Here is a 57,671-nt window from a genome sequence, read left to right as displayed (position 1 = left end):
AACGCGACGTTCTCGGCGACCGTCTTCCACGGCGGCAACTGATCGAACTCCTGGAACACGACGATGCGGTCGGGCCCCGGCCCGCTTACGGGCCGGCCGTCGAGCGCGATCGAACCCGAGACGGGCTCGATGAAGCCGGCGATCGCCTTCAGCAACGTCGACTTCCCGCACCCCGACGGGCCGAGCAGCACGAAGCGGTCGCTGCCGTACACGTCGAAGCTCACCTGATGCGTCGCGCGAACGATCCGCGCGCCGCTGCGGTATTCGAGGCTGACCTGGTCGATCGCCAGCAGGCGTTCACTGTGCGTGCCGGCCTGCGCGGCGTTCGCGGCCGGGCGATCGTCGGCACGCGTATCGGGCACGGCAGACGTGGCCGGCGACGCGCCGCCACGTGCCGCATACGGCGGCAACCAGGTTCGGGGAGAAGTGGCGTTCACGATCGAATCTCTTGCGGGAAAAGCATCAACATACGGCCGGGCACCGTGTGGACCAACCATCGATTGCGCATATCGAAACCGCGCCGACGCATAAGCGTCGATCGCGGCGTCACAGCATCGGCGCCGTTCAACTGCCGCCGGCCGTCGCCGGATCGTCGAAGAAATAATCGCGCCACGACTTTGGTTCGTTGCGGATCGCGCCGGTGCGATGCATGAACTGCGCGAGCGGCAGCGTATTCTGCGGCGCGGTCTTGAACTGCACCTGCGGATTGCGCAGGATCTTCAGCAGCAGCGCGCGATCGATCTTCGAACCGTTCACGCGAATATAGGTGTCGGCCGCGCGCTCCGGATCGGCCGCGATCTGCCGTGCGGCGTCGGCCAGTGCGGCGACGAACGCACGGTAGGTCTTCGGGTTGTCGTCGCGGAATTTCTCGGTCGCGTACAGCACCGTCGCGGAACTCGGGCCGCCGAGCACGTCATACGAATTCAGCACGATGTGCGCGTTCGGGTTGCCGGCGAGTTCCTGCTCCTGGAACGGCGGATTGCCGAAGTGACCGGTAATCACGTTGCTGTTCGCGAGAATCGCGGCCGTCGCGTCCGGATGCGGAATCGCCTGCGTCAGCGCGTCGAGCTTGTCGAACTGCTTGTCGCCCCACTGCTTCGCGGCCGCGTACTGCAGCACGCGCGACTGCACCGACACGCCGACCGCCGGCACCGCGATGCGGTCCTTCGCGCTCAGGTCGGCAATCGTCTTCACGTTGGGGTTGCTGCTCACGAGGTAATACGGAAAATTGCCGAGCGACGCGACGCCCTTCACGTTCTGCCGGCCGCGCGTGCGATCCCACACGGTCAAGAGCGGACCGACGCCCGCGCCCGCGACGTCGACCGCGCCGGACAGCAACGCGTCGTTCACGGCCGCGCCGCCCGACAGTCGCACCCAGTCGACCTTGATGTCGAGGCCAGCCTTGCGCCCTTCCTTCTCGATCAGTTGCTGGTCGCGCGCGACGTTCAGCATCAGGTAGACGACGCCGAACTGCTCGGCGATGCGGATGCGGCCTTCCGCGTGCGCGGCTTGCGGGATGACCGCACCCGCGAAGGCGAGCGCGGCGGTGAGCGTGGCCGCCAGCGCGCGACGCGCCGGCAAGAACGAAAACGACATCGGAACTCCGGTCAGGAAGGGGCAGGAATGAATGACGCGGCTCGCGGCTCAGAAAGGCGCATCGCCTTCGATCGTCGTGCGGTACAGCTTGCGGCGCAGGTGGTCGGGCGTGCCGGCGGCGAGATGCATCAGCGAACGGTTGTCCCAGAACACGAGGTCGTGGTCGCGCCACGCATGCCGATACAGGTGCTCGGCGCGCACGCTGTGCGCGAACAGTTCGTCGAGCAGCGCGCGGCTTTCGTCATCGGGCAAGCCAACGATGCGCGTCGTGAAATGCTCGCTGACGAACAGTGCCTTTCGGCCGGTTTCAGGATGGGTGCGCACGACCGGATGAACGACCGCCGCGACCTGCGCGATCTGCTCGGGCGACAGGTTGGGCCGCCACCGGCTGCGCGCCTGCAGTTCCGCATAGCGCGCGAGATACGTATGCTCGGCGCGCCGCCCTTCGACTGCGCGGCGCAGGTGCGCGGGCAGCGTGTCCCACGCGAGATGCATGTTCGCGAACAGCGTATCGCCGCCTTCCGCCGGCAGTTCCTGCGCGTGCAGCAGCGAGCCGAGGCTCGGTTTTTCCTTGTACGACAGGTCGGAGTGCCAGAAATGGCCGGCATCGCCGAGCCCGACCGGTTTGCCGTTCTCGACGATGTTCGACACGATCAGCACTTCCGGGTGGCCGGCCAGCGCGAACTGGTGCAGCACGTGAATCTGCAGCGGGCCGAAGCGGCGGCTGAACGCGATGTGCTCGTCCGGCGTGATGCGCTGGTCGCGAAACACCAGCACGTGGTGATCGAGATGCGCGCGATGGATGCGCGCGAAGTCGCCGGCGTCGAGCGGTTGCGACAGGTCGAGGCCGATCACTTCGGCGCCGAGCGGCGCGTCGAACGGCACGATGTCGAAATGCTGCGCCGCGCCGTCCGGCCGCAAGGCAGGATGTCCAGCGGATAGCGTCGCGGCGTCGCGGATGGCGGTAGTCGTCACGGCATGGCCCTGATTCGGTCAAAACGCGAATCTACGAGGGCGTACCGGCGTGCGTCAACGAAGCGATTCGGATACGTTTATCTGCTGCGGTGATAAAGATCGCTGCTCGCGCATACGACGCCGGCGAGCAATACCGTGTGCAGTTGCGCGCCGAAATCGCGCGCGCATTCCATCGCGGACTTGTTGCGGCGCACGAGAAAGCGTCAGCTGGCGCCGTCCGCCACGTGCGCACACCGAGCCCGCTCGATACATGCGCACAGCGCTTCGGCGATAGCGTCGATCGGTGCGCCGGGCCCGAACGTCGCCGCGACACCCTTCATCTTCAGGTGTCGCGCATCCGCTGCGGGAAAGATTCCGCCCAACACCACCTGAATCGCGGCGTCATACGACGTCAGTGCGTGGAGTAGCCCCTCGACCAGTTCGAGGTGGGCACCCGACAACGACGAAATGCCCACGATGTCGGCGCCATACGCCTGCGCGGCAGCCGCCACACATGCCGGCTGCTGAAACAGCGGCAGGCGCAGGACGTCGAATCCGGCGTCCTCGAGCGCAGTTGCGACGACGGCCGCACCGCGGTCGTGCCCGTCCTGGCCGAGCTTGGCGATCATGATGCGCGGCCTGCGTCCCACGCGTTTCGCCAGCCGGTCGACGCAGCCTTTCGCCGCCCGCCATGCAGCATCGTCTCGCCGATGTTCGCCGTAGACGCCCTCGCCGTCCGCTTCCACCGCCACGACATGCCGCGGCCATACCGATTCCAGCGCGCGCGTACACTCCCCGACGGTCGCACGTGCCCGCATGCAGTCGATCGCCAGTGCCAGCAGGTTTCCGGTGCCGTCACGCGCGGCGTCGGCCAGCCGCTGCAACGCCATCGCAACCCGCGCCGGATCGCGCGCGGCCTTGACGGCTGCGATTCGCCGCGCCTGCCCGGCACGCACGTGACGGCCGTCGATCTCGCACACCATGAATTCGCCAGTCGGTTCGTCCGCGACGAAACGGTTCACGCCAACCACGGTTCGGCGCCCGGAATCGACCTGCGCCTGCGTCGCGGCCGCGGCGCGCAGCAAGCGCCGCTTGACCCAGCCGGACTCGATCGCGGCGATCACGCCGCCCTGCGCGTCGATGGCGGCCAGCTCGGCGCGCACGCGTGTCGCGATGTCGTCCGTCAGCGACTCCATCATGTACGAGCCGGCCCACGGATCGACCGTGTCGCACAGTCCCGTTTCATGCTGCAGAATCAGCTGCGTATTGCGCGCGAGGCGCGCCGCCGCCGCGGAAGGCAGTGCAAGCGCTTCATCGTACGCATTCGTGTGCAGCGACTGCGTGCCGCCGAACGCCGCGGCCATCGCCTGCGCCGTCACGCGAACGATGTTGTTTTCCGGCTCCTGTGCCGTCAACGACCAGCCCGACGTCTGGCAATGCATGCGCAGTGCGCACGCCCGGGGCGAACGCGCGCCGCACGCGTGTGCGATCTCCGCCCACAGGAGGCGCGCCGCGCGCAGCTTGGCGATTTCCGTATAGAAATCGCTGCCGACGCCGAAGAAAAAGCTCAAACGGGAGCAGGCTTCATCCGCAGGCATGCCGCGTGCGGCCAGCGTGTCGACGTACGCGCGCGCGTTCGACAGCGTCAGCGCGAGCTCGAGCACGGCATCGGCGCCGGCTTCCTGGAAGTGATATCCCGACACCGACAGCGCATTGAAGCGCGGTGCATGCCGCGCGAGCCACAACGCGACGTCGGCGACGATCCGCATCGACGGCTCCGGCTCGAAGATCCACGTATTGCGGACCATGTACTCCTTCAGGATGTCGTTCTGAATCGTCCCGCCGATCCGCTCGGGCGGCACGCCCTGCTCCTCGGCGGCCACGACGAACGCCGCCATGATCGGCAGGACCGCGCCATTCATCGTCATCGACACGGTCGTGGCGTCGAGCGCAATGCCGTCGAACAGCCGCACCATGTCCTCGACCGTATCGATCGCGACGCCGGCCAAGCCGACGTCGGCCCGCGCCTCGGCGCAGTCCGAGTCGTAACCCCGCTGCGTTGCCAGGTCGAATGCCACGGACACCCCCTGCGCGCCCTGCTCGAGTGCCGTGCGAAACGCGAGATTGGAATCCGCGGCGTCGGCATGCCCCGTGTATTGCCGGATCGTCCATGGGCGATCGGTATACATCGACGCGTACGGCCCGCGCACATAGGGCCACGCGCCGGGCATGCCGTCGAGATGCGCGACGGCGTCGAGATCGCTGCGCGTGTAGAGTTTCCGCAGCGGCACCGCGCGCGCGCCTCGATCGTTCCGCGCGACGTTCTCCACGCCGGTGCCCGGCTCCATGCATGCCGCTTCGTTCATGCCCGACTCCAGCGCTTTTGCGTGATCACATCGGCAATCTTCGTCCCGTCGCCGTCGCGCACGATTTCGCTCCAGTGCAACAGGCCATCCGCATCGGATCGAGCACGCGCGAAACGCACGGTCAACGAATCGCCGATGTCGAGATTTCCATGAAAGTACAGTTGACGCGCCGCCAGCACGGGGGCCTGCTCGAAGCGGTAATGCTGCCATTCCGCGCGGTCGACGAACGCCTGGAAGCTGGCGAAGTAAAGCAGGTCCGCGCCATTGAAATCCGTGTTCGGGCACGGCAGAAACGAGACGCTTGCGCCGTCGCCCTCCGCGAGGCCGGCGAGCGCCGGCACGATCGACGCATCCCGCACGCGCAACTTCTTCGCACGTTCCGCCATCGCCAGCGCATCGGCCGGAACCGGTCCGGTGTGGCCGTCGATGCCGGTCATGCGCGCCTTCGCCACCGAGCGGTTGCTCCCGGCGTGTTCACGCGTCACGAACGTCGACATCATCCGCACGATACCGGCTTCGTCGTCGCCGTGCCGGATCCGCTGCTCGCTGAAATGGCGAATCGGGCCGACCCTGCGAAGCGCGACATGAAGCGCGAACGTGTCGTTCTCGCGAATCGCGTGACGGCGGTTCATGTCGACGTGCACCGCAACGAACGACGCATAGGCACGCCGCCCCTCGTCGTCGAAGAACTCGGGGACGTCGCGGCCGCCGTGCGCGGCCAGCGCGTCCCAGTGACGCTGCCCGCACTCCTTGAGCAGCCAGTTCTCCGCGAGCCCCGTGTGCGCGAGTTGCGGCATGCCGGCCCGATAGCGATGGATGGCGGTATGCATCGGCGTCAGGCGGCCAGGCTTTCGGCCGAGCGCCGCGCGGCCGTCGTCCCGGCCTGGATCTGTTCGACGATATGGGCCGCATCGCGCGCCACCCCGGAGAATCGCCCGGAACCCCACGTATATAGCCAGGGCAGCCCGACGAAGTAGAGCCCCGGAACCGGCGTCACACCGCGCTGGTGCGCGGGATAACCGCGGCCGTTGAATACCGGCGCATCCAGCCAGCTGAAATCCGGAGTGAAGCCGATGCACCAGACGACCGATGCGATGCCGCTGGCCGCGAGATCGAGCGCCGTGCGCTCGCCGGCCGGACGCCACACGGGCTCGTAGCGCGTCGCCGGCGGCGCCGCGATCCCGTTCTTCTCGATATGGGCATCGATGCCGGCATTGATCCGGTTGTACGTATCGTCGGCGCTGTCGAGCTGCGCCGACAGATCCGCGGAGAAGCGCAACTGCCCGCCCGCGAAATCCTCCAGCCGGCCGTACAGTTCCATCCCTTCGGCCGCAAAGCGGCGTAGATCGATATCGCGCCCGCCATCGCGGCCGGTCACATAGTGGTTGGTATTGTCGCGCACGCCTTCGCGCAGCGGATGCGCATCGACCGGCATGTCGTAGTACTGCATGTCGGCCAGCCAGTCGACGACGTCCCTGCCCCGGTAGAAACGGGCACAGCGCGGTGCATCGCCTACCGCGAGGAACACCTTTCTCCCGGCGAGGTGGAGGTCTTCCGCGATCTGCGCGCCCGACTGCCCCGATCCGACCACGAGAACCGGTCCGTCCGGCAATGCGGCCGGATTCCGGTATTCCGACGACTGGATCTGCACGATCGTTGCCGGCAACCGCTCGGCCATCCGCGGCACGATCGGCCGATGGTAGCCGCCCGATGCAACGACGACCTGATCCGCCGTGTACGCGCCGCGCGACGTCGCGATGCGATAGCGCCCGTCCGCGTCGCGCGTCACACGCTCGACGGCGGTATGTTCCAGCACCGGTGCATCGACGCTGCGGATGAATCCGTCGAGATACTCGACGATCTCGTCCTTCGTCATGAAGCCGTGCGGATCGGCACCGCGATACGGATAACCCGGCAGCGCGCACTGCCAGTTCGGCGTCACGAGACAGAACGCGTCCCAGCGCTGCTTGCGCCACGTATGCGTCACGGTCTCCTTTTCGAATACGAGATGATCGATACCTGCCTGCTTCAGGTAGTAGCTGATCGACAACCCCGCCTGCCCGCCGCCGATGACGGCTACGCGCAGATGGGCATCGGAATCCGGGAGGCTGGATGAAACAACGGGTTCGCTTGACATGATGCAGTCCTGAATGTGTGTTGAAGAAGACAGTGGATTCCTGCGTGCCTTACGCCTCAAACGAGTTCGATGACGGTCACGGTCGCGTCGCCCTGCGGCGCGAATCGTTCCGCGTTCGCTTCGATCCGTGCCAGCTCGTCCATCGCGGCCGAGCACGCGAATCCGTATTTCTCGCGGACGCGATCGGACGCGATACCCAGTGCGCGTCGGGCTCGCTCGACGAAGTCGTCGAGCGCGTACTGCGTCTCGGGCGTGAAGAATTCCGACACGACGGTCGAAGGCGAATAGCAATTTGTTTCCGACTGATCGGGCCAACGAACCCGAAAATGCATGACCGGCATGATTCCTCCTCATTCAGTGGACACGACTCGCGCACGCTGCGCCAGCCGGGCCCGGTAGATATCCAGATGCCTTCGCGCACTCGCTTCCCATGAGTAGCGGTTCAGCACAGCGGGGACGGCATGTGCGAAATCGGGAACACGCCGTCCCGAGAGCGCGTCGCGCAGCGCGTCGGCGATCGAATCCACATCGCCGGGATCGGCCCACACGCACGCGTGCTCGTCCAGATACTCGGTAAAGGGTTCGATTTCGGACACGACGACGGGCTTTCCGCAAGCAAGCCCCTCGAGCACGACCAGACCGAATCCCTCTCGGACCGACACCATCGACACCACGTCGGCGCAGTGCATCAGCGCGACCAGCGCCGCGTCGTCGAGCGGCCCCGTCGACACGACGGGTTCGTCGACGCCGATCCCCAGCCCGAGGGCAGCGGCGCGCGCGACGAAGCGGCGTGCGTATGCGTCGTGATCGAGCAGGCTCGCGCCGCCCGCGATCACGAGCCGTGCATCGGGCATCGTGCCGCGCAATCGGGCGAACGCCTCGAGCAACGCGATCGAGTTTTTCCGCTCCTCGATCCCGCCGATCGCCAGGACAATCGGGCCGCCGTGCAGGCCGTGCCGCTGCCGCACCGCCTGCATGTCCGCCTGGTCCGCACGAGCGAACCGGGCGACGTCCACGCCGTTGGGCACCACGCTTGCGTCGACCCCGAACGTCTTGCGCATCGTGGCCGCCCACACGGCGCTCACGCACAGCACCTGGTCCGCCGCACGCCACGCACGTTCCTGCCAGCGCTCGAGCTGCGGGTCGTCGAATACGTCGAGGTGATGCACGGTCCGTACGAAGCCGTCTATTGCGCCTGCCTGCCGCAACTCGGCCAGCGCATTGCCCGTGATGCTGTCCTGTGCATGCAGGACGTCGAACCCGCCCGCCTCGTGCTCCTGCAACGCGCGCCTGATCGCGGCAATCCGCGCGGACACCATTTCCGCGACGCTGCCAGGGCGGCCATCGACGCGCGCCAGCACGACGCGGCACGGGACATCGCGGAACATCGCCTCGCCCGGCGCGGCCGGCGCGAACACGGTGACGTCGCTTCCCGCTTCGTGCAGCGCACTGGCGAGTTCAAGTGCGTGCACGACACCGCCGCGCGGATTCACCGAATGGGTCAGCAGCGCGATGCGCAACGCGTCGCCACTCATCGGACACCTCCGCCGCCGGTAATGAACGGTTCGATCCGGAAATCCCACAGCACCGCCGTTTCGCCCGCTTCTTCGACGACGACCTCGCGCGTTGCGTCGATATCGCCGATCACGGCGCACGCGAGCCCGCGCGCCGCGAAGCGTTCCACGATCGCGTCGGCATGCGCCGGCCGGACCGACATCAGGAACCCGTAGCTCGGAAAGGCCGTCAGCCAGCGATCGAAATCGACGCCGGGCGGACGCGGGATCGCGTCGAGTTCGATGCGCGCGCCGACGCGCGAGCATTCGACGAGCATCAGCGCCGTCCCGAGCACGCCCGCCATCGAGATATCCTTCGCGGCATCGCACAGCCCGTCTTCGGCCAGCGCCGGCAGGATCTCGAGATCGCCGCGCAGCCGGGCCGGCGGCGCGCCGACCGACGCATTCCAGAACGGATACGGATCCTCGAATGCGCCACGCAGGTCGACCGCCATCATCAGGCGATCGCCCGGCTGCGCGCTGAAGCTCGACAGCAGCGCGCGGGCCCGGCCCAGGATCGATACGGCCAGTTGCCCCTGCGCGCTGCGCGCGTTGCTGTGGCCGCCGACGATCGGCACGCCATACGCCGACGCAGCCGCGGCCATCCCGGCGAGCACCGGCCGCGCGGCGTCGATTCCGTCGCTCCACAATGCATCTACGACGGCGATCGGCCGCCCGCCCATCGCGTAGACGTCGCTGACGTTCGCCATCACGCCGCTGTACCCCGCGAACCACGGCATCGACTTGACGAAATCGCCGACCATGCCCTCGATCGCAAACAGCAGGTAACCGTCCGCGTCGGGAATCGCCGCGCAGTCGTCGCCGAGTGCCACCGCCTGCGCGAGATCCCGCTCGCCGTTCGGCAATGCCGCTGCGAGCGATGCGACCACGCCGGAGATGTCGTGCTTGTGCTGGAAGCCGCGACTTGCGCGCAGCGTTGCGATGCGACCGTCGACACTCATGGCCGCACCTCCGAGCGCAGGACGAAACCCTCGAACGGCGTGCCGCACGGCGGATAGTGCGCCAGCCGGGCCTGCATCAGTTGATGAGGACGTCCGAACAACGTTTCCTCGCCGAGCGCATCCCAGTGAAGCCGACGAAACAGCGGCACGTTCTGCGATTGCACGTGTGCGACGAAGGTTCGGCAACCTTCGGCATGCGCGCTGCTGACGGCAAGTGCGATCAGCATCGAGCCGATCCTGCCCTGCCTGCGAAACGCCGGATGCACCGCCAGCCGCGAGCCCATCCAGGTTCCGGGCACGGTTTCATGAATCCGCACCGTGCCGACCACCTGCTCGGGCAGCCCCGCGCAGCAGCTGACTGCGACCAGCAGTTGCGCGTGGCGATCGATATCGTCGCGATCGTCGCCGGCGAAGATCCCCTGCTCGATGCAGAACACCGCCCGGCGCAGCTTGTATGCTTCGTCGATTTCCCACGGAAGCGCCGCCCATTTGATCCGGTATTCGGCGGGCCGGTAGGTGTCGCAGCAGTCGGCCAGTCCCATCTCTGCGCAGTACATGCTCACCCCTCGTAGGTCGAAAGCGACGAGCAGGCGCCGCACTTTCCGCAGCCTGCCTTGATGTCGGCGGAGCGCATGCCGGCGTCGCGCAGCATGGCGCCGAGCGGTTCGAGCACCGCCCGCATGAACTCCGGCGACGGCGCCGGATGACTCTCCAGCGGCGTGCCGCTGATCGGGACGAACGGCACGACGAACGGATACACGCCCAACCCGATCAGTTCGCGCGACATGTCGAGGATCGCGGCCGCGCTGTCGCCGAGCCCGGCGAGGATGTAGGTGCTGACCTGACCGCGGCCGAACACGCCGACGGCCGCGCGGAATGCCGCCATGTATCGGGACAGCGGCACACTCGCCTTGCCCGGCATGATCCGTTCGCGCACCGCCGGCGTCACGGCTTCCAGATGCATGCCCAACGTATCGATCCCGCTGGCCCTCATCCGGTCGAACCAGCTGTCGTCGTCGGGCGGCTCGCATTGCGCCTGGATCGGGAGATCGACGGCCGCCTTGATCGCGAACGCGCTTTCGCACAGCACGCGCGCACCGCGATCCGGCGTCGGCGGTGTGCCGGTCGTCAACACCATGTGCTTGACGCCGTCGAGCAGGACCGCCGCGCGCGCAACCTCGGCGAGCTGTTCCGGCGTCTTGCGGGCGATCGTCCGGCCGGCCGCGAGCGACTGGCCGATCGAGCAGAACTGGCAGGTCTTGCGCCGGCTCTCGTAGCGAATGCAGGTCTGCAACACCGTGGTCGCCAGCACGTCGGCGCCATGCAGCGTCGCGATGTGCGAGTACGGCACGCCCTCCAGTGTCTGCAACGCGTAGAAGCGCGGGCTCGACGGAAAGCTGATGCTCGCGATCGGGATGGTGCCGCGCGAGAGCAGGCTGACGCCCGCCGCATCGGGCGCCGCCGCGACGAACGGCGAATCCCACGCGGTACTCGTGTGCACCGGCACCATGATGGTCACGCCGTCGACCGTCACGGCCTTGTGATCGGACGGCCCGGCGCCGCCGCGCCGGCTCGCGGCGCCCACCCGCGGATCGGCGAGGCGCAGCCCGACCGACTGCAGTTCAGTCATCAATTGCCGGCTCTGCACCGACGGTTTCGCGTTCGCGCTCATGGCAATGTCCCTCGAAGTCGCGTGCGGCCGGCACGCCGATCCCCATCGGGGTCACCGTCGTCGCCGGCCGATCGTTGATGGCAAGACTCAGCAGTTCCGGCCGTGCATAGTGGCCGACCGAATCCATCATTCGCTTGCGCTTGGTGATCAGCGACATGTCCAGGTCGGCGATCACCATCCCTTCGCCCTCCCGCAAGGGCTCGGCCAGATGCTGCCCCTCCGGTGACACGATCGCGGTATTGCATCCGCCGCGCAGGGCCTTCTGCAGATTCGGATCGCCCGTGATCGACTCGATCTGGGCGTCCGTCAGCCAGCCGGTCGCATTGACGACGAAGCAGCCCGCTTCCAGCGCGTGGTGGCGGATCGTGACTTCGATCTGTTCCGCAAAGATCGGGCCGACCAGCGAGCCGGGAAACTGACTGCAATGAATTTCCTCGTGCTGCGTCATCAGCGCATAACGGGCGAGCGGGTTGTAGTGCTCCCAGCACGCGAGCGCACCGACCCGTCCGACACCGGTCTGCGCAACCTTGAGTCCGGCCGCGTCGCCCTGCCCCCAGATCATCCGCTCGTGAAACGTCGGCGTGATCTTGCGGCGCTTCACCGCGAGGCGCCCGTCGACGTCGAAGATCAGCTGCGTGTTGTACAGGCTGCCGTGGTCGCGCTCGTTCACGCCGAGCACGACCACCATCCCGTGCAGACGCGCGCGCTCCGCAACGGCATGCGTCACGGGGCCCGGCACCGCCACGGCCTGCTCGTACAGCCGCATGTGATCGGCGCCGGATGCGACCGGCGTCCGCACGAACGAGAAGTACGGGTAATACGGCACGAATGTTTCAGGAAAGACGATCAGCTGGACGCCCTTGCCGGCGGCCTCGTCGATCGCCGCGCAGACCTTGTCGAGCGTGCCGCCGGCGCGTTCCAGATCGGGAGCGATCTGGACGGCTGCCGCCCGGACGATACGTTTGTCGGACATGATGGCACCCGTCATTCGATCAAACGGTCCAGGTATGGATGACCAGCGCGTTCTCCTTGCGGTGAAGCAGCTGGATATCCAGCACGTCGAGCGGATTGATCGGTCGAATGCCCTCGATCAGCGACGCTTCGCCATGCCCGTAGAGCGCCTGCAGCGCAAAACGGCACGCGTAGACTTTCCCGCCTTCTTCCATGAACTTGACGAGTTGCTTGTTGAAGTTCAGATGACCGGGAAACGCCTCGTCGCCGAGCGTCGGAAATCCGCGCTGGAGGCCGAGCGTCACGCCGGGGCCATAGAGCAGCACCGACGTCTCGAATCCCTTGCGTTGCAGGCGAGTCGCCTGCAGCAGGTTCACGAAGCCGATCGATCCCTCGAACGCAACCGTGTGGAACGTCACGAGCGCTTTCTCGCCCGGTTCCGCCTTGACGTCTTCGAACACCTTTTCCTCGTAATCGACGAGGAAATCTCCCTTCTTGTGCAACGGCTGATTGACTGCGGGCATGGCACGCTCCGTTTGATAATGAGTTCAGTGATATTCCCGAACACTTTCGAGTCCGGGCGATCTCATTAACGCAACGCATATGCCAACCAGGCACAGACCTGATGCGATCACTCTCCGATCATTCAATCGATAAATGCCGATGCAGCCGGTCCGATCCTTGCGTGACCGAATGCGGTTCGGACAGGAAGTGTCCCGTCCGGGCGACGGCGCGCACCCGTGTGAAGCAACCAGCAAGCATGCGTGCGCATCGAGCGTGCATCCATGCATCAATCCGATACATGATGCGATCAATGCAATCATCTGGCTTCGGAATGGCGATATAGATATTTCCGATTAATGCGCCATGCTAACGTTTTGATGAATCATCAAATGGAAACAGGTATGGATTACATAATCCATCATTGGTCGAAGCGACTCCTGGAAAGCAGGAAGCCGGCGTACCTGCTGATCCCCGACCTGATCGAGGAAGACCTGGCGGCGGGCCGGCTGAAATCACGCGACCGCCTACCCGGGCTGCGCGATCTCGCCGGTGCGCTGAACCTGAACTACACGACGGTGGCCCGCGCGTATGCTGAAGCCCGCAGACGCGGCTTGCTCGATACACGGGCAGGAAGCGGTACGTTCGTGCGCGGCCCAACCCGGACGATCCCGCTGTCGGGCGGGAGCAGCATCGAGATGTCGATGAACATGCCACCGGAGCCGCCCGAGATGGCCGGGCGACTGCAGGAATCGGCTGCCGCGTTGTTCGCCGCGGCGGACCCTTACCAATTGATGCGATATCAGGATTTCGGCGGCACACCGGCGGATCGCGCCGCCGGCCGCGCATGGCTGGCCAATCGCCTGCCCGGCTGCAGCAGCGATACCGTGCTCGTTTGTCCGGGAATCCACAGCGCCCTCGTCGCGCTCGTTTCCCGGCTTGCGAGCCGCGGCGACTCGATCTGCCTCGATTCACTCGCTTACCCCGGCATCAAGGCCATCGCATCGCAACTGGGCGTGCGGTTACAGCCGCTGCCGCGGGACGACGACGGGCCGTTGCCGCATGCCTTCGAATCGCTCTGCCGAAGCGGACAGCCCGCTGCGCTGTACTGCAACCCGACCCTGCAGAACCCGAGCACGCTCACGATACCGTTCCGGCGCCGCGAAGCGTTGGCCGATATCGCCACACGCTACAACGTGCCCATCATCGAGGACGACGCCTATGCGATGCTGCCGCAGAGCGCACCGCCGCCACTGGCATTGCTGGCCCCTGAACTGACCTACTACGTGACCGGCATGTCGAAGAATCTCGGCGCCGGGCTGCGAATCGCCTACCTGTTGGCACCGACGGTGCGCGAAGCACAGCGTGTCGCGGGTGCATTGCGCGCCACGACCGTGATGCCGAGCCCGTTCACGATGCTGCTGTCTACCCAGTGGATCAATGACGGCACGGCAAGCGAGATGCTGGCCGCGATTCGATCCGAGGCGCATGCACGGCAGGCGATCGCGGGCCGGATTCTCGGCGCATGGCCTTTCGATGCCCACCCCGACGGTTTCCATCTCTGGTTGCCGATTCCGGGCGAGTGCCTATGGACCGCACCGGATCTGGCGCAGCATCTGCGGAGTCGAAACGTCGCCGCCGTGGCGAGCGCGGCATTTTCGACGGACGGCGACCCGCCGGCGGCGATCCGTATCTGCCTTGGCGGGCCGCAGGATCGGGAGCAGTGCCGGGACGGCCTGGAACTCGTCGCGGATGCACTGACTGACGCGCATCATCTTTATGGTGCGGCGATGTAGCGGCCGATACCGCGTCGAAGACAAATGGGCGCCCCCCCGGTTCGCCATCGCGCTCGACCCGCAACCGTCAGAACTTGTGGCGAATGCCGATCCGTGCCGCAGTCTGAAAACTCGTGCTGGACGGCGATCCGAGCGCTGCTTCGATTTGCGCGCCGTGTGCATGATCATGCGCGAGCGCGCCAACGAAATACACGTCCGTTCGCTTGGAAATGAAGTAATCCGCCCCGATGGTCACCTGGTTCGCGCTGCCGACGCCGTTGTTGCGCTGTTGAAACTGGAACCCTGCTCCAAGCGAAATATCGGGCTTGACGAAGTAAGTCATGCCACCGTCATAGGTCAGCGCCCGAGCCCGGGTGCCGCTGCTCAACTGAACATCGGTCACGACACCAAAAATCTGCGCTTTCCCCAGGCTGTAGGTTGCACCGCCGGCGTATTCGGTCAAATTCGCGGAAGTCGTCGCGTTATGCTGCTTGAAATACGACAGCGATGCGGCGAGCCCGCCTTGGCTGTAGTTCAGCAGAAAATTCATCGAGCTGTTGGTGCCCAACGAGCCGGCGACGTTGCCGAAACCATACATGGCGCCGACACTGAAACCCGAAATCGTCGGCGAAAGATACTTCACCGAGTTGTTGACGTTATCGCCCCACAGTCGGTTATCGAGCGTATATCCGCCAGCCGCATACGCCGGGATCCCCCACCCCAGGATGCCCGCTGCCGTATTTCCCGCAATCGAGTACGCCGGAAAGATATCGCCGATGAAGTCGTATTGCCGCCCGAGCGTCAGCGTGCCGAAGCGTCCGTCAAGGCCGACGAAGGCTGCGCGATTGAACAAGAGCCCGCTCTGCGCCAAGGCCCCGTTGGAAAGTTGAAAGCCGCTTTCGAGCGTGAAGATCGCCTTGAGTCCGCCACCCAGGTCCTCTTTACCCGTCAGCCCCCAGCGATCTCCCTGCGAAGACCCGGATGCAAACTGCACGAGCGCGCCATGTCCGGTGCTCGATGTCGCATTGTTCGTGTACGTAATACCCGCATCCACCAGCCCGTACAGCGTCACTGAGGACTGTGCATGTGCCACGCCGCATCCGACCGCGGCGCACACCACCATGCTTCGCTTGATGACCGTATTCATATCGCTTTCCTAATTTTATGCGTAGCTTTCGTTGACGAAAATGACTGAGGAAAACGTCCCGCTTGAAATGCATCGGAATCGTTTGGTCAATGGGCAGGCGTCTCCGGGTAATCCTCCCGCTTGCCTCGCTACAACGAACAGTCTCGGCACGTCCGCTTCCCACTGCGCGTCTACTCTATGAGCACCGTTTTTTGAGCCCCATCGTTAGAAATATCGACAGGGGAAACTCGGCCTGAGCCCGCGCTCAAGAAATTCAGGCGCCCTCGCGAACCTCCCTTCCGATCTGCAATAGGCAGTGGACCTGACTGCGGCATGAATACAACGGACAGGTAACGGCAGTGAAGTTCGTTGCTGATCGGGATTTTTTGCCTTGCTATGCTTGATGTGTAATGCGAACCAGTCTTTCGAGGCTGTCGCGCATGCTGTCTCCCGATTCCACCTACCGATGAGGCACCCTTGAAGCCACAAGTTCACGATCTCACGCTCGACGAACTCCGACTTTTCGGTGACATCATCGGGCGGCTCGAGGAGCTCGGGCCGATCGTGGATGTCAGGCGCGTCGTTTTGTCAGACCTGACCCGGCTGCTGCGATCCGATTTCTGCGTCTCCTACAACTGGGATGCCGAAAAAGGGATGTACGCCGACCCGATTGCAGTCAATGTCGACTCGGATCACGTGCGTCGCTACACGAGCTGGTACCAGCACAATGACCCGATGACGGCGCAACTCTGCAAGCGGCGCAGGGCCACGTTGGTGGAAGAAGTGATGGACCGGCCTGCACTGGAGAAAAGCGAGTTCTACAACGAGTTTCTCGCGCAGGATGGGTTGCATCACGGGATCAACGTGTTTGTCTTCGACGGCGAACGCCAGCTCAGCGACCTGAGAATCTGGCGAACGAGGAATCGGCCTGAGTTCGAGATGCGCGACAAACTCGTGCTCGATGCGATCGAGCCGTTCCTTTGCCGCGCGATCAAACGCCGGACAGGCAGCGCGACAGGGCTCACGGACCGTGAGAACGAGATCGCCCAGCTGGTCGCAAAGGGTTGTACCGATCAGGATATCGGCCGTCTTCTCTGCATCAGCCTGTCGACCGTGCGCACCCATTTGCGGCGGATCATGGACAAGAAGGGATTCTCCAACCGCGCGGAGCTTGCCGCCTCCGTCGCCGCGGCCGGAACGACCCCGCCGTCATGACGATTGAACGGCGCGGTCGACGGCCACGTACGCGCGACGCGACAAATCGTCCGATACAAGAGACTAAACCGCCAATACGGTTTCGTACCGATGCCGGCACGAGCCCCCCAACGCCCACCGCGGCACTTGCAGCATCGAGCGCAATACTTTTCAGGATATTTCGACGATTCATTTGCTTGCCGTTCTCGTTAAGCCGTTGCCGGATGGATCAAACGTGTGCGTCGAGACGCGGGAACGTCGCGGCACACAGAACGCGCTCCATTTCCTTGCCGATTTGCAGGATGCGCCGATCCGAATGCGGCGCACCGTCCAGCGCCAATCCAACCGGGAGCCAGTCCCGGGTCAGACCTGCGGGAACGGTGATACCGGGTACCCCTGCGTTGCTGCCCGGTTCGGTATTTCGTGTGTATGCGGCAAAGACGTGGAGCGCTTCAGACCCGACCGCCACGGTTTCGGCGCCGATCGCACCGATCCGCCCGTGTCGGTGCCGAGCGCCGCCGGCACCGCACCACTCGCCACCAGCACGGCAGACCCGCCGCTGCTTCCGCCTGCAATTCTGGACGGGTCATACGGGTTGCGGGCCGGGCCGAAAAATCCGTTGTCGTTGGTGCAGCCGAAAGCGAGTTCGTGCATGTTGGCTTTGCCGGCGGCCAACGCGCCCGCGTCGATCACGCGTGCCACGACGGGTGCGTCAGCTCGAGGTACGGCGTCGCGGAGCGCTGCCGTTCCCGCGGCGGTCGGCATGCCCGCGCAGTCGATGTTGTCCTTGATGGCCAATGGAATGCCGGAAAGCGGCAACCGGCCCGTTCGGGCTATGAGCGATTCATCGTGTTCCCGCGCCGCTTGCAACAGCGCGTCACGGTTGAAAAACACGAACCCGTTCAGCGACTCGGTTTTGGCGTGTTGATCCACGAGCGCCTGAACGTATTCCAGGCAGGAGATCTCGCGTCGATCGATCGCGCCTTTTGCGTCGACGACTGAAAGCTGCGGCGGGGTTGGCATCTACGTCTCTCGTGCATTTCGGTCTTCGTAGATTGCGCGTCGGCTTTTTTGTAGCGCATCGTCAGAAATGACAATGGCGTAGCCAACCCTGGCAGCGCCCCTCTTCGCCGCGGATACCGCCCCCCGGCCGACGCAGGCGGCCTCGATCGAGCGAGTCCGCGCAACGATCTGAAATCCGCCTGCGCTTCGACGGACGTTCAGGCCGCGTCGATGTTCGAGACGGAATGCTTCGACGTCGCAGCGGGTACCGTTTCATCGAGAAACATCCCCACGAGCGCGCTCACCAACGACACGCCCCCGACGATCAGCATCGGATAACCCAGACCGAACGTGTCGGCAAGCCCACCTGCAACCACGGGCATCAGGACCCCGCCAATGAGTTCACTGACAGCGGTCGGAACGCCTACGGCCGAACCGGTCAGCGTGGACGGTACGGATTCGCAAGGAATCACGGCAAGAAAGAGAGGCGCGATGCCGAAGCCGCAAATCCCGGCAGCAAAGAGGTTGACGAACATCACGATCGGAGAAGCGTGACAAAGAACGAATGCCAACATCAGGACGCCATAGCAAGCCGCCGAGACGACGAGCACGATACGCCGCCCGAGCCGATCCGATATCGCCGGAACGGCGACCATTCCGATGAACCCGCCGAAACCCCATCCGGAAATGATCAAACCGACCGTGCCGAGGCTGAGGCCCGCGACTTTGGTCAGATAGAGCGCGACGAACGTCGAGAACACGAACAGGCCCGTCTGGAAGAGCGATCCGATGACCGTGGTCAACCAGATGTTCTTGTATCTCAGCACGGTCAACGGGCCGCCCGAGGCCGCCCGGACCTGCTTGTCGCGACCGGCCTCCGTCTTTCGCATGGTCCTGCCGATCAGGAACGTCAGCAAAAGTCCCGGAATACCGAGCACGAAAAACACCCACTCCCAGCGCATGTGCATCACGAGCTGGGTAGCGATGATCGGTCCAAGGCCGATACCCAGAAGCGGGAAAAACGATTGATGAATGCCCAGATTCAAGCCGCGCCGGCTCGGCGTCGATATTTCGTCGATCGTCGCGACGCTGGCGCTGAAGACGCCGCCCTCGCCCACGCCAAGGAGGCCTCGCACGAGCAGCATGCCGTGGAACGACTTGGCGACGCCGGTAAAGGAGGTCATCACCGAGAAGAAGATCGACGACCCCAGCAGAATCTTGCGACGCCCACGGCGATCGGACAGACTCCCGAGCACCCATGTCGAAATGGCCCAGGTCAACGCGAGAACCGACGCGATTGCGCCTGCCTGCGTGTTGTTCAATTTGAGCTCCGGCAGAAGAACCGGAAACAGATACACGATGACCAGACGATCGAGTCCAACGATGCCGAACAGCACCGCAAGAAAGATGACCATCTTCCATTCGTATTCTCTATTTTGTTTGTAGTTCATATCGATATCCTAAATATATCGTCGTGATTGAATGGCTGTTGTTTCAAAGAAAACCATCCCGCTTCAGTCGGTATCGAGCCGATACGGCAGCGACACGAAAACCTCCGTCCGGCTCGCCACGGAATCGCATGGCGAGCCCGACAGGCCGCTACCGATCTCCGCCACTTCTCGCGAGCTCCGGCGAGCAACCGTTGTCCGACGATGTTTGATCATCGGCGACCGTCTCCCCGGCGGGGCCATCGAGGATCTCGGTGACCGGGGGGCGCGGTCGCCGGTCGATCAGCAACCGCAGAACGTCAGGCCGCGAGTAATGCCCCACGGGATCGAAAACGCACTTCGAAAGCGATTGCATGCCGAGGTCGATATCGGCGTAGAGCAGGCCTTCCGCGGTTTCGTCGATCTTGTCGAACAGTTCCGCCCCGTCGGGCCCGTATCCGACGCTATGGCCTCCGCCTGCCCGCAACAGTTGACGTTTTTCCTCGGTGTCGCAAAGGCTCTCGACCATTTCCTCGGTGACGACTGTCGAAGGCGCGAGGACGAAGCAACCTCCTTCGACGGCATACGTCCGCGAAACCGCGTTGTTCACCTGGTGGCTCAATGCGCTGGCAAATTCATAGAGCGAGAAGCTCGGCCAGGCCGCAACGTGGACCTGTTCGCCTTGCGCATACATTGCGGCCTTGGTCAAAGGCTGCACGTGTTCGGCACAACAAAGCCCGCCGAGCTTTCCCAACGGACTGTCGATTACGGTCAGGCCACTGCCCTCGCCGTCACCGAAGACCGTCCGCTCGAGGTGGGTAGGCTTGAGTTTCTGCCGTTGCAGGAGGGTTTCTCCGTCGGGGCCGATGATCCATTGGGAGATATATAAGGAATGGCCCTTGCGCTCCGAGAGTCCCATCACCACCGTGATGCGGTTTTTTCTGGCCGCGGCCCTCAGTGCATCGGCTTCCGGACTGTCGTAGCTCAGCGAGTTGTCGAAATATCGCTGAACATAGCCTTTGCTCATATACCAGGCCGGTGTACCCAGCCAGATGTAGAACGGGTAGCCCGGCAGCCACACTTCAGGGAACGCGATCAGGGCGGCGCCGGCCTGCGCCGCCTCTTCAATCAGGCGTATGGACTTTTCGATTCCGGCTTGAAGATCAAGGAACGCCGGGGCGGCCTGCACGACAGCCGCCTTATATTGGGGATGGTTGAGAGCCAAGATACTCCTCCACGACTCGCGGGACGGGACGCCCGCAACGTTGTAGAGGAAGTGTCCGGGGCCAATATGGCGGACGCTTGACTCTGACAGAACAGGATTTTTACTTATGCTGCCAGCCGGCGGGATTACCGCGCAGCCCGCTCAGGGGCGATTCAACCAACGTCGCGATGCTTCGCACGGTAGTCGCGCGCAGACACGCCAAAGTGACGTCGAAACGTACGACTGAAATGCGATGCATTATTGAAACCCCAAGCCATCGCAATATCGGTAATCGAGCGGTTAGCGTACGCGCGTTGCCGAAGCCACTCGCCGCACCCGTTGAGTCTGGCCGTACAGATGGTCTCGCCGATCGACTCCCCGGCCTCGGCGAACAGGCGATAGAGGTAACGGCTGGAAACCCCCAGTTCATCGGCGATCAGTTCGGGTCCCAGTTCCGGGTCGTGAATCCTGTCCTTGATCAACGCGCGCGCCCGCAGCAGATGCATCTCTTTCACGTTGGATCTGGGCAGCGGAACCGTGTTGAAATAATCCGCCAGCGCCAGCGCGACCAGGTTGGCGGACACATCGCCAAGCCTCTCGCAAGCGGTCATCGCGCCTTCGTCTGACGAAAGCACTCGGTGCAGCGACGCGATATGGTCCGCGGCGATACGGCGTATCCCGGTGGCCGCAGGAATGCGCACCGCGGTGTGCTGCCGGCCGCACGGCACCAATTTCTCCAGCGCCTGGCGGGGAAAGCGGATCGTGTAGTGCTGTCCGGAAAAATGCCAGACGAAATGGCGCGACGAGTCGAACAGCACCATGTCGGTAGGGTCGACGAACGCGGTGCGGGCATCCTGCTCGAGTGCACCTCGCCCCTCGATCTGTATCGACACGAGCAGGTAGTCGTCCGCCGTGCGCCGCACGTCGTCCCAGTCGTGAGCCGCGACGTGATCGACCGCCGAGATCCGCGACACACACACTCCGCCCGTGTTCACGCTGGAAATCTCGCCACGAAATCCCTGATCGGATTCGGTCCTGAAAACCATGGGGACGCAACTGGCCCGAACCTGATCCGCCCATGCCAAAAGCCGGTCGTCGCGATGGTAATGATCCGTGGTCGTCACTTGATTCATGGCACAAGGTTCCGGCGGCAAATACGCGGGAGCGTCACCCCGAACAATTGCGCATCCAGAATCCGCCGTCAATGCGCAGTTGCCTATGACGGCCGCTTCGAAACATAGCTGCGATCGAGCTCGCCCACCGAGCGACAACCGATGAGGGCGAGCGTCCGGTCAGTTTCCCGTTTGATCATGTCGATGACGTCGCTCACGCCGGTTTCCCCTCTGGCAGCCAGCCCGTACAAGGTGGCCCGCCCCAGCATCACGGCGTGGGCCCCCAGCGCGACCGCCTTGACGACGTCGGCCCCCGTCCGGATGCCGCTGTCGAGAATGACCGTCGTGCCTGAGGTGCGCTCGACGATATCCGGCAGCACGTCGGCCGTCGCGGGCAGGTCGGCGAGTTGCCTGCCGCCGTGGTTCGAAACGATGACGCCGTCCGCGCCGAGCGCAACGCACCGCGCGGCATCGTCGGCCGTCACGATGCCCTTGACGAGGAGCTTGCCCGGCCATTCGTCCCGCAAACGGCGCAGGTCGTCCCAACTGAAGCTCGCATCCATCTGCCGGCGAAGAATCGCCGCCTGGGAGGCGGTGTCCGATGCATCGTCCGTGGCGAAATTCTTCAACTCCGGCATGCCGTTCATCAGATAGGACCAAAGCCAGCGCGGGTGTGACAGTCCGTCGACGGCCGCACGTGCACTTGCCTTGAACGGCATGGCAAAGCCATTGCGAAGATCGCGTCGGCGAAAGCCGTTCACCGCGACATCGGCGGTGAGGATCAAGGTCGAATAGCGAGCCGAACGGGCACGATTGACCAGACTCTTCGCGAGGTTGCGATGAACGACGTACAGTTGAAACCACAGGTCTCCGTCGGCCCCTTTTGCCACCTCTTCGATGGACATGTTGGAAGCCGTCGATAGCGCAAACGGAATACCGGCCTTGCCCGCTGCGCGCGCAAGTGCGAGGTCGCCCTTCGGCCAGAACGCGCTATTGAGGCCCGTCGGCGCGATCACCAGCGGTAATGGAATCAGCCGCCCTAAAAGCGGCACCGACTGCTCTCGCCTGCTGACATCCGACAGCCGGCGCGGCAACAACTGCAACCTGTCGAACGCCGAACGGTTATGCGTCAATCCCGATTCGTCGTCCGCCGCGCCTTCCAGATAGTCGAACACCATGCGTGGCAACCGCCGTCTGGCTTCGTCACGATAGTCGCTGACGGAGAAAATGCCGGGAAATCCTGTTGTCATGATCGGGGTACTGTCAGAGTAAATCGTGATGCGAAAAGCACGAGACGCGCTGCACGCCGGTTTCGCGCGTCTTCCTCCGTCATTCGAGGCGGAAGACGACCGAGTAACGACGCAAAGTCGAAAGCTAGACGGCAACGCTCCCAACATAGTTTTCCGCCATGGACCTCGCCGCAGTCTCGGACGTAGTCACATGCTCGAGCTCGGCAACCTGCAACTGCTGTTCGAACGGCGAGGCATCGTCGAGACGATGCATCATGCGGGTCATCCAGTAGGAGAAATGCTCGGCGCGCCAGATCCGTTTCAGCGCAAGCTCACTGTACGAAGCGAGTTGCGCTTCATCGCCGGTCCGGTAATACGCGTCGAGTCCACTGCTCAGGATTCGTACGTCGGAGACTGCCAGGTTGAGACCTTTTGCTCCGGTAGGAGGAACGATATGAGCGGCGTCGCCGGCAAGAAACAGTCGGCCGTGCTGCATCGTCGTCGAGACGAAGCTCCTCATGCCGACGATATTCTTCTGAAAGATCTTCCCGTCGACAACGCACTGACCATCGGCCGAGTCGACGCGTGCGTGCATTTCGGCCCAGATCCGGTCGTCGGACCAGTTGTCGACCGAATCTTTCGGGTCGCACTGGAAATACATGCGCTGAACCGTCGGCGAACGGGTACTGACCAAGGCAAAACCGCGATCATGACGTGCATAGATCAGCTCGTCTGCGGACGGCGCACCTTCGACCAGAATGCCGAACCAACCGAACGGATAGACGCGCTCGAAATCGCGGCGAACGCTCTCGGGAATCGCCGAACGGGACACCCCTTGCGAACCGTCGCATCCGATCACGAAATCACAGTCCAGCGTATGTGATTGCCCTTGATGCACGAACCGTATCGACGGGGCCGACGTGTCGATGTTGTGAATCGAGACATCCGCGACATCAAACAGGATAGAGCCGCCTGCAGCAACCCGCGCCGCCACCAGATCCTTGATGACTTCGTGTTGCGCATAGACGGTGATGGCCCGCCCGGTCAACGCCTTGAGGTCGATGCGCCGCCGCTTTCCGTCGAAGGCGAGTTCAAAGCCGTGATGCAACGCTCCTTCTGCCTTCATACGCTCACCGACACCGGACGCTTCAAGCAGGTCCATCGTCCCCTGCTCGAGTACACCCGCCCTGATCGTCGATTCGATCTGCTCGCGTCTGCGGGTTTCGAGCACGACAGACTCGATACCTTTCAGATGCAAAAGATGAGAAAGAAGGAGGCCGGCAGGACCGGCGCCAATAATGCCTACTTGAGTGCGCATGCCATCTCCAACTGAAGGTACTGTCAGACGTTTTCCGTCATTCGGTTCAACATGAGCGACATCGTTACGTGCTCTGCTCGGAGCGCGTGACAAACGTCGCCCTCGACACTGATCTCAAGCGCCCTTGATGGGCGGAATATGACGACGCACGATCATCAGGCAGATAAAAACCATCGCCATCGCGGCACCCAGCATGCCCAGGTACGCAGACGCTCCACCCTGCGTGATCACGAAGGCCCCCGCGAACGCGCTGAGAATCGCGCCGAGCCGCCCAAACGCGAGCGCGGATGCGGTCCCGGTCGCGCGAATCTCGGTGGGATAGACGTACGCGCAAAGGGCATACATCGTCGACTGAACCGCGTTCACGAAGAGGCCGTGCAACCCGATTCCGAACACGAGCAACGTCGTGTGGGCAGAGACGTCGAGACCGCGCAGGAAAAGCGCGCTCGCGGACGCCATCAGGCAGCATACGAGCAAAGGCCAGCGCGACCCGAACCGGCCGATCGCCACTGCGCAACCCATTGCGCCGAGTACGCCGCCGAGGTTGTAGGCGGTAAGACCTGAACCCGCCACCGAAGCGCTGAGTCCCTCGCCTGCCAGCATCGTCGGCAGCCAGCTGAATGCGCTGTAGACCGCGACGAGGTTCATGAAGAAAGCGACCCAGATTGCGAGCGTGTCGCGGCCTTGATGGTCCGCGAACAACGCGCGAAAGCCTGGGCGCTGCCCCGCTTTCTGCTCCTTCTGATCGGCGAATACGGCATGCGGCTGAATCGAGCGGGACATGCGGGACAGCAGGTGACGCAGTTCATTCCAGCGTTCCTGATGACGCACAAGATAACGCGGCGATTCCGGCATGACGAAATACAGCAGGAGCGCCAGTGCGACGGGAAGCGTGCCGCCAATCAGAAAGAGCCCGCGCCAGCCGTAATGCGGAAGCACGACACTCGCGAATAGCCCCGCAAGCATGCCCCCCAGCGGTACGCAAACGATGGTTGCGGTCACCGCGAGCGTCCGCCGGCGAGCGGGCGTAAATTCCGCCGTCATGGTCGTCGCGCTCGGCAGTGCGCCACCGATACCCAGTCCCGCGAAGAAGCGCAGGATGGCAATGGTCATCACGTCCGGCGACAGCGCAATCGAACTCGTCGCCAAGCCGAATACCAGCACGCTGCCGATGATTGCCCAGCGCCGACCGAACCTGTCCGCGAACAGCCCGGCGAACGCGCTCCCTATACCCATGCCGACGAGGCCGGCCGCAACGGCGGGCGCAAATGCGTTGCGCGTGATGCCCCATTCCTTGATCAAGCTGGGAATGGCGAACCCGATGAGCTGCCCATCGAAGCCATCCATCACGATCGCAAGCGCGGCGAGCAGGACGACCGTTCGCTGGAACGCCGAGAACGGTCCGTCATCGAGGGCACGGCCGATGTCTACGGTCAGCAGAGGCGGATTACGATCGTTCATTTCGCTCTCCCGGCCAGACCGGCGAAGTCTGAATCGCAGTCCTGCGTAATTCGTTTTCCGACGCGACGGTCGGACTCCAACCGGGCGCGATCGAGCGACGACTCGAAATTGATGACGGGCATTGCAGTCTCCTTAAGCCGGTCGCTCGTCGTTCCGGGAGCGAAGGCGTCTCAACGATATCGGGTTGTTATTGTGTTCGTGCCCACCATCCGGAAGCCCATCGCGTCCATGGTGAGAAACACGTGCCATGACCGCGGCAACGATCAGAATGGATAGTGACGAGGCGTCGTTTGCACGGTGATCCAGCGCAAATCCGTAAATTCCGCGATCCCGGCCTTGCCGCCGAAATGCCCGAAACCACTGGACTTCATCCCGCCGAACGGCATTTGGGCCTCGTCGTGAACCGTCGGGCCATTGACGTGGCAAAGCCCGGACTCGATACGCTTCGCGACCGTCAACGCCCGCGCGACGTCACGGCTGAAGACCGCCGCCGACAGTCCATATTCGTTGTCGTTGGCACAGGCGATGGCCTCTTCGTCGCCATTGACGCGAACGATCGCCTTGACGGGCCCGAACGACTCCTCCCGGTAGATATGCATGTCCGCCGTCACGTGATCGAGCAACGTGGCCGGCATGAGCGTGGTCTCGGATTTCCCTCCGCATACCAGGGTCGCACCTTTCGCCAGCGCGTCGTCGATCAGGTCGTTGCATCTCCTGACCGTCGCCATGTCCACGACGGAGCCGAGCACGGTCGGCCCCTTTCTCGGATCGCCAAGCGGCAGGCTCCGTGCCTTTTCCGCCAGTCGCGCGACGAATTCATCGGCGATCTTCGTGTCGACGACGATGCGTTCGGTCGACATGCAGATCTGGCCGGAATTGGCGAACGCCCCGAATGCCGCGCCTTGAACCGCCGCTTCGATATCGGCATCGTGAAGCACCAGGAACGGCGCCTTTCCGCCGAGTTCGAGGACCGACGGCTTCAGATATTTCGCGCACAGGGTCGCGACGATGCGGCCGACGCGCGTCGAACCCGTGAAGTTCACCCGCCTGACCGCCGGTTCGGCAATGATCGCTTCGACGATGTCGCCCGCATTCGCCGGCGCGTTCGTGACGAAGTTCACGACGCCGCGTGGCAGTCCGGCGTCCTGTAACGCTTCGATGATGAGGCCGTGAGTCGCGGGGCAGGTTTCGGAACCTTTGAGCACGACGGTATTGCCGCACGCCAGCGGCAACGCGATGGCACGCACGCCGAGGATGACGGGCGCGTTCCACGGTGCGATCCCGAGCACGACGCCGGCGGCCTGCCTCACGCCGAGCGCAAGACTGCCCGGCACGTCCGACGGAATCACCTCGCCGGAGATCTGCGTGATCATCGCAGCCGCTTCGCGCAGCCCGTCGGCCGCAAGCTTGACGTTGAAACCCGCCCACAGGCGGGACGCGCCCGTTTCGGTTGCCATTGCCAGCGCGAAAGCGTCGCCTTTTTCTTCGAGCGCATCCGCGGCCCGATTCAGTAGAGCGCGTCGCTCGCCGGGGCCCATCGCCGACCATGCGGGAAACGCGGCGGCCGCCGCATGCACCGCCGCTTGTGCATCGGCGACAGTCGCGGCCGGCGCCGTAGAGGCAACCGTGTCATCGAGCGGGTTACGGCGCTCGAATGTCGCGCCGTCGCGAGCCATCGCACGCTCGCCGTTGATCAACATCGTTACCTGATTCATTACCGTCTCCTGGAATATTCTTGAAAAACCGGCCTGCCGAATCACCGACTCGCGGTCAGGCCACGACAATTTCGACGACGCGTGTTTTTCCCGAAGACAACGCGTCTTCCAGCGCGGGCTTCAGCGACAGCGCGTCGCTCACTCGAACGCCTTCGCACCCCATGCTGTTGGCCAGGGAAACGAAATCCAGCCCTGGCAGGTCGGTGCCCTGTACCGGATCCGACGCGGCGAAGCCGAACACGGGCGCGAATTCCTGCAAGGCGGCGTAGCGCGAGTTATTCAGGATCACGAATGTGATCGGAAGATCGAGCTGGACCGCGCTATAGATCGCTTGCGGCGAATACATCGCCGAGCCGTCGCCGATGAGGCCGATCACGCGGCTGCCGGGTCTGGCCAAAGCGACGCCCACCGCGGCGGGCATGCCGTAGCCCAGACCGCCGCTTGCCATCGTGTAGAACGTCTGACTGCGCGTGAACGGCAGATAACGTTGCATGACGGGGCGCGAACTGGGCGCCTCCTCGACCACGATATCGGCTGCGTTGCGGACTTCGGACAGCGTCTGCAACGCATAAGCGACCGACATCACTGCCGTGGGCTCGGCTCGCTCGACCGCCTCGCGCGGCGCCGGCAGGGGCCGGCCTCGCGGTGCCGGCCGGGCGAGCAGGTCCACCAGCCCCAGGCGAATGTTCGCCACCACCGACGTGCCGACCGGGGTCCAGGCAGCGGTAGCCGGATCGTCGATGAGCTGGTACAACGCCGCGCCATCGGGCACATGCGGGCCACTGCCTTCAACGTGATACGCAAAAGCCGGCGCTCCGACGACGAAGACCAGGTCATGCCCGTTCAGCGTCCGAACGATTTTTTCGCGCATCGCCGGCAGGAAGCCGGCGAAAAGTCGATGATCTTCCGGGAAGCTGCAGCGTGACGACATCGGCGCAACATAAACCCGCGCGTTGTGGCGCTCGGCCAGCTGGATGGCCTCGCTCCACGCATCGGCACGATCGAGTTCCGCGCCGACGACGAGGGCCGGCCGTTTGCAGTCGTCCAGCGCGTCGCCGATCTCCGCGATCCGTACCGGATCGGGGCGGAACCGGGTGCTGATCCGGGTCGCCTCGACGAAGTCGGCCGGCTGATCCCAGTCGTCGACCGGAATGGACACGAACACCGGACCACGCGGCTCCTGCATCGCCACGTGGTAAGCACGGGCGAGGGCCAGCGGAACATCCGCGGCACGAGCCGGTTCAATGCTCCATTTCACATAGGGCCGCGGCAGCTCGGTGGCTTGCGTTGCCGACAGAAACGGATCGAACGGCAGAATCGAACGGGCCTGCTGGCCGGCCGTGATGATCAGGGGCGTCCGGTTCTTGAAAGCCGTGAAGACGTTGCCCATCGCGTTGCCGACACCGGCTGCCGAATGCAGGTTGACCAGCGCGGCATTGCCGGTGGCTTGGGCATACCCGTCCGCCATACCGACCACCACTGCTTCCTGCAATCCGAGCACGTACCGGAAGTCCTCCGGGAAGTCGCGGAACATCGGTAGCTCGGTCGAGCCGGGATTGGCAAACACGGACGTCAATTCGAGGCGCCGCATCAAGTCCACGACGGCATCGCGAACGGTCGGCTGCCCACTTGTATTTCGTTGCATCTCGAATCCTCTGCGGTTCGCCACTCAGGCTGGCGGTGATGGGATGAGCCGCAGTATGGGATTCGGCACCCTGTTTGAAAATTGCCAAAAAAGCTCAAAGTCATTACATTTTGGCATGCGTCTATCGGAATGCCGGATCGGCCAATACCGCCCGGATGCCTTGTCGGAAAAGGCTGTTCGCCGTCATCGGGGGCTCGGCGGTGGCCGCAATGAGCGGGCACCGCGAGCCCTTGCAGGGAAGACCCCTAGCTGGCGCCGGGCGCCCCGGAATCTCGCTCGCCCCCTTCCCCCTTTCAATCTGGTTCGACACGATGAGTTTCAATCTGCAGCAGTTGATGATGTTCACCACGATCGTCTCCGCAGGTAGCCTGGGACGAGCCGCGGCCATGCTGAACATGACCCAGCCGGCGCTGAGCAGATCGATCAAGCGGCTCGAGGAGTCCGTCGGGGGGGCGCTTTTCGAGCGTCACACCAAAGGGATGCAGCTGACCGCGCTGGGCGAAGCATTGATGCCGCATGCGATGTCGCTGCAAAGGGAAGCCGAACAGGCGCGCGAGGAACTGGACGCGATGCGCGGCCTGGCGAAAGGCGTGATCAAGGTCGGCGCCGTGGGCAGCATAGCGAGCCTCGTCTTGCCGATGGCCATCGCGTGTGTGCTGGAGAAATGGCCCAATCTGCGCGTCGAGGTGATCGAAGGCGTGTGGGATCGTCTCGTCGAGGGCCTGCTCGCTTATGAAATCGACCTGGCGCTTTGCACATCGGGAATCGAAACCGAGGATGTCGCTGTGATCTCCGATTGTTCATGGACCGACAGGAGTTTCGTGGTCGCGGCACTCGATCATCCGTTACGGGCGAAGCGCGGCCTTCGACTCGACGACACATTGACACAACGGTGGGCACTCACGCCCAAGGGAACCGGACCTTATGCCCACATGCAGGAAACCTTCAGGGCCCGCGGCCTGCCAATGCCGGCCATCGCGGTCGAGACCCGTTCGGTCACCGTGCTCAAAAGCCTCGTAGCGCGATGTGGCTTTGTCTCGTGGATGGCCGAACCGATGTACGACACCGAAAGCAAAGCGGGCGTCATCGACGCTCTGGATATCGAAGGCCTGGATGCGCAACGCACCCTGACGGCATTCCGGCGCCGGCGAGGCACGCTACCCGCGCCCGCCGTCAAGCTGCTGGACGAATTGCGTCACCTGACGGGGTCTTTGCGCAAGGAAGGGCAAAGCCTGTCTTGATGGCCGTGAATCGGGCGTGCCCGCGATTCGTGCGTTTTGGCATGACCCAACGCACACCCGGCCTTGTTCAATGGAAATCAGCCATAAATCATTGAACTAATTGGTTTTATAAGAACAACCAAGCATCAAACATCCGGATCCGGAATCCGCGCCGACTGAATCACAACCAGCGTGTCCCCTGCCTCGATCCTGCAAGGCGGGTCCTCGTAGAACGAAAAAATCTTCCCGCACCGATCGAGCCCGACGACGATCGCACCCGGCACGACGTTCGTCATGCAGCCGACCTCTTGCGGCATCGCCTCGCGCTCCAGCAGCGTCGCGCGTCCGCGCGTCGACAGCATGTCGTTCACGAACGGCACGATATAGCGGCTATGCACGGCGTCCGCGAGCAGCAGCGCGCCGATCTTCGTCGACGACACGATCACATCGGCGCCCGCCTGCCGCAGTTGTCGCTGGTACAGGTTCTCCTGGATCCGAACGACGATCTTCGTATCCGGCGCGATGCTGCGCACCGACAGCGTCAGCAGGATCGCGGTCGGATCGTCGGTCACCGAAATGATCACCGCCTTCGCCGAACGCACCTGCGCCTGCTGCAGCAGATCCTCGTGCGCGGGATCGCCGAGCAGCCCGGTCACGCCGAGCGACGTCGCGGCCTCGAGCGCCTGCTGCTGCGAATCGATCACGATGACCGTCGCCGGATCGACACCGCTCTCGAGCAATTCACGCACCGCGATCGAGCCCGACAGGCCATAACCGCATACGACGATGTGATCGGACAATTGCTTTTGCAGGCGTTTCATGCGGAATTCCTCGACGACGCGCTGGATCACGAACTGATAGGCCGTGCCCAGGAAAATGAACCAGATGACGATGCGGATCGGCACGATGAAGAACGCATCGATGAGGCGCGCCCGTGCGGTGACGGGCACGATGTCGCCGTAGCCGACCGTCGCGACCGTGACCATCGTGAAGTACACGAGATCGGCGACGGTCATCGGCGTGCTCTTGGTCGAATCGCGCAACCCGTCGCGATCGAGATACAGCACGAGGAACGCGAGCGTGCACAGCAGCGCGACCGCGCCGAGACGGAACAGCAGTGTGCGGCGCGGCGACGTCGCGCGACGCGTGAACAGCGTGCGCGCGCGCGGCGCCTGCCACGGGTTGCGCGCGCGGCGCAGGCGTGAGCGCAACGAGCGGCGCTGGGCGGAGGGCGATGCCAACGGGGAATCTCCTGAAGGATGCGGGCTCGATTCTACGATGGGTCGGCCGCGACCGGCCGACGTCATCGCATCGATTCGTTCGTTACAGCATGCTGCGCGGCCGCACCATCGTCCCGTCGACAAAACGCTGCGCGCGAAATGCCGACAGGTCGAGCGACGGCGCACCGGTGTCGATCCATTCGGCAAGCAGCCGCCCGACGATCGGCCCCATCGCGAAACCGTGGCCGCAGAACCCCGTCGCAATCGCGAGCCCGGACGGCGTGCCCGGCGCATCGATCACCGGAATGCCGTCGGGCAGCACGTCGATCAGGCCGGCCCAGGCCTCGACGATCTGCGCGTCCTTCAGCGCGGGAAAGATCGTCTTGAGTTTCGCGAGTGCACGCGGCGCATGCGCGCGATTCGGCTGCGGCTGCGGATCGCGCGGCTCGATCGGCCCGGTCGCACCGTTGATGCGCGCAAGCGCATCGCGCCAGGCAGCCCCGTTCACGTGCAGCCGGAATTTGTCGCGCTGCGACCAGAACTCCGGCCAGAACAGGCTCAACCCGCGCAGGTGGCCGAGCGTCAGGTCGACGTCGACCTGCATGTCGTCGGCGAGATTGATCGCGCCGTTCTTGCGCTGCCGGATGCCGAGGCCGTGCCCCCACACCGTCGACGCCGACACCGGCGGCACCACATTGGTGCGCATGCAGGTACCGCGGACGGCCTGCTGCGGCAGCCGGATGCCGACGCCATCGAGCAGCCGGAAGCTGGTCGCGCCCGCCGCGCAGATCACGCGCCGCGTGCGGATCGTGCCGCGCTCGGTCACGACGCCGACCACCGCGCCGCCGGCCGTCTCGATCGCGGTCACGCCGCAGCCTTCGAAGAAGCGCGCGCCGGCCTCGACGGCACGCGCGGCGAACGCGGCAGCCACCCGGCGCGGCTCGGCCTGCCCGTCGGTCGCCGTATACAGCCCGCCGAGCGTGCGTGCCTGCGGCGAAAGGCCGCTGACGCGCTCGTCGATCTGCGCGCGCGTCAGCGTACGCGTGTCGAGTCCGTGCTCGCGCGCGACCGCGAGCCACGCGTTGAACGACGCCCAGTCCGTTTCGTTGTCCGCAATATAAAGACAGCCGCCCTGCCGCCATTCGAGATCGAAACCGAGGGTTTCCTCTAACGCTTCCCAGATCCGCATGCCGGCCATCATCAGCGGCACCTCGGCAGCTTCCCGGCCCTGCTGCCGCACGAAGCCCCACGCCCGTGTCGACTGCTGCCCGGCGATACGCGACTTGTCGAGCACGACGGCCTTCAGGCCGCGCAGACCCAGGTAATACGCGGCTGCGCAGCCCATGATGCCGGCGCCGGCGATCACGACGTCGGCGTCGGCCGGGAATGGCGTATCGCCAAGGGTCAGGGCATCGTGCAGCGGATAGGTGGTTGTCATTGTTTCCTGTCAGGGGTTAATGCATCCGGATACGGGCGGCGGTGGTAACGTCGTGACACACCTTTCACACAAACGCACCTTTCACGACGCTGAATAACGACCATTTTGCGGTAAAGTTATCTTTTCCGCGCGTGGCCGGTCGGCTCGCCCTTGGACGTCACGAAGACTGTCCGTCGAGACTGCCGCAAGGCGTCGTTCTGAACGTCACGATCCGTTCCCGTAGCATGACCACTGAAGCAATCACCACGGATTCCCTCGCGGTTGCCGAGCGCGTGCGCGAGCTGATGACCCGCAACGGCATCGGCAAGCGCCAGCAGACCACCGAGCTATGCCGCATCCTCGACCTGAGCTTTTCGCAAGGCCATCGTAAGCTGCGCGGCAGCAGCCCCTGGACGCTCGCGCAGATCAAGAAAGTCGCCGAAGCGTACGGCGAACCCGCCGCCCAGCTGTTCGGCGCGCAAACGCTCGACCCCGGCATGGTCGGCGCCTATTCGCAGGAGGCCGTACTTTATGCGGGCGTCGCCGAGATTCCGTGCACCGCATGGATCGGCGCGCCGCTCGAAGCCGGCGCGCGCCCCGAATTCGTCGCATATGAGCAGAACGGCCGCTGGCGCGTGCTGCGCCACACCGGCGTGCTGTACCAGAACGCGTACGACGTGCACAAGATCGAGATCTATCCGCGCCGCGCGGAGAGCGACAAGCTCGTCGTCGCGGTGATCGACCCCGATCGCGTCAGCGCGACCGAGCTGTGCCGCTATCTCGAACGCCAGGGTTTCGCGACGGCCGCATTCGATGGCCTCGCGCCGTTCGTCGACGCGCTGCAGGGCCAGGCGTTCGACGCGGTCCTGACCGAATGGCTGTTCGACGACAGCACGGCCGCCACCGCGATCAAGGCCGTGCGCACGTCCGACAACCCGGGCGCGCCGATCTTCGTGCTGACGGGCGACCTGCTCACCGGCCGCGCGAGCGAGGCCGACATCAGCGAAGTGATCCGCGCGTTCGACGTCGTCTGCTACGAAAAACCCGCGCGCATGGCGATCCTCAGCGCCGATCTCGCGAAACGGCTCGCACGCGGGTAACGTCCCAGGGCCGTTCCCCGTCCGGACGGCCATCGTCCGCGCGGCACGGCGGTCGTGAACAGGGTCGTGGATCAGTACAATAGCCGCACCCGTTCACGCCCACGCCGGCATCCGCCGCCCGACGCCATGGCCCGCCTCATCCCCGACGACTGGAAAAGCCTCGCCGCGACCGGCGCGGCCGAACGCGAGCGCGAAACGCTCGCGGCCCTCGAACACGCGCTGCCCGACGGCTACACCGTGTATCACGGCGTGCACTGGACGCGCGCCGACCAGGCGTTCTCGGTGTTCGGCGAGGCCGCGTTCGTCGTCGTGAGCCCGGCCGGCCGCGTGCTGCTGATCGAGCAGAAAGCCGGCTTCCTGCGCGAAACGCCGAAGGGGCTCGTGAAGGTCTATCTGCAGAAGGAACGCAACGTCCCGATCCAGCTCGCGCGCACGCAGGAAACGCTGCACCGGCGCCTGACGGCAGCGCTCGGCGCGGGTGTCTATGGTGTCGAGGCGCTGCTGTACTGCCCCGACTACTCGATCCGCGACGCGTCGATCGCCGGCGTCGCGGCCGACCGCATCGTCGATGCGTCGCGCAAGGCGCAGCTCGCGCAGGTGATCCTGCGAATCCTGCCCGAGGACGACGAGCACTTTCCGAACGCGCCGAAACTCCACCATTTCCTCGCGGACGAGCTCGCGCTCACGCCCGATACGAGCGCGCTCGTCGGGCAGGCCGGCACGCTTGTCACGCGGCTGTCGGGCGGGCTCGCCGCATGGGCGCGCCAGCTCGAATTCGCGCCGTTCCGGCTGCGCGTCACCGGCACGGCCGGCTCGGGCAAGACGCAGCTCGCGGTGCAGGCAATGCGCGATGCCGTCGCGGCCGGCAAGCGCGTGCTCTACGTGTGCTTCAACCGGCCGCTCGCCGACTACATCACGCGCATCGCGCCGCCCGGCGCGAAGATCGCGAATTACCACCAGCTGTGCGACTGGATCGCGCGCGACGGCGGTTATACGCCGGACTTCCAGGTGCCCGGCGAATTCGAACGGCTCGAGGCGCGCTTCGCGCAAACGCCCATTTCCGAACGCTGGCGCTTCGACGTGCTGGTCGTCGACGAAGGGCAGGATTTCCACGCGCCGTGGGCGGCCGCGCTGGAGCGCCTGCTGGTGCCGGACGGCGCATGGTGGTGGCTGGAAGATCCGCTGCAGAACCTGTACATGCGCGAGCCCGTCGCGCTGCCGGGCTGGGTCACGCTGAAGGCGCTCACGAACTACCGGAGCCCGCGCGACCTGCTCGAATTCGTGCGCGACATCGTCGGCAGGGTCGAGCCGCTCGCGGCCGAGCTGCGCTCGGGCAGCCCGTTCGACGGTTCGGATCCGTCGGTGTCGGCGTACGGGGAAGAAGGTGCGTCGCAAGACGCGTTGGCCGAAGCCTGCGTCGACGCGACCAAGCGGGCGATCACGCACGCGCTGTCGCTTGGCTTTCGCAAGCAGGACATCGCGGTGCTGTCGTATCGCGGCCGCGAAGGCTCGGTGCTCGCGCCGCTCGACCAGCTCGGCCCGCACCGGCTCAAGAGCTTCACCGGCAAGTACGACCTGTTCGGCAACCCGGAATATCGCGAAGGCGACGTGCTGCTCGATTCGATCTACCGCTTCAAGGGCCAGTCGGCGCCGTGCGTGATCCTCACCGAGGTCGACTTCGATACGCTCGACGCGCGTGCCGCGCGCAAGCTGTTCGTCGGTGCGACGCGCGCGACGATGAAACTGCTGATCGTCGCGTCGTCGCGTGCGGCCGCGCAGCTCGCGGCGGGGTGACCAGATAGCGCGGTTCGTCCGACTTGACGACGTTGTTCGCCATGATGCCCGCTGACACAGTCGGGCACATTTCATTCTGCCCGAAGCCCTGATCCGCCGGCCTTGTGCCCGATTCCTGCGACACCTGATGGTTCATCCGCTTGCGGTCCGCCGCTACGATGCCAGGCCATTCCGTATGGCATTTGAAAGGCGTCGATCGATGGCTGCAGTGAAAATCGCTTTGGGTTTCGGCAGGCACGCCACCTTGGACAATTCCGTTTCTTCGGGCGCGTTGACGTTCCAGCAGAGACGAGATGCAGACGAGTTCTTGCGGATCTGGCCGATCGCAAGTGTCGGGAACAAAACCCATAGAGCGTTGGACTACATTCGACGGCTTGGGCTTCGTGCGTCGTATGGCGCGGCCGGCGACGCTGTTGCGCTACTTCGCTCGGCCATACGAGGGGGAGGAGTTTCCGTTGCAATCGAGCGAACAGCTACGCAATCGGGCGCGAGCGGCGGAACCGGAAAGCCAGTCGCCCGAAGGGCTATGGCGGCCGGACCGTCGTTCACGCCGTTCTCCAATCTGGAAAGCATCAAACCCATCAATAGGCCGCCGTCATCTTGCGAGCCGATCACGGCGCGTAGTTGGGCCACGCCGAGCGACGTGAGCGCGGACGAACTCGTCAGCTATCTCCAAAGCGTCGTGGAGCACTGGTCTGAAGGAGCAACCCGGCAGGCAGGCGATTGCCTCACGTCCACGCTACTCGACAACGCGCAGCCGTTCGAGTATTTGGAACTCTCGCCCGGCAACGACATTCTTGAAATTGCCAAGACGCCGAACGCCGGGAAACCCGGTACCTGGTACACGAACCCAGGCAGCGGACAGATGCGCCTGTACGGCCAGGATGGCCGCCCCGCGGTCGACATCGATTTCGACCACGATCATGGCCAAGGCATTCCTCACGCGCATAACTGGGCGATTGACCCATTTAGCGGGAGATTGCGCCGGGGACCGGGTGTACCGTTAACCATTCTTCCGTAACCTTGAACCGGGATTTCATTCATGGGAAACGTGACTTACCAAAGCGTGATCGGGCTCGACGACATGCCGACCTTTCACGATGCCGAACTCGTCACCATTGACCATCGTCCAACTGATCAGGAATTGCGGCTTCGGTTTCGTCGAATCGACGGAAGGGTCGGCACGTTTCGCTTCACCGGCGTCATCTCCCAACGCGTAATCGATTTTGCGGAACAGAACGTCGTGTCACGCCTTCTGATATCCCCCGCATACGCGTTTTCGGCGGCCGACGTATGCGAGTGGCTGAAGTGGATGCACAGCCGGGAAGATTTCGAAGCAGCAAGCGTCGACGAGGCGCTGCTCGATCGATATCTGGCCGATCTCGACGCGAATCGCAAGGCGTTGTTCGTGCTCGAGCCCTCATGCGGCGCGGAAGTCGCCGTGCTGTGCGAGGCGATCGGGTTGAGCCTGGCCCCGGGCGTTTGAACTTGCGGCGGCATGAAGTGGCAAGCGAACTACTTGGGCGATCACGCAAGGGCACGTGTTCAGCAAACAATCCTTCGGGTCATGACCACACATCCGCTATTCAACCTGCACGATCGCCTCGATACCGCGAAGATCCATTACACGTTGAGCCGCAACCGACCGGACAGCGTGCTGGTCTCGATGACGATAGTCGCAATGCGCGTCGAAGTAGACGTATTTCGTGACGGGCACATCGAAGTGTGTACGTTCACGGGTTCAGAGGCACCTTCCGACATCCCCGATCTGCTTGACCGGATCATCCGCGAGCACACGGACTGATCCGCGAGACGGGTTACGTCAACCGACAAACCCGCCACCACGCCACGCCGTCGCTCAAGCCACCCGGAACGCCCCCACCGCGCGCCGCAACCCGTCCGCCTGTTCCTCCAGCGAAGCCGCCGCAGCCGCAGCCTGCTCGACGAGCGCCGCGTTCTGCTGCGAGACCTGGTCCATCTGCGACACCGCGCGGTTCACCTGCTCGATCCCGTCGCGCTGCTCGTTCGACGCGGCCGCGATCTCCGTCATGATGCCCGTCACGCGGCCGATCGCCTGCTGGATGTCCTGCATCGTCGTGCCGGCCACGCCGACGAGCCGCGAGCCGTTCGCGACGCGCTCGACCGACTCGCCGATCAGCGTGCGGATTTCCTTCGCCGCCGACGCCGAGCGTTGCGCAAGCGTGCGCACCTCGCCCGCGACCACCGCGAAGCCGCGGCCCTGCTCGCCGGCACGCGCGGCTTCGACCGCCGCATTCAGCGCGAGGATGTTGGTCTGGAACGCGATCCCCTCGATCGTGCCGATGATGTCGGCAACCTTCTGCGAGCTCTGGTCGATCTCGTTCATCGTGCCGATCACCTCGCCGACCACGGTCGCGCCGCGCGTGGCGATCTCGCTCGCGGTGTCCGCGCAGGCCTGCGCCTCCACCGCGTTGTCCGCGTTCTGCTTCACGGTCGCGGTGAGCTGCTCCATGCTCGCGGCCGTCTCCTGCAATGCGGACGCCTGTTCCTCGGTACGCTGCGACAGGTCGGTGTTGCCGGCCGCGATCTGGTGGGTCGCCGTCGAGATCGCCTCGGAACCCTGGCTGACCTGGCGCACGGTGTCCGCGAGGCTGCGCTGCATGCCGGTCACGCCGTTGACCAGTTCGGCCATCTCGTCGCGCGACGACCAGCGCACTTCCGACGTCAGGTCGCCTTCCGACAGGCGGCGGAAATGCGACAGCAGGCGGTTCACCGGCTGCGTGATCGCGTAATGCAGGCCGATCGCGCAGCCGAGGCACGCGGCCAGGCCGAACGCGATACCCGCGATCGCGCCCGCACGCATCCAGCCGTAGTAGGTCTGCGCGGTGTCGTACACCTCCTTGCCGCGTGCGCCCTGGTACGCATCGAGCGCATCGGTCGCCTGCGTGAGCGCAACCGACAGCGGCGGCGCGACCGACATCAGCAGCCGGTCGGCCTCGTCGCGGCGGCCGTCGCGGACCGCGTCGATCATCGGCCTCAGCGCCTGCCCGATCAGCGCCTGGCGCGCGGCATCGAGGCGGCTCGCGAGCGGGCCTTCGTCGCCGTCGTGCGGCATCGACGCGTAACCGCGCCACGCGGTGTCGGCCTTCGCGAGATAACTCTCGGCCTTCTTGACGAGATCGGGCACGTCCGGCGCTTCCGGGTGCAGCAGCGCGCGGTCGAGCGTCGTGCGCACGATCGTCAGGTTGAGACTGGCCGTCGACAGCGCGGTCTTCGCCGCCAGCTGCTGCGTATAAGCCTCGTCGAGCGCGCGGTTCGAGCTCTGCATGCCGGCGAGGCCGATCAGCCCCGACACGACGAGCAGCGCGGCGACAAGGCCGAGCGTGGAGAAGATCCGCGTGCGGATCGAGAAACGGGAAAACAGGGCGTTCAGGTTCATGACGGGACGTGAGCGGTGAAAAGTGCCGCGGAAATCGGTCCGCAGCACGCTGTATTACGGTTTGCCTGCAAAAAACTTGAGTCCGGCCCTGCTTTCCGGCTGATCCCGGTCAATTTTCGCGTCGGCAATCTACTGTTACCGTTGCAACAAATCGAGCCCGGGCAGAAATTGACTGGTCAACTATCCATCGCTATAGTTCGAGCCAATTCCCTGCCATGGCAGATATATCGATGACTACCGACACCCTCCTCACTCCGCCGGCCGCCGAAACGGCCCGCCGTGACGCGCCGACCGGGCTGATCGTCGCCGCGCTGCTGCTCGTCATGCTGTTGTCCGCGCTCGACCAGACGATCGTGTCGACCGCGCTGCCGACGATCGTCGGCGAGCTCGGCGGGCTCGACCAGTTGTCGTGGGTCGTTACCGCGTACCTGCTGTCGTCCACCGTCGTGCTGCCGTTGTACGGCAAGCTCGGCGACCTGTACGGCCGCAAGATCGTGCTGCAGGCCGCGATCGTGCTGTTCCTCGCCGGCTCCGCGCTGTGCGGCGTCGCGCAGGACATGACGCAGCTGATCGTGCTGCGTGCGCTGCAGGGGCTCGGCGGCGGCGGCCTGATGGTCGTGACGATGGCCGCGATCGGCGATCTGGTGCCGCCCGACCGCCGCGCACGCTATCAGGGGATGTTCGGCGGCGTGTACGGCCTCGCGACGATCGTCGGTCCGCTGCTCGGCGGCTTCCTGGTCGAGCACCTGTCGTGGCGCTGGATCTTCACGATCAACCTTCCGCTCGGCTTTCTCGCGCTCGCGGTGATCGGCGTCGCGTTCTGGCCGCACACCGCGCACGTGAAGCACCGGATCGACTACATGGGCGCCGCGTTCCTCGCCACCGCCCTCACCTGCGTGATCCTGTTCACGAGCGAAGGCGGCTCGCTGCTGCCCTGGACGTCGCCGCAGCTGTGGATGACGCTCGTGCTCGGCGTCGTCGCGATCGGCGGCTTCATTTACGAAGAACGGCTCGCGGCCGAGCCGATCATGCCGCTCGAACTGTTCCGCCATCGCACCTTCGTGCTGGTCAGCCTGATCGGCTTCGTCGTCGGCATCGCGCTGTTCGGCTCGGTCACGTTCATTCCGCTTTACCTGCAGGTCGTGAAGGGTTCGACACCGTCGCAGGCCGGGATGCAGCTGTTGCCGATGATGGGCGGGATGCTCGTGACGTCGGTCGTCAGCGGCCGGCTGATCTCGCGGCTCGGCTCGTACCGGATGTTTCCGATCCTGGGCACGCTGACCGGCGGCATCGCGATGGCGCTGCTGTCCACACTGACGCTCGATACGCCGCTGCACACGATGTATGCGTACATGGCGCTGCTCGGGATCGGGCTCGGCATGGTGATGCCCGTGCTCACGCTCGCCGTGCAGAACACGGTCGAATTCCGGCACATGGGCGTCGCGACGTCGGGGGCGACGCTGTTCCGCTCGATCGGCGGCTCGCTCGGCGTCGCGGCGTTCGGCGCGCTGTTCTCGCACGGGCTGCAGTCGCGGGTGACGGCTGCGCTGCCGGCCGGCACGGAGCTGCCGCCCGCGCTCGGCCCGGCCGCCGTGCACCAGTTGCCGGATGCCGTGCGCGACGCGTACCTGCATGCGTTCGCAGGCTCGCTGCACGTCGTCTATCTCGCGGCGGCGACGGTCATCGCGATCGCGTTCGTGCTCGCGTGGTTCGTCGAGGATGCGCCGTTGCGCAAGCACAACTGACTTGCCGGTGAACCGCGATGCAGCCCCCGGGTCGCCTCGCGATTCGCCGCCACCCGCCGTTACGGCACCAGCACGACCCCGCCCGTCGTCGCACGCGACTCCAGCAGCCGGTGCGCGTCGGCCGCCTGCTCGAGCGGCAGCCGCGCACCGATCTCCACGTGCATCCCGTTCGCCAGCCGTTCGAGTGTCGCGCGCGCAGCCTCCCGGTAACCGTCGACGTCGCGCGCGATGAAGCCGAGCACGCTCGGCCGCGCCAGCGCGATCGAGCGCGCCGGCCCCAGTTCGTCGAGATCGAACGTGTGCCGCGCGCCGATCGCGGCCACCTGCCCGATGCTCGCGACCATCCCGAACGGACGGACTGCACCGAGCGTGCGCGTCAGCACGTCGCCGCCGATCCCGTCGATCGCGTAATCGACCCCGGTGCCGCCGCCGAACGCGCGCGCCGCCGCGACGAAATCCTCCTCGCGATAATCGACGACCGCCTCGGCGCCATGCGTGCGCACGAGCGCGGCTTTCGCGGCCGACCCGACCGTGCCGATCACCCGCGCGCCGAGCGCACGCGCCCATTGCGTCGCCAGCAGTCCTACACCGCCGGCGGCAGCGTGCACGAGCACCGTGTCGCCCGCGCCGACCTGCCGGACGCGATGCATCAGCATGTAAACGGTGATCCCTTTCAGCAGCCCGGCGGCCGCTGCGTCATCGCTCAAGCCGTCGGGAATCGGCACCACGCGCTCGGCCGGCATCGTGCGCAGGCTCGCATAGCTGCCGGTCGGCATGCCCGCATACGCGACGCGCTGGCCGGGGACAAGATCCGTCACGCCCGGCCCGACCGCATCGATCACACCCGCCGCCTCGACGCCGAGCGCGTCCGGCAGCGCGGGCAACGCATGCGCGCCCGTCCTGAAATAGATGTCGACGAAATTCACGCCGATCGCGGTCTGGCGAATCCGTACCTCGCCGGCATCGGGCGCCGCGACGGGTGCATCGACGCGGCGCAGCACGCCGGCGTCGCCGTAGCGGTCGATCCCGATCCGGATGGCGGTCGTGGTTTGGGTCATGACGTTCCTCGCAATCGAATGAAGTGACACGATCATCCCATCGTGCATAATCGATCGGAATTCCCGTTGATCGCCCATCTACTGTGCAAAATTCGACCGATCAAGCATCCACACCCGCAGCCGCGCCGCCGATGAGCTGGGACGACATCCGGTACTTCCTCGCGGTGATGCGCGGCGGCAGCCTGTCGGCGGCCGCGCGGACGCTGCAGGTTCAGCATTCGACGGTCGCGCGCCGCATCGACGCGCTGGAGTCCGCGCTCGGCATCCGGCTGTTCGACCGGCTGCCGCGCGGCTGGCCGCCCACCGACGAAGGGCTGCACCTTGCCGAGCACGCCGCACGCCTCGAAGCGGACGCGCATGCGTTCGCGCGCGCCGCCCAGGGTGCGGCTGCACTCGACGGCGTGGTACGCGTATCGGCGTCGCCGGTGTTCGCCAGCCATTTCCTCGCGCCGCGCCTGGCCCGCGCGCAGCGCGCATGGCCGGCGCTGCGGATCGACCTGATGGGCGAGATGCACGCCGCGAACCTGTACGCGCGCGAAGCCGATCTCGCGGTGCGGCTGTCGCGGCCGACCGAGCCGGGGCTCGCGGCGCGGCGGCTCGGCACGATGCGCTTCGCGCTGTGCGCGTCGCCGGAATGGGCGAGCGCGCCGCCCGACACCTGGCCGTTCGTCGGCTACGACGATGCGCTCGCGCAAACGCCGCAGCAGCAGTGGCTCGAGCGTTTCGCGGCCGGGCGCCGTTTCGCGTTCATCGCGAACGACCTCGCCGCGCAGCATCGCGCGTGCGCGGCGGGCGCCGGCGTCGCGCTGCTGCCGCGCTTTCTCGTCGACGATCCGGCCGCGCAAGCCGGTGCGCCGCTCGTCGAACTGACCGCCGCGCCGCGTTGCGATATCGAGCGCGAAATCTGGCTCGTCGTCCACCCGGACGTGCGCCGCTCGCCGCGCGTACAGCGTGTCGCGGATGCGATCGCCGAGGCGGTTCGCGCGGCGGATGGGCGGCTCTGACGCCCCGGCCTCGTCAGAACCGCTGCTGTAGGCCGGCCATGATCCCCAGTTGGCTGTGCCCCGTTTCGACCGTGCCACCGGCGGCGACCGCCTTGCCTGCGCTCGCGCTGTTCAGCATGTAGCCGACCGACGTATAGACGCGCGTCCGCTTGGACAGCTGATGGTTGGCGCGCCCGGCCAGCAGCGTCGCGTTCGCGTTGCTCGCGGGCCCGCGTTGCAGATAGCGCGTGCCTTGTGCATCGAACGTGACCGCAGGCGTCAGCGCATAGGCAACGCCCGCGAAGACGATATCGGTCTGCAAATGGCCGGCCGCCGCGACGTTGTTCCTGATCCATCCCGCACCGAGCTTCGCGCGCCCCATCATCGCGTAGCCGCCGACGACGCCGTGCGTGCTTGTATGGGCGCTGCTGTCGAGCGGCGCCGATGCGCCCGCCCCGCCGCGCTTCACGTCATAGGACATCGCGACGCCAAAGCGCGCCGCGTCGTAAGCGACCAGCGCCGTATATTGCCGGCACGCGAGCGGATTGCCCGGCACCAGCCCCGCGCAGCCGGTCGCGGAAGGCCCGGCCGGCCCGGCGGCATCGCGGCCGAAGCTGTAGGTGCCGCCGATCGTGAGCCCGCGGAACTTGCCCAGGTAACCGATCGCGTTGTCGCTGCGCGCATTCGGCAGATAGGCGTCGAAGTTGCTCGGCGAATGAATGGACGGCCCGATCACGTCGGCGTTGGCCAGCGCATGGGCCGTCATGTTCATTTGCCTGCCGAGCGTGAGCGTTCCGTATGCGCTGCTCAGTCCCACGTTCGCCTGCCGGCCGAACAGTCGCCCGCCGTAGTTGAGCCGACCGGTGCCTGGCTGAAAGCCGTTCTCCAGCACGAAAAACGCGCGGTTGCCGCCCCCCAGGTCTTCGATACCCTTCACGCCCCACCGCGACGGCAATTCGCCGGTCAGATGCGGCATGCCCACCGCCGATCCGCCCTGCTCCGCATGGTTGTAGTACGAAATGCCGGTGTCGACGATGCCGTACAGCGTCACACTGCCCTGCGCCTGTACGGTGCCCGTCGTCGCGGTCAGCGACGATGCGAACACACTCCACCCCAGCATCGCCTTCGACGCCCTTGAATCGAGCTGCATGACTGACTTTCCCCTTCACAGGATGCGGGCCGCGGCGCCGCCGTGCGCGATCGGCCGGCGGCCGCGCGCCGGCGCCGCGGATAAACCGTTCAGGACTGCCCGGCGGACGACACGTGCCGTTCGGCGGCCGAAGCCGCCAGGCCGTGGCGCGACGCGGAGCGCCGCTGATCGATCAAGCCGACCGCGACGGCCGCCACCAGCGCGGGCAGCCCGATCGCCATGAAGTTCTGTGCCAACGGCAAATCGATGCCGACCAGCACGCCGATGACGATCGGCGCCAGGATCGCGCCGCTGCGGCCCACACCCAACGTCCAGCCGATGCCGGTCGAACGGATCGCCATCGGATAGAACTGCCCCGCGTACGCGCAGTTGACGATCTGCGTGCCGATCGTCGACGCACCCGCGAGGCCGACCAGCGCGAACAGCAGCGCGGTCGGCATTGGGTAGCCGAGCAGCGTGATCGACACGGCGGCAAGGAGGTACATCGACACGAGCACCGTCTTGATCGGCAGGCGATCGGCCAGCCAGCCGCCGCCGATCGCGCCGGCCATCGCGCCGGCGTTCAGCACCAGCACGAACGTCAACGCCGAGCCGAGGCTGTAGCCGGCGCCCGCCATCAGCCGCGTCAACCACGAACTGAGCGCGTACACCATGAACAGGCACATGAAGCACGCGATCCAGAACATGACCGTGCTGAACCCGCGGCCGTCGTCGAACAGCTGCCGGACCGGCGCGTTGCCCGTATGGTCGGCGCGCGGAACGACATAGCAGTCGCCCGGTTGCGGCCGACAGGCGGGATCGAGCCGCTGCGCGATGCGTGCGAGTTCGTCCGTCCTGCCGTGCCGGATCAGGAACGGCAGCGATTCCGGCATCCATTTCATGAGCAGCGGAACGAGCAGCACCGGTGCGCCCGCGGCGACGAACACGGATTGCCATCCATGGGCGTCGATCATCCCCTTGCCCATGACCGCCGCCAGCATGCCGCCGACGGAATAGCCGCTGAACATCAGCGTCACCAGCGTATTGCGCACGCGGCGCGGCGCGTATTCGGTCATGTGGGCGATCACGTTCGGCATGACGCCGCCGATGCCGATGCCCGCGAGGAAGCGCGCGACACCGAACAGCACGGGCGTCGGCGCCAGCCCGGCCGCCGCGGTGAAGACGCTGAACAACGTCAGGCAGGCCGCGATGGCCCGGCGACGCCCGATCCGCTCGGCGACGGTCCCGAACACGATGTTGCCGACCATCATGCCGAACAGCGCCGAGCTGACCATGAAGCCGGCCTGCGCGGGGTTGACGCCCATCTCGTTCATGATCGCCGGCAGCGCGATGCCGGCCACTGCCAGGTCGTAACCGTCGAACACGATGATCAGCGCGCACCAGAACAGCACGACGCCGTGCAGCTTGCCCAGCCGCGCATCGTCCGAGAGCGCCTGCAGGTTGATTTGACGCATGGAGCTTCCTTCCTTTTCCAGAGGGGACCCGGGCCCGGCGGTAGCCGTCGCATTACGCGAATTCGACCTAGTACGATCGATCGGCCCATCAACTTAGTAGTTGTACGAATCATTGACATGAAACGCGCCGCTGTTCGTCCGGCTGCCGGCGCAGTGTAGGAAGCCACAATGATTTCCACTATCCGGAATTTGCAGGCCGCTCGCGAATCCGGTTCGTTTTTCTCGTGCCGCACGTCGCGCGCTATCCGGATTTCTCCCCGGCGGGGACGGGACTATCCGATTCTTGCGAAACTTTCGACAAGCCTGACAAAGATCAATATCATCGTTTCAGGATATCTCGCTCACAAGAGAAACCGATGTGGCACGACGCACATCCGCGGCCAGCCGATGTGCTGCACGAAAAACGCCACGCAGGAGACGCCCCATGCCCCTCACCCCGAATGCGGACGCATTGTCCGCGCTGTATCGGAATTGCGTGTTCCGATCCGGCCTGCGCACGGATGCGCACGAGCAGGTCTCGCTGGAACTGGCCGAGCATGCGCTGCGCTGGAAGCAGGGCGTACCCGACGCAGCGCTGTTCAAGGGGCAACTGAATCATCTGAGTGTCTACGCGCTGCAGTACGGCGCCGAAGTCGAAGTCGCCCCGCGCCCGTTCGACGGCTTTTCGCTCGTCCATACGTCCCTCGCGGGCGGCGCCGAAATCGAGTGCGACGGGCACGTGATGGGCGTATCCGAAGGGCGTACCGCCGTGCTGGCACCGACGTCGCGCGTGCGCCTGCGCTGGCGAACCGGCACCCGGCAGCTGATCGTCAAGGTGCCCGATTCGCTGATGCGCGCAGTCTGCGGCCGCCGGCCCGACGACGCGGCGCCCGGCCTCGCACCGGGCTTCCTGTTGCCGACGGCGCTTGCGTCGCAGTGGGATCTGATCGCGCAGTCGCTGCTCAACGTGCTCGCCGTTGCCGACGACGGCGGCATACGGGCCGAATGGCGCGACCACTTCGAACAAAGCCTTGCGCTGTTCCTGCTCGTGCATTGCCCGCCGTCGCCCGCCGCCATGCAAGCCGGCCCGGCGCTGCAAGCGCGCGGCGCACCCGCGCAAGCCGGATCGCGCGGCGACATCCGACAGATGGATGCGCTGCACGAATTCATCCACGCGCGGCTCTGCGCGCCGATCTCGCTCGAGGATCTCGCCCGCGCGGCCGGTGTCAGCCTGCGGACGCTGAACGTGCTGTGTCGCCGCTATCACGGCGCGACCCCGATGGAGCTGTTGCGCAACATCCGGCTGGACGCCGCGCGCGTGCAGTTGCTGACCGACCCGGCTGCCAGCATCACCGATACGGCGCTGACGTTCGGCTTCGGGCACCTCGGCCGCTTTTCCGCCTACTACTTCGCCCGCTTCGACGAGTTGCCGCGCGACACGCAGAAGAAGCGGGCGCCGAACTGAACCCCGCGGCGCCGGACGCGCGGTTGCCGCTGCAGTCGCCGCCGCTCGCCATCGCCGCGGCCACCGCTTTACGCGCCGGACAATCGCCCGCATAGTAGTGGTTTTCCCGTACCCCACCCTGTCGCTCCGTCGCCATGTCCATCTCGCCAGCCGCCTGCGTCGTCCGCGACGCGACCGAAGCCGATCTCGACGCGATCCACGCGATCTATGCGCACCACGTGCACCACAGCGTCGCCTCCTTCGAGGAAACGCCGCCCGACGTCGCCGAACTGCGCGCGCGCCGCGACACGGTACTGGGCCACGGGCTGCCGTACCTTGTCGCCGAATGCGACGGCCGCGTGGCCGGCTACGCATACGCGACGCCGTACCGCACACGCAGCGCGTACCGCTTCACGATCGAGGATTCGATCTACATCGACGATGCGCAGCGCGGGCGCGGGATCGGCCGCGCGCTGCTCGCGGCGCTGATCGAACGCTGCGAGGCCGGCCCGTGGCGGCAGATGATCGCGGTGATCGCCGACGGCGGCACCGGCGGCTCGACGTCGCTGCATCGCGCGTTCGGCTTCGAGCCGGCCGGCATGCTGAAGGCGGCCGGTTTCAAGCACGGCCGCTGGATCGATACGGCGCTGCTGCAGCGCCCGCTCGGCGACGGCGCGAACACGCTCCCCGTCTCGCCATAAGGTCCGTCCATGCGAATGACCGGCTCGCGCCGGCCCTTCATGCGCGCGAACGGACCCTGGCGCGCCACGTCGCGCTAGAATGGCCGCATGTCAAAACAGACTCATTCCACACCCGACGAGGCCGCGCCGGACTCCCGCAACGAGTACACGGTCGACGAGCTTGCGCGCGTGTCCGACACGACCGTGCGCAATGTCCGCGCGTACCAGGATCGCGGCTTGCTCGCGCCGCCGGAAAAGCGCGGCCGCGTCGGCATTTACGACGACACGCACGTCGCGCGCCTGAAGCTGATCAACCACCTGCTCGCGCGCGGCTACACGCTGTCGAACATCCAGGACCTGATCAAGGCGATCGACGAAGGCCACGACCTGCGCTCGATCCTCGGCCTCGAAAACGCGATCGGCGGCCGCTGGTCGCACGAACTGCCGAAAACCTATTCGCTCGCCGCGCTCGCGCAGATGTTCGGCCCGCAGGCGACCACGCAGCTGTCACGCGTCACCGAACTCGGCCTGCTCGAACGGCGCGGCCTGTCGTTCGTCGCGAAGAGCCCCGCGCTGCTCGAAGCGGCGGCCGCGATGACGAAGGAAGGCATCCCGCCGCGCGAACTGCTCGACGTGATCAGCCTCGCGCGGCCGCATTTCGACGCGATCGCTCGGCTGCTCGTCGATCTCGTCGTGAAGCGGCTCGACCGCTACGACGCCGGCACGCTGCCGCCCGCCACCGACGTGCCCGAGCTGGTCGACGCGATCTGGCGCCTGCGCCCGCTCGCGGCCGTGTTCGTCGAAGGCGAGACGAACCGCGCGCTGGAAACCGCCGCGAGCGCCTATCTCGGCGGCCGCGTCGCGACGATCCTCGACAAAAAGCTCAGCGACGAGGCCGCACGGCAGTCCGGCACGCCGGCATCGGAACACGACGACGAAGCATAGGCGCGCCGCCGTCATATTCATATCGGCAATGCTTCGTTTGCGGGCGCGATCGCCCATGCGACGATTCTTCCAACTGAGCGGCACCGCCGCTCGCCCGAAGACGTTTTGCATGGAGTCCGTTCGATGATTCGTTTCACCCGCTGGATCGCCCGTACCGCCGCTGTCACGCTCGTCACGCTGTCCGCGGCATCGGCGTTCGCTCAAGGTAGCGCCGACAAGGTCGTGCGCATCGGCTACCAGAAGGCCGGCCTGCTGTCGGTCGTCAAGGCCCAAGGTTCGCTCGAGGCGCGGCTCAAGCCGCTCGGTTATGGCGTCCAGTGGTTTGAATTCCCGGCCGGGCCGCAACTGCTCGAAGCACTGAACGCGAACAGCATCGACTTCGGCTATACGGGCGCGCCGCCGCCCGTGTTCGCGCAGGCGGCCGGCGTGCACTTCGTCTACGTCGGCGCGGAACCGCCGGCGCCGCACAACGAAGCCGTGCTCGTGAAGGCCGATTCGCCGATCCGTACGGTTACGGGCCTGCGCGGCAAGAAAATCGCGCTGCAGAAGGGCTCGAGCGCGAACTACCTGCTGCTCGAAGCCTTGCAGAAGGCCGGCGTGCGCTACGACGAAATCCACCCCGTGTACCTTGCGCCGGCCGACGCGCGCGCCGCATTCGAAAGCGGCAACGTCGATGCGTGGGTCGTCTGGGATCCGTACTACGCGGCCGCGCAAAACACGCTGAAGGTACGCACGCTGTCCGACTACACGGGCCTTGCGGCGACCAACAACTTCTACGAAGCGACGCGGGACTTCGCGCAGCAGCATCCCGACGTGGTCGGCGCGATCCTGAAGCACGCGCGCGAGACGGGCCTGTGGGTCAACGCGCATCCGGCCGACACCGCCGCGCTGATCGCGCCGAAGGTCGGCCTGCCGCAACCGCTCGTCGAGACGTGGATCAAGCGTGTCCCGTTTGGCGCGGTGCCGATCGACGACCGGATCGTCGCGGCCCAGCAAGGAGTCGCCGATGCGTTCTACGCGGCGAAGCTGATTCCGCAGAAGCTGAGCGTGGCCGACAACGCGTGGAGCGACAAGAGCATCGCATCCGCGCTCGCCGCGAAGTAGCGCGAACCCACGCTTCGCACAGCGTCCATACGAAAAAGGCCGACGGGCATGCTGCCCGCCGGCCTTTTCTGCATTGCCCGACGTTGCGGAATCCGGGCGGCGAGCAACTGCCCGCTTCGCGCCACCATTGACCCGGTTGCTCTACGCGCTCACGTGCCGGCCGATGGTGTCGGCAACCGTCTGGCCGTTCATCGCCTCCGCCTTCTTCGCGTCACGTTGACCTTCCGGGCGGGCGGCGCCGAAGACCGGGAAACGCGCCTCCTCAAAGATCGTCGTTCGACGACAACCACCCGGGTTCATATGCACCCAGTGCACGTGCCGGATAAAACCATCGCAGCGGCGCATCGTCGATCTGCAATGGCGGGCGAAGCCGCGATGCCGGCCCCCACGATGTGAGCTCGACGTGGTCCGCCCGATCTCGCTGACCGTCGGCGACCAGTTCGACCACCTCGCTCATCGGCTCCGGGCGCAACTGCAAGACGGCCGCCGTGCGCGCCAGCGAGGCGCGGACCTCGGTACCGACACCCTGCGTCATTCGCGTGGTCAGCCCGCGGATGGCGGCCGTCGCCATCAGGTAGCCCGTCGCATGGTCGATCGCCTGGACCGGCAGGTTCACCGGTTCATCGCTGCCCGTCACGCGCATGCCCGCCTCGGCGATTCCCGTGCTCATCTGAATGAGGCTGTCGAAGCCGCGCCGGCAACGCCACGCGCCGGTCCAGCCATAGGCGTCGAGCGACACGTCGATGAGCGCGGGATTCAGTTCGCGCCGTTGCGCGGCATCGAGCCCGAGGCGCGCCAGCGCATCCGACCGGTAACCGTGCACGACGATATCCGCGCGGCGCAGCAACTGCCTGAGCGTATCGAGATCCGCGGCATCCTTCAGGTTCAGCCGCGCACAGCGCTTGCCGAGAACGACTTCGGGCACCGTACCCGGCTCTTCCCAGCCGTACGGATCGATGCGCAGCACCTCGGCCCCCAGGCCGGCAAGAAATCGTGTCGCCACGGGACCGGCGAGAATGCGCGTCAGGTCGAGCACGCGAATGCCGCGCAGCGGCCGGTCACTCGAAGGCCGCCAGGCGTGCGCGACGGCATCCGTCGCGGAATGAACGTGCAGCAAAGGTTCAGCTGCGACCGCCTGCCCCTGCGGATGCCCGGCCCACTCCTGCGCCGAGTACATCGCCGCGGCACACCCGCCACGCTCGACGATCGCCGCCTCGAGCGCACCGGCATCCCAGCGACTCACCGCCTGCGCGACCGATTCCGCATCGGCGGCACAGCCGAGTACCGACAACGCGGCCAGTCGATGATGCGGCGCGTTGGTGTGCAACCTGATCCAGCGATCGCGCGCCCGATAGTTGCCGGCCACCGGATCCCATTGAGGCGGCATCGTCCAGCCCTGCGGACGCAGCGACGTGCCGAACCACAGCGACGCCATGCGCCGGTCGACCTGTACCGCCGGCAACGTTCCCGCCGACGCATGCAGCAATTCGGCGACGGACGTCCCCGCCGCCCCGATTGCCGCCGCGGCCATGTCGGTTACGCGAAACGCGGAGACGAGTTCTCCCGCGCCGCTGAAGCTGCACGATTCGAGAAACGCCGGAGAGCCGCCGGCCGCCAGCCAGAACGTCCGCAGATGGTGCGACACCCGATCCTCGTCGGCCGCGGCCCGTTCCCGCGATATTTGATCGACACCCATGTTCGCCTCGCATGAATTAGGTGACGCAAAGATCGTCTCGCTCGCATTTGCTGTCAACGTTGATTATCCTGATCAACCTGTCGAACGATTCACTCTGCGCACGATGTCGAACTACCTGAATTCGACCGACGCCGCGGCAAGGCTCGGCGTCTCGCGGCAAACGCTCTATGCGTACGTCAGCCGCGGCCTGCTTCGCGCGGAACCCGGCGGCAGCCACCGTGAAAGCCGCTACCTCGCGGCCGACGTCGACCGGCTCGCGGATCAACGCGCACGAGGCCGCAAGCCGAAGGAAGTGGCAAAGGCCGCGCTGAACTGGGGCGCCCCGGTGCTCGAATCGAGCATCACGTTGATCGACGGCGGCCGGCTCTTCTATCGCGGTACGGATGCGCTCGATCTCGCGAGCCGTGCGAGCCTCGAGGAAGTCGCGGCGCTGCTATGGCGATGCGACGAGCAGACCGCTTTCGGCCGCCACGTCCCCGCTACGCCCGCGGTGCTGCGAACGCTCTTCAGGCACTACGGCGACCAACGTGCCGAGCAGGCACTGCTGCCGCTCTTCACCGTCGCGAGCGAGGACGCGCCGACGGCGATCTGGCAGCAATCGTCCGATCGTCACGCACAGGGCTGCGGCGATCTCGTGCGGATTCTGGCGGCATGCCTGCTGCGCACCCGGATCGATACGGCCCCCGTCCACGTGCAATGCGCGCGGGCGTGGGGTGTCGGGCCCGCGGGCGCCGAGCTGATCAGGGCGGCGCTCGTGCTGTGCGCGGATCACGAACTGAACGCGTCGAGCTTCACGGGCCGGTGCATTGCGTCGACGAACGCGAGCCTGCGGGCCGTCGTGGTCGGCGGCCTGGCCGGCCTGTCGGGCGAACGTCACGGCGCCACCACGGCGCGCGGCGAAGCACTGTGGGATGAAATCGGCAATAAGGATGTCGAACGGAAAATGAGCGAGCGTCTCGCCCGGGGTGACGGCTTGCCGGGCTTCGGACATTCGCTCTACCCCGACGGCGACGTGCGCGCGACGTATCTGTTGTCGCGAATCCTGCCGCGCCACCCTCAGTGGAACAGGATGCTCGATGCAGGGAGCGCGCTCACCGGCCAGAAGCCCTCCGTGGATCTCGCGCTGGTGGCACTGCGCAGACATTTGCGGCTTCCCGTCGGTGCCGCATTCGGCCTGTTCGCACTGGGCCGCTCGATCGGCTGGATCGCGCACGGGCTCGAGCAGCGCGCGCAATCCGATCTCATCCGGCCGCGTGCGGTTTATACAGGGACATGGCCGGTTGGCACCGGCGTCGAGCCGGATCGCGCGCGATCCCGCGGACGATCGGGAAAGCAGCGAGCGACGCCGCACCGTGCTGCTCCGGCAGACGACATGCTTTCCGCTTTCTTCAGGAATCGATAGCTTTTTGCTCGATGCCGCGGGCACGCAACATCGGTGATACGCGAATGCCTCGCCGGCGGACGGAGGCAGCCACCCGCTGACGTTTCGCGGATGTCGCCAACGGATCGGCAAGGACCTTCCACGGAATTCCCCGATGGCCCTTTGCCGAATCCACCGGATGCAAACGGCCATCGGCACACCGCGCATCGAGCCGACAACGTGCGCGCGCCGTCGGCACGCGCATACCCGGCATGCCTGCTTACTTCAGCGCCCCCGCCACCTTCTTCTGCCGCCACAGACACAGCAAGTCACACGCAACATGCGCGGCCGCGATCGCCGTGATGTCCGCGTGGTCGTACGCAGGTGCCACCTCGACCACATCCGCACCGACCAGGTCGATCGCGCCGAGCGCGCGCACGATCGCGAGGGCCTGTGCCGACGACAGCCCGCCCGCGACCGGCGTGCCGGTGCCGGGCGCGAACGCCGGATCGAGGCAATCGATGTCGAACGTCAGGTACGCGGGCCGCGCGCCGACGATGTCGACGATCCGCTCGACCGCCGCGCGCGCGCCGTGGTCGTGCACCCACGCGGCATCGAGCCGCTCGATGCCGAGGAAATCGTCGTTCCACGTGCGGATGCCGACCTGCACCGACGTCGCGGGATCGATCAGCCCTTCCTTCACAGCCTTGTAGAACATCGTCCCGTGATTGAGGCTGTCCGGATCGTCGTCGGCCCACGTATCGCAGTGCGCGTCGAAATGGATCAGCGACAGCGGCTTGCCGTAGCGCTCCGCGTGCGCGACCAGCAGCGGATACGTGATGTAGTGGTCGCCGCCGAGCGTCAGCATCTTCGCGCCCGAGCGCAGGATCGTGCGCGCATGCTCGACGATCGCGGGCTTGATCGACAGCGGGTTGTGCGCGTCGAACCAGCAGTCGCCGTAGTCGACGGCCGCGAGATCGTCGAACGGGTTGAAACCCCACGGATACGGGTGAAGCTCCGCGAGCTGCACGCTCGCCGCGCGAATCGCGGCCGGGCCGAGCCGCGCGCCGGAGCGATAGGTCGTCGCGAGGTCGAGCGGCACGCCGGAGATCGCGACGTCGACCCCGTCGAGCGTGCGCGAATAGTTGCGGCGCATGAACGACAGCACGCCCGCATAGGTGTTTTCGATCGACGAGCCGTACGGCGTCGTGCGACGGATCGCGCCGTCGCCATGGAGAAGTTCGGTCATGGTCGGACCATTTTTCGTGGGGGCCGGCCCGCGCCGCGTTGCATCGGCGCGCGGAGCGGGCACGGCATGGATTCATCGGGCACGCACCGGCTTGCGCATCCTGTCACGCGGCCGGGCGGAACAACGACAACGTCAATACCGCGGCGATCATAACAAGCCGAATTGATGTCGTTGCCCCGGCTCGACCGGGGCAACACGTCGAAGAAACCGGGTGAAGGCGTTCGCCCGTCGTACGCGCGGCAACGCCCGATCGCCACGGCTACTGCCAGGCGCCTTTGCGTCCCCTGCCTGCCGCGTCCTAGAAGGATTCGCCGGTTTTCCCGCGCCCGTTCTTCCGGATAATGGCCGGCAGCAGCGCCCTCGACCGTGCGCCGTCCACCGCAGACAACAACAAACCGGAGACACCCGCCTTGATCGCCACGCTTCCCGCCACCTACCGCCGGCTCTGGCCGCTCGCCGTCGTCGCCGCGCTGCTGTACGGGCTGTCGCTCGCTGCCGCCCCCTATCCCGGCCAGGCCGCCGCGAAAGCCGCGATGGGCATCCTGCTGCTCGCGGCGGGCAGCACCTGCGGCGCGGCGCGCGAACGCGCGTGGCTGTGTGCGGCGCTCGTGACCGCCGTGCTCGGCGACGTGCTGCTCGCGCTGCCCGACTGGCCGCTGTCGTTCGTCCTCGGCCTCGGCGCGTTCCTGCTCACGCACCTGTGCTATTGCGCGATCTTCATGCGCTGGCGCGCACGGCCGCACGGCTGGCGCGTCGTCGCGCTCGTCGGGCTGTGGATCGCCGCCCCGGCGTTCTACGTGGCGTTCTTCCCGCACCTCGGCGAGCTGCTCGCGCCCGTCGCCGTCTACATGCTCGTGCTCTGCGTGATGGCGAGCTTCGCGCTCGCGGCCCGCACGCACAGCCCGCTGGTGGCCGTCGGCAGCCTGATCTTCGTCGGCTCCGATACGCTGATCGGCGTCGGCCGTTTCCTCGGCGGCTTTCCGGGCATCGAGTACCTGATCTGGGGCCTCTACGCGCTCGCGCAGGTCACGATCGTGGCCGGGGTTTTCCATGAGACGGCCGCCCGAACGATCCGTCCCTGATACCGTTTCAAACAGACCGCCGCACGCCGGCGGTCTCGTGCGCTCCCTCTCTCGCCCCGCCGACGGCCCTTTCCGCGCATCCCGCGATGCGGGAACCGGCCCGTTCCAAACCCCGCTCAGCCTTTTCCAGCCTGGCTTCCGGCCCTTAGAGCGCCGCTTCTAGCCTCTTGCGGTTTCCGGGTTCACCCACTATCGTTACATCAAACAATGTAACATTCGAAAATGAGCCAAATCGGAGACACCCGGATGAATGCTCGTACGCTGCCTTTCGGTCCGCCCGGCCACGACGGCCTGGACGAAACCATCGACATCGCCATCATCGGCACCGGCTTCGCCGGCCTCGGGATGGCGATCCGCCTGCGGCAAACAGGCGTGACCGACTTCGTCGTCCTCGAGAAGGCCGCGTCGGTCGGCGGCACGTGGCGCGACAATCATTACCCCGGGTGTGCATGCGACGTGCAATCGCACGTCTATTCGTTCTCGTTCGCGCCGAACCCGCGCTGGACGCGCATGTTCGCGCCGCAGCCGGAGATCCGCGCGTATCTGGAAGACTGCGTGCAGCGCTTCGGGATCGGCGCGCACCTGCGCCTGAACCACGAACTGCAGCGCGCCGAATACGACGACGCCGCGCAACGCTGGCGCCTCACGTTCGCGAACGGCAAGCGGCTGTCGGCACGCGTGCTGGTGTCCGGGATGGGCGGCCTGTCGCGCGCCGCGCTGCCGTCGATTCCCGGCGTCGAGAATTTCAAGGGCCGCGCGTTCCACTCGCAGCACTGGGATCACGACTATGCACTCGAAGGCAAGCGCGTCGCGGTGATCGGCACCGGCGCGAGCGCCATCCAGTTCGTGCCGCAGATCGCGCCGCGCGTGAAAACACTCGCGCTGTTCCAGCGCACGCCGCCGTGGATCATGCCGAAGCCCGACCGCAACCTGACCGGGTTCGAGAAGTGGCTGTTCCGTACGCTGCCGTTCACGCAGAAGGCCGTGCGCAGCGGCATCTACTGGATGCTCGAATCGCGCGTGCTCGGCTTCGCGATCCATCCGTCGCTGATGAAGAACGTGCAGAAGCTCGCGTTGCGCCACATCCGCAAGCAGATTCCCGATCCGGAGCTGCGCAAGACCGTCACGCCGAACTACACGCTCGGCTGCAAGCGCGTGCTGATCTCGAACGACTACTACCCGGCGCTGTCGCGCAAGAACGTCGACGTGATCACGACCGGCATCGACCACATCGAAGCCGACGCGGTCGTGACGACCGACGGCCGCCGCCATGAAGTCGACTGCCTGATCTACGGCACCGGCTTCCAGGTAGCCGATCCGTTTCCGCGCGGCGCGATCATCGGCCGCGGCGGGCTCGACATCGTCGACGCATGGCGCGACGGCGCGCACGCGTATCTCGGCTCGACGCTGCCCGGCTACCCGAACTTCTTCATGATCGTCGGCCCGAACACGGGCCTCGGCCACAACTCGATGGTGTTCATGATCGAGTCGCAGATCGAGTACATCCTCGGCGCATTGCAGGCGATGCGTCGCGAACGCGCGGATGCGATCGAGGTGCGTCCGCTCGTCGAGGCGCAATTCAACAGCGACCTGCAGGGCAAGCTGAAAAAGGCGATCTGGTCGACGGGCGGCTGCAAGAGCTGGTACCTCGATCCGCGCACCGGCAAGAACACCACGCTGTGGCCGGGCTTCACGTGGCGCTTCCGCCAGGCGACCGCGCATTTCTCGATCGCCGATTACCACGCGTATCGCGCGCCGCAACTCGACACCACGGCGCGGCCCGCCGCCGCGCCGGCCGCTGCCGCTGCTGCTTCGACTTCCGCCGAAGCGGCCTGAGCCAGACAAGGAGCAACCGACATGAGAGATTTCGCCAACAAGGTCGCCGCGATCACCGGTGCCGGCTCGGGCATGGGCCGCTCGCTCGCGATCCAGCTCGCACAGGCAGGCTGCCACGTGTCGCTCTCCGACAAGAACGGCGTCGGCCTCGCCGAAACCGAACGGATCGTCCGTACGATCGCGCCGAACGTGCGTGTCTCGACGCGCGTGCTCGACGTCGGCGAGCGCGATGCGATGTTCGCGTGGGCCGACGACACCGCGAAAGAACACGGCAAGGTCAACCTGATCTTCAACAACGCGGGCGTCGCGCTGTCGAGCACGATCGAAGGGATGGACTACAACGATCTCGAGTGGATCGTGAACATCAATTTCTGGGGCGTCGTGCACGGCACGAAGGCATTCCTGCCGTACCTGAAGGCATCGGGCGACGGCCACGTGATCAACACGTCGAGCCTGTTCGGGATCTTCGCGCAACCGGGCATGAGCGGCTACAACGCGACCAAGTTCGCGGTGCGCGGCTTCACCGAATCGCTGCGCCAGGAACTCGACATGATGAAGTGCGGTGTATCGGCGACCTGCGTGCATCCGGGCGGCATCCGCACGAACATCGCGCAGGCGAGCCGCGTGTCGAAGAACATGGTTGGCTTCATGGTCGCGAGCGAGCAGCAAGGCCGCGACACGTTCGAGAAGTTCTTCATCACGACCGCCGACGATGCCGCGCGCACGATCCTCGCGGGCGTGCGCAAGAACAAGCGCCGCGTGCTGATCGGCCGCGACGCGAAGGCCGGCGACTGGATGGCGCGCGTGCTGCCGTCCGCGTACCAGGCGCTCGTCGTG

At 65.7% G+C, this 57,671-nt stretch carries 50 protein-coding genes (1 of these 50 running past the window's edge); 18 read left to right on the top strand and 32 right to left on the bottom strand.

What is annotated here, in order from left to right; translation table 11 throughout:
* The 13 genes from DPV74_RS07385 to DPV74_RS07325 all read right to left on the bottom strand — a co-directional run.
* Positions 1–497 carry the 5' portion of an ABC transporter ATP-binding protein gene (locus tag DPV74_RS07385; protein WP_119336878.1) on the bottom strand. Its footprint begins 493 nt before the window's first position, so 497 of the gene's 990 nt are visible here — the first part of the coding sequence; the start codon lies at positions 495–497; the stop codon falls past the left edge of the window.
* A 67-nt stretch (positions 498–564) separates the two neighbouring features.
* Positions 565–1,596 (bottom strand): ABC transporter substrate-binding protein, encoded by a 1,032-nt coding sequence (locus DPV74_RS07380; protein ID WP_059575161.1) that lies wholly within the window; start codon positions 1,594–1,596, stop codon positions 565–567.
* 48 nt (positions 1,597–1,644) lie between these two features.
* The gene (locus tag DPV74_RS07375) at positions 1,645–2,571 is read right to left on the bottom strand and encodes a TauD/TfdA family dioxygenase (protein WP_060319580.1); all 927 of its coding nucleotides are present in this window, start codon (positions 2,569–2,571) and stop codon (positions 1,645–1,647) included.
* 203 nt (positions 2,572–2,774) lie between these two features.
* Positions 2,775–4,916: a methylmalonyl-CoA mutase gene (scpA, locus tag DPV74_RS07370; RefSeq protein WP_119336877.1), complete on the bottom strand. Its 2,142-nt coding sequence runs from the start codon at positions 4,914–4,916 to the stop codon at positions 2,775–2,777.
* Positions 4,913–5,746, bottom strand: a complete 834-nt coding sequence (locus DPV74_RS07365; RefSeq protein WP_119336876.1) for a Pnap_2097 family protein — start codon at positions 5,744–5,746, stop codon at positions 4,913–4,915. Before DPV74_RS07365 ends, scpA begins: the two co-directional genes overlap by 4 nt.
* Before the next feature lie 5 nt (positions 5,747–5,751).
* Positions 5,752–7,053 (bottom strand): MSMEG_0569 family flavin-dependent oxidoreductase, encoded by a 1,302-nt coding sequence (locus DPV74_RS07360; protein ID WP_119336875.1) that lies wholly within the window; start codon positions 7,051–7,053, stop codon positions 5,752–5,754.
* A gap of 56 nt (positions 7,054–7,109) precedes the next feature.
* A complete protein-coding gene (locus DPV74_RS07355) occupies positions 7,110–7,394 on the bottom strand; it encodes an MSMEG_0570 family nitrogen starvation response protein (RefSeq protein WP_021156903.1) in 285 nt (94 codons plus the stop codon).
* A gap of 9 nt (positions 7,395–7,403) precedes the next feature.
* Entirely contained in the window at positions 7,404–8,588 is a 1,185-nt protein-coding gene (locus tag DPV74_RS07350; protein WP_119336874.1) for an MSMEG_0565 family glycosyltransferase, read from the bottom strand.
* Entirely contained in the window at positions 8,585–9,568 is a 984-nt protein-coding gene (locus DPV74_RS07345; protein WP_119336873.1) for a sll0787 family AIR synthase-like protein, read from the bottom strand. Before DPV74_RS07345 ends, DPV74_RS07350 begins: the two co-directional genes overlap by 4 nt.
* Positions 9,565–10,125 (bottom strand): MSMEG_0567/Sll0786 family nitrogen starvation N-acetyltransferase, encoded by a 561-nt coding sequence (locus DPV74_RS07340; RefSeq protein WP_060371809.1) that lies wholly within the window; start codon positions 10,123–10,125, stop codon positions 9,565–9,567. The genes DPV74_RS07345 and DPV74_RS07340 overlap by 4 nt, the downstream gene beginning before the upstream one ends.
* 2 nt (positions 10,126–10,127) lie before the next feature.
* Positions 10,128–11,198: an MSMEG_0568 family radical SAM protein gene (locus tag DPV74_RS07335; RefSeq protein ID WP_119336887.1), complete on the bottom strand. Its 1,071-nt coding sequence runs from the start codon at positions 11,196–11,198 to the stop codon at positions 10,128–10,130.
* The gene (locus DPV74_RS07330; RefSeq protein ID WP_027789321.1) at positions 11,191–12,213 is read right to left on the bottom strand and encodes a Nit6803 family nitrilase; all 1,023 of its coding nucleotides are present in this window, start codon (positions 12,211–12,213) and stop codon (positions 11,191–11,193) included. The genes DPV74_RS07335 and DPV74_RS07330 overlap by 8 nt, the downstream gene beginning before the upstream one ends.
* A 19-nt stretch (positions 12,214–12,232) precedes the next feature.
* Positions 12,233–12,715 (bottom strand): MSMEG_0572/Sll0783 family nitrogen starvation response protein, encoded by a 483-nt coding sequence (locus DPV74_RS07325; RefSeq protein ID WP_006405208.1) that lies wholly within the window; start codon positions 12,713–12,715, stop codon positions 12,233–12,235.
* 381 nt (positions 12,716–13,096) lie between these two features.
* Here DPV74_RS07325 and DPV74_RS07320 point away from each other — a divergent pair, with 381 nt between their 5' ends.
* Positions 13,097–14,488, top strand: a complete 1,392-nt coding sequence (locus DPV74_RS07320) for a PLP-dependent aminotransferase family protein (protein ID WP_119336872.1) — start codon at positions 13,097–13,099, stop codon at positions 14,486–14,488.
* Positions 14,489–14,555: 67 nt separating this feature from the next.
* Here the strand turns inward: DPV74_RS07320 and DPV74_RS07315 are convergent, their stop codons facing one another.
* Complete coding sequence (locus tag DPV74_RS07315; RefSeq protein ID WP_060371808.1) at positions 14,556–15,614, bottom strand: porin; 1,059 nt, start codon at positions 15,612–15,614, stop codon at positions 14,556–14,558.
* Between the two features lie 456 nt (positions 15,615–16,070).
* Between DPV74_RS07315 and DPV74_RS07310 the strand changes: the two genes are divergently transcribed.
* A complete protein-coding gene (locus DPV74_RS07310; RefSeq protein WP_060319572.1) occupies positions 16,071–16,808 on the top strand; it encodes a helix-turn-helix transcriptional regulator in 738 nt (245 codons plus the stop codon).
* Between the two features lie 342 nt (positions 16,809–17,150).
* On the opposite strand, the gene DPV74_RS07305 is transcribed toward DPV74_RS07310, so the two are convergent.
* From DPV74_RS07305 to mdlC, 10 genes are all read right to left on the bottom strand, one after another.
* The gene (locus DPV74_RS07305) at positions 17,151–17,810 is read right to left on the bottom strand and encodes an amidase family protein (RefSeq protein ID WP_119336871.1); all 660 of its coding nucleotides are present in this window, start codon (positions 17,808–17,810) and stop codon (positions 17,151–17,153) included.
* 197 nt (positions 17,811–18,007) lie between these two features.
* Positions 18,008–19,240, bottom strand: a complete 1,233-nt coding sequence (locus DPV74_RS07300; protein ID WP_205571896.1) for an MFS transporter — start codon at positions 19,238–19,240, stop codon at positions 18,008–18,010.
* Positions 19,241–19,388: 148 nt separating this feature from the next.
* Positions 19,389–20,441 carry a carbon-nitrogen hydrolase family protein gene (locus tag DPV74_RS07295; protein ID WP_060195327.1) on the bottom strand — a complete coding sequence of 351 codons (1,053 nt, stop codon included), beginning with the start codon at positions 20,439–20,441 and terminating at the stop codon, positions 19,389–19,391.
* A 152-nt stretch (positions 20,442–20,593) separates the two neighbouring features.
* Positions 20,594–21,553 (bottom strand): helix-turn-helix domain-containing protein, encoded by a 960-nt coding sequence (locus DPV74_RS07290; protein WP_060319571.1) that lies wholly within the window; start codon positions 21,551–21,553, stop codon positions 20,594–20,596.
* Positions 21,554–21,636: 83 nt separating this feature from the next.
* Positions 21,637–22,782, bottom strand: coding sequence for an alpha-hydroxy-acid oxidizing protein (locus DPV74_RS07285; RefSeq protein ID WP_119336870.1), 1,146 nt, complete (start codon positions 22,780–22,782; stop codon positions 21,637–21,639).
* A 124-nt stretch (positions 22,783–22,906) separates the two neighbouring features.
* On the bottom strand, positions 22,907–24,079 hold the full coding sequence (locus tag DPV74_RS07280; RefSeq protein WP_119336869.1) for a 4-hydroxybenzoate 3-monooxygenase: 1,173 nt from the start codon (positions 24,077–24,079) through the stop codon (positions 22,907–22,909).
* A gap of 114 nt (positions 24,080–24,193) precedes the next feature.
* Positions 24,194–25,540, bottom strand: a complete 1,347-nt coding sequence (locus tag DPV74_RS07275; protein ID WP_034195951.1) for an MFS transporter — start codon at positions 25,538–25,540, stop codon at positions 24,194–24,196.
* Positions 25,537–25,662, bottom strand: a complete 126-nt coding sequence (locus DPV74_RS07270) for a hypothetical protein (protein ID WP_257942981.1) — start codon at positions 25,660–25,662, stop codon at positions 25,537–25,539. Before DPV74_RS07270 ends, DPV74_RS07275 begins: the two co-directional genes overlap by 4 nt.
* Positions 25,663–25,803: 141 nt before the next feature.
* Entirely contained in the window at positions 25,804–27,255 is a 1,452-nt protein-coding gene (locus DPV74_RS07265) for an aldehyde dehydrogenase (protein WP_119336868.1), read from the bottom strand.
* 55 nt (positions 27,256–27,310) lie between these two features.
* A complete protein-coding gene (gene mdlC, locus DPV74_RS07260) occupies positions 27,311–28,900 on the bottom strand; it encodes a benzoylformate decarboxylase (protein WP_119336867.1) in 1,590 nt (529 codons plus the stop codon).
* 311 nt (positions 28,901–29,211) lie between these two features.
* On the opposite strand from mdlC, the gene DPV74_RS07255 reads away from it, so the two are divergent.
* Entirely contained in the window at positions 29,212–30,141 is a 930-nt protein-coding gene (locus DPV74_RS07255) for a LysR family transcriptional regulator (protein ID WP_119336883.1), read from the top strand.
* A gap of 125 nt (positions 30,142–30,266) precedes the next feature.
* Here DPV74_RS07255 and DPV74_RS07250 read toward each other — a convergent pair whose 3' ends face one another.
* Complete coding sequence (locus DPV74_RS07250) at positions 30,267–31,361, bottom strand: TrkA family potassium uptake protein (protein WP_027789331.1); 1,095 nt, start codon at positions 31,359–31,361, stop codon at positions 30,267–30,269.
* A gap of 82 nt (positions 31,362–31,443) precedes the next feature.
* The gene (locus DPV74_RS07245; RefSeq protein WP_060084224.1) at positions 31,444–32,778 is read right to left on the bottom strand and encodes an FAD-binding oxidoreductase; all 1,335 of its coding nucleotides are present in this window, start codon (positions 32,776–32,778) and stop codon (positions 31,444–31,446) included.
* Between the two features lie 224 nt (positions 32,779–33,002).
* Between DPV74_RS07245 and DPV74_RS07240 the strand changes: the two genes are divergently transcribed.
* The 5 genes from DPV74_RS07240 (at position 33,003) to DPV74_RS07220 (ending at position 37,455) form a co-directional block, all read left to right on the top strand.
* On the top strand, positions 33,003–33,857 hold the full coding sequence (locus DPV74_RS07240; protein WP_006485970.1) for a helix-turn-helix domain-containing protein: 855 nt from the start codon (positions 33,003–33,005) through the stop codon (positions 33,855–33,857).
* 126 nt (positions 33,858–33,983) lie between these two features.
* Positions 33,984–35,651, top strand: coding sequence for an ATP-binding domain-containing protein (locus DPV74_RS07235; protein WP_119336866.1), 1,668 nt, complete (start codon positions 33,984–33,986; stop codon positions 35,649–35,651).
* A gap of 199 nt (positions 35,652–35,850) precedes the next feature.
* Positions 35,851–36,672, top strand: coding sequence for a hypothetical protein (locus DPV74_RS07230; protein WP_119336865.1), 822 nt, complete (start codon positions 35,851–35,853; stop codon positions 36,670–36,672).
* Between the two features lie 21 nt (positions 36,673–36,693).
* Entirely contained in the window at positions 36,694–37,137 is a 444-nt protein-coding gene (locus DPV74_RS07225) for a hypothetical protein (protein WP_060084227.1), read from the top strand.
* Between the two features lie 81 nt (positions 37,138–37,218).
* The gene (locus DPV74_RS07220) at positions 37,219–37,455 is read left to right on the top strand and encodes a hypothetical protein (protein WP_119336882.1); all 237 of its coding nucleotides are present in this window, start codon (positions 37,219–37,221) and stop codon (positions 37,453–37,455) included.
* 54 nt (positions 37,456–37,509) lie between these two features.
* Here the strand turns inward: DPV74_RS07220 and DPV74_RS07215 are convergent, their stop codons facing one another.
* Complete coding sequence (locus DPV74_RS07215) at positions 37,510–39,069, bottom strand: methyl-accepting chemotaxis protein (RefSeq protein WP_060319565.1); 1,560 nt, start codon at positions 39,067–39,069, stop codon at positions 37,510–37,512.
* A 230-nt stretch (positions 39,070–39,299) separates the two neighbouring features.
* On the opposite strand from DPV74_RS07215, the gene DPV74_RS07210 reads away from it, so the two are divergent.
* Entirely contained in the window at positions 39,300–40,814 is a 1,515-nt protein-coding gene (locus DPV74_RS07210) for an MDR family MFS transporter (protein WP_119336864.1), read from the top strand.
* 59 nt (positions 40,815–40,873) lie between these two features.
* Here DPV74_RS07210 and DPV74_RS07205 read toward each other — a convergent pair whose 3' ends face one another.
* Positions 40,874–41,872: a quinone oxidoreductase gene (locus tag DPV74_RS07205; RefSeq protein WP_119336881.1), complete on the bottom strand. Its 999-nt coding sequence runs from the start codon at positions 41,870–41,872 to the stop codon at positions 40,874–40,876.
* A 131-nt stretch (positions 41,873–42,003) separates the two neighbouring features.
* On the opposite strand from DPV74_RS07205, the gene DPV74_RS07200 reads away from it, so the two are divergent.
* Positions 42,004–42,876: a LysR family transcriptional regulator gene (locus DPV74_RS07200; protein ID WP_113046262.1), complete on the top strand. Its 873-nt coding sequence runs from the start codon at positions 42,004–42,006 to the stop codon at positions 42,874–42,876.
* 13 nt (positions 42,877–42,889) lie between these two features.
* Here the strand turns inward: DPV74_RS07200 and DPV74_RS07195 are convergent, their stop codons facing one another.
* Both DPV74_RS07195 and DPV74_RS07190 read right to left on the bottom strand, forming a co-directional pair.
* Positions 42,890–43,975, bottom strand: a complete 1,086-nt coding sequence (locus DPV74_RS07195) for a porin (protein WP_119336880.1) — start codon at positions 43,973–43,975, stop codon at positions 42,890–42,892.
* 119 nt (positions 43,976–44,094) lie between these two features.
* The gene (locus DPV74_RS07190) at positions 44,095–45,459 is read right to left on the bottom strand and encodes an MFS transporter (protein WP_119336863.1); all 1,365 of its coding nucleotides are present in this window, start codon (positions 45,457–45,459) and stop codon (positions 44,095–44,097) included.
* 424 nt (positions 45,460–45,883) lie between these two features.
* Between DPV74_RS07190 and DPV74_RS07185 the strand changes: the two genes are divergently transcribed.
* The 4 genes from DPV74_RS07185 to DPV74_RS07170 all read left to right on the top strand — a co-directional run bounded on the left by DPV74_RS07185 (position 45,884) and on the right by DPV74_RS07170 (position 49,611).
* Entirely contained in the window at positions 45,884–46,903 is a 1,020-nt protein-coding gene (locus tag DPV74_RS07185) for an AraC family transcriptional regulator (protein ID WP_119336862.1), read from the top strand.
* 134 nt (positions 46,904–47,037) lie between these two features.
* Positions 47,038–47,583, top strand: coding sequence for a GNAT family N-acetyltransferase (locus tag DPV74_RS07180; RefSeq protein WP_119336861.1), 546 nt, complete (start codon positions 47,038–47,040; stop codon positions 47,581–47,583).
* An 87-nt stretch (positions 47,584–47,670) separates the two neighbouring features.
* Positions 47,671–48,507 (top strand): MerR family transcriptional regulator, encoded by an 837-nt coding sequence (locus DPV74_RS07175; protein ID WP_021156869.1) that lies wholly within the window; start codon positions 47,671–47,673, stop codon positions 48,505–48,507.
* A gap of 123 nt (positions 48,508–48,630) precedes the next feature.
* Entirely contained in the window at positions 48,631–49,611 is a 981-nt protein-coding gene (locus DPV74_RS07170) for a sulfonate ABC transporter substrate-binding protein (RefSeq protein WP_119336860.1), read from the top strand.
* A gap of 262 nt (positions 49,612–49,873) precedes the next feature.
* Here DPV74_RS07170 and DPV74_RS07165 read toward each other — a convergent pair whose 3' ends face one another.
* A complete protein-coding gene (locus DPV74_RS07165; protein ID WP_119336859.1) occupies positions 49,874–51,307 on the bottom strand; it encodes a CoA transferase in 1,434 nt (477 codons plus the stop codon).
* A 103-nt stretch (positions 51,308–51,410) separates the two neighbouring features.
* Between DPV74_RS07165 and DPV74_RS07160 the strand changes: the two genes are divergently transcribed.
* Entirely contained in the window at positions 51,411–52,709 is a 1,299-nt protein-coding gene (locus DPV74_RS07160) for a citrate synthase family protein (protein WP_119336858.1), read from the top strand.
* A gap of 238 nt (positions 52,710–52,947) precedes the next feature.
* On the opposite strand, the gene speB is transcribed toward DPV74_RS07160, so the two are convergent.
* Positions 52,948–53,916: an agmatinase gene (gene speB / locus DPV74_RS07155; protein ID WP_060084234.1), complete on the bottom strand. Its 969-nt coding sequence runs from the start codon at positions 53,914–53,916 to the stop codon at positions 52,948–52,950.
* A gap of 410 nt (positions 53,917–54,326) precedes the next feature.
* Here speB and DPV74_RS07150 point away from each other — a divergent pair, with 410 nt between their 5' ends.
* From DPV74_RS07150 to DPV74_RS07140, 3 genes are all read left to right on the top strand, one after another.
* A complete protein-coding gene (locus DPV74_RS07150; RefSeq protein ID WP_059697801.1) occupies positions 54,327–54,998 on the top strand; it encodes a lysoplasmalogenase in 672 nt (223 codons plus the stop codon).
* Between the two features lie 246 nt (positions 54,999–55,244).
* Entirely contained in the window at positions 55,245–56,834 is a 1,590-nt protein-coding gene (locus DPV74_RS07145; protein ID WP_119336857.1) for an NAD(P)/FAD-dependent oxidoreductase, read from the top strand.
* A gap of 21 nt (positions 56,835–56,855) precedes the next feature.
* Positions 56,856–57,671, top strand: an 816-nt coding sequence (locus DPV74_RS07140; RefSeq protein ID WP_162922976.1) for an SDR family oxidoreductase, incomplete at its 3' end; no start/stop codon positions are given.

The sequence above is a fragment of the Burkholderia sp. HAN2018 genome (assembly GCF_024704855.1).
Taxonomy (GTDB): Bacteria; Pseudomonadota; Gammaproteobacteria; order Burkholderiales; family Burkholderiaceae; genus Burkholderia; species Burkholderia cepacia.
This window is presented reverse-complemented; position numbering and strand designations above follow the sequence as displayed.

What these genes read in the sequence shown, in the direction of transcription:
- DPV74_RS07350 (WP_119336874.1), bottom strand. Translation starts at nt 8,588, where the DNA reads ATGAGTGGCGACGCGTTGCGCATCGCGCTGCTGACCCATTCGGTGAAT.
- DPV74_RS07145 (WP_119336857.1), top strand. Translation starts at nt 55,245, where the DNA reads ATGAATGCTCGTACGCTGCCTTTCGGTCCGCCCGGCCACGACGGCCTG.
- scpA (WP_119336877.1), bottom strand. Translation starts at nt 4,916, where the DNA reads ATGAACGAAGCGGCATGCATGGAGCCGGGCACCGGCGTGGAGAACGTC.
- DPV74_RS07175 (WP_021156869.1), top strand. Translation starts at nt 47,671, where the DNA reads ATGTCAAAACAGACTCATTCCACACCCGACGAGGCCGCGCCGGACTCC.
- DPV74_RS07355 (WP_021156903.1), bottom strand. Translation starts at nt 7,394, where the DNA reads ATGCCGGTCATGCATTTTCGGGTTCGTTGGCCCGATCAGTCGGAAACA.
- DPV74_RS07280 (WP_119336869.1), bottom strand. Translation starts at nt 24,079, where the DNA reads ATGCGCACTCAAGTAGGCATTATTGGCGCCGGTCCTGCCGGCCTCCTT.
- DPV74_RS07255 (WP_119336883.1), top strand. Translation starts at nt 29,212, where the DNA reads ATGAGTTTCAATCTGCAGCAGTTGATGATGTTCACCACGATCGTCTCC.
- speB (WP_060084234.1), bottom strand. Translation starts at nt 53,916, where the DNA reads ATGACCGAACTTCTCCATGGCGACGGCGCGATCCGTCGCACGACGCCG.
- mdlC (WP_119336867.1), bottom strand. Translation starts at nt 28,900, where the DNA reads ATGCAACGAAATACAAGTGGGCAGCCGACCGTTCGCGATGCCGTCGTG.
- DPV74_RS07365 (WP_119336876.1), bottom strand. Translation starts at nt 5,746, where the DNA reads ATGCATACCGCCATCCATCGCTATCGGGCCGGCATGCCGCAACTCGCG.
- DPV74_RS07325 (WP_006405208.1), bottom strand. Translation starts at nt 12,715, where the DNA reads ATGCCCGCAGTCAATCAGCCGTTGCACAAGAAGGGAGATTTCCTCGTC.
- DPV74_RS07340 (WP_060371809.1), bottom strand. Translation starts at nt 10,125, where the DNA reads ATGTACTGCGCAGAGATGGGACTGGCCGACTGCTGCGACACCTACCGG.
- DPV74_RS07220 (WP_119336882.1), top strand. Translation starts at nt 37,219, where the DNA reads ATGACCACACATCCGCTATTCAACCTGCACGATCGCCTCGATACCGCG.
- DPV74_RS07205 (WP_119336881.1), bottom strand. Translation starts at nt 41,872, where the DNA reads ATGACCCAAACCACGACCGCCATCCGGATCGGGATCGACCGCTACGGC.
- DPV74_RS07200 (WP_113046262.1), top strand. Translation starts at nt 42,004, where the DNA reads ATGAGCTGGGACGACATCCGGTACTTCCTCGCGGTGATGCGCGGCGGC.
- DPV74_RS07245 (WP_060084224.1), bottom strand. Translation starts at nt 32,778, where the DNA reads ATGACAACCACCTATCCGCTGCACGATGCCCTGACCCTTGGCGATACG.
- DPV74_RS07235 (WP_119336866.1), top strand. Translation starts at nt 33,984, where the DNA reads ATGGCCCGCCTCATCCCCGACGACTGGAAAAGCCTCGCCGCGACCGGC.
- DPV74_RS07185 (WP_119336862.1), top strand. Translation starts at nt 45,884, where the DNA reads ATGCCCCTCACCCCGAATGCGGACGCATTGTCCGCGCTGTATCGGAAT.
- DPV74_RS07360 (WP_119336875.1), bottom strand. Translation starts at nt 7,053, where the DNA reads ATGTCAAGCGAACCCGTTGTTTCATCCAGCCTCCCGGATTCCGATGCC.
- DPV74_RS07315 (WP_060371808.1), bottom strand. Translation starts at nt 15,614, where the DNA reads ATGAATACGGTCATCAAGCGAAGCATGGTGGTGTGCGCCGCGGTCGGA.
- DPV74_RS07215 (WP_060319565.1), bottom strand. Translation starts at nt 39,069, where the DNA reads ATGAACCTGAACGCCCTGTTTTCCCGTTTCTCGATCCGCACGCGGATC.
- DPV74_RS07190 (WP_119336863.1), bottom strand. Translation starts at nt 45,459, where the DNA reads ATGCGTCAAATCAACCTGCAGGCGCTCTCGGACGATGCGCGGCTGGGC.
- DPV74_RS07320 (WP_119336872.1), top strand. Translation starts at nt 13,097, where the DNA reads ATGGATTACATAATCCATCATTGGTCGAAGCGACTCCTGGAAAGCAGG.
- DPV74_RS07300 (WP_205571896.1), bottom strand. Translation starts at nt 19,240, where the DNA reads ATGAACTACAAACAAAATAGAGAATACGAATGGAAGATGGTCATCTTT.
- DPV74_RS07305 (WP_119336871.1), bottom strand. Translation starts at nt 17,810, where the DNA reads ATGCCAACCCCGCCGCAGCTTTCAGTCGTCGACGCAAAAGGCGCGATC.
- DPV74_RS07265 (WP_119336868.1), bottom strand. Translation starts at nt 27,255, where the DNA reads ATGAATCAGGTAACGATGTTGATCAACGGCGAGCGTGCGATGGCTCGC.
- DPV74_RS07180 (WP_119336861.1), top strand. Translation starts at nt 47,038, where the DNA reads ATGTCCATCTCGCCAGCCGCCTGCGTCGTCCGCGACGCGACCGAAGCC.
- DPV74_RS07170 (WP_119336860.1), top strand. Translation starts at nt 48,631, where the DNA reads ATGATTCGTTTCACCCGCTGGATCGCCCGTACCGCCGCTGTCACGCTC.
- DPV74_RS07275 (WP_034195951.1), bottom strand. Translation starts at nt 25,540, where the DNA reads ATGAACGATCGTAATCCGCCTCTGCTGACCGTAGACATCGGCCGTGCC.
- DPV74_RS07240 (WP_006485970.1), top strand. Translation starts at nt 33,003, where the DNA reads ATGACCACTGAAGCAATCACCACGGATTCCCTCGCGGTTGCCGAGCGC.
- DPV74_RS07195 (WP_119336880.1), bottom strand. Translation starts at nt 43,975, where the DNA reads ATGCTGGGGTGGAGTGTGTTCGCATCGTCGCTGACCGCGACGACGGGC.
- DPV74_RS07230 (WP_119336865.1), top strand. Translation starts at nt 35,851, where the DNA reads ATGGCTGCAGTGAAAATCGCTTTGGGTTTCGGCAGGCACGCCACCTTG.
- DPV74_RS07210 (WP_119336864.1), top strand. Translation starts at nt 39,300, where the DNA reads ATGACTACCGACACCCTCCTCACTCCGCCGGCCGCCGAAACGGCCCGC.
- DPV74_RS07345 (WP_119336873.1), bottom strand. Translation starts at nt 9,568, where the DNA reads ATGAGTGTCGACGGTCGCATCGCAACGCTGCGCGCAAGTCGCGGCTTC.
- DPV74_RS07270 (WP_257942981.1), bottom strand. Translation starts at nt 25,662, where the DNA reads ATGCCCGTCATCAATTTCGAGTCGTCGCTCGATCGCGCCCGGTTGGAG.
- DPV74_RS07225 (WP_060084227.1), top strand. Translation starts at nt 36,694, where the DNA reads ATGGGAAACGTGACTTACCAAAGCGTGATCGGGCTCGACGACATGCCG.
- DPV74_RS07380 (WP_059575161.1), bottom strand. Translation starts at nt 1,596, where the DNA reads ATGTCGTTTTCGTTCTTGCCGGCGCGTCGCGCGCTGGCGGCCACGCTC.
- DPV74_RS07160 (WP_119336858.1), top strand. Translation starts at nt 51,411, where the DNA reads ATGTCGAACTACCTGAATTCGACCGACGCCGCGGCAAGGCTCGGCGTC.
- DPV74_RS07165 (WP_119336859.1), bottom strand. Translation starts at nt 51,307, where the DNA reads ATGGGTGTCGATCAAATATCGCGGGAACGGGCCGCGGCCGACGAGGAT.
- DPV74_RS07290 (WP_060319571.1), bottom strand. Translation starts at nt 21,553, where the DNA reads ATGAATCAAGTGACGACCACGGATCATTACCATCGCGACGACCGGCTT.
- DPV74_RS07285 (WP_119336870.1), bottom strand. Translation starts at nt 22,782, where the DNA reads ATGACAACAGGATTTCCCGGCATTTTCTCCGTCAGCGACTATCGTGAC.
- DPV74_RS07335 (WP_119336887.1), bottom strand. Translation starts at nt 11,198, where the DNA reads ATGACTGAACTGCAGTCGGTCGGGCTGCGCCTCGCCGATCCGCGGGTG.
- DPV74_RS07330 (WP_027789321.1), bottom strand. Translation starts at nt 12,213, where the DNA reads ATGTCCGACAAACGTATCGTCCGGGCGGCAGCCGTCCAGATCGCTCCC.